Below are 55294 nucleotides of genomic sequence, written 5' to 3'. Positions count from 1 at the left end.
AGTTCCAAGCGGACATCTTAGACGTCCCGGTCGAACGGCCTGAAGTGAGCGAGACGACGGCTCTCGGTGCCGCCTATCTCGCCGGTCTCGCCGTCGGGTTCTGGAAAGACCAAGCAGAGATCAAACAACAGTGGAAACTTGACCATCAATTCGAACCGAAGATGGACGAAGCACACCGCGAAAATCTGTATAAAGGCTGGCAACACGCAGTCGAAGCGACAATGGGCTTCAAACCATCAAAACTTGAACTTTAATTGAACGCACGAAAGGGAGCATCCGCCAAGGATGCTCCCTTTTATAGTTTCCGTAACCGCAAACGCGGGCTCGCCGGTTCGGCGACGAACAAGATGCCGAGCTCGTGCGGGTCGGTCTCGTACATCGCCCGTTGCACGAAACGGATGTCCCCGTTCAAGTTGAGCACCTCGAGCTTGATGTACGGTTTATGCAACTGGAGCGCCTCATAGAAGCTGCTCCCGCCCGTGATGACGGTCCCGTTCACTTTGTAGATCGATTCGCCCGGGATGAGCTGCATCGCCTCGCCCGGTGAGCCCGGGAGCGTGTCGATGATGACCGCTCCTCGGTTGCCGTTGATGAACACCGGCGTCGTCCCTCGATTCTCTCGCTTGATGAGTTGTAGCGCCAACTCATACAAGACGAACAGACCGAGCAAGATGTAGGCCGCGTACGGGACGTCGATGGCGTAGGAAGCCCCGAACAAACCGATGGCGATGAGCGCGAGCAGGCCTCGATACAGGCTCAAGCGGCCGAGGAGCGTCCCTGGGAGTGCTCCCGTCGACAGCAGGCTGACCCCGATCGGGATCGGCAAGATGATCGGCACTGGGCCGTCGAGACCGAAGGACGGGGGTAAGAAGACGACAAGCGGGAAGAACCAGAGCCGTTTGACGACGTGCCCGCCGATGAACTGGCCCCGTTTGGACAAGATGAGCGTCGGTGACGTCTCGACCGGACCGTTCCACCGTAAGAGGATCGCCTCCGCGAGCGTCACGATACCGAACACGAGCGCATACACCGGCCAGTCGACCTCGGCCAATCGATCCATCCACCCTGTCAGTCCGCCATACTCGATGACGTCACGAAGCGCGACTGCCGTCAGCATGATCAAAAACGGGAACGCCGGGCTACTGAAACGCGGGTGCATCGTCAAGACGATAAGCGCGTACAGCACGCTGAACGTCACGACCCATTCCCAGTTGACGGTCGTCTCGAGCAGAATCAGCGCCGCCGAACCGATGACCGCAAGGAGCAGGCTCGGCCATAGAAAATGGCGCCAGTCCGATTTCGGCGAACGCCGACGCGAGCGAAACATGCCCCGCTCCCGTTTGATACGCGTCATGGATATGTAAGCGAGGGCGACGAGCGTCGCCCAGAGTAGCGGACTACCGATCAAGGTCAACAAAGCAGTAAAACTCATTCGTAGAACGTCCACACTTGTCCAATCCTTTCCCTAATCCTTATTTTGCAGCTTCTTCGAGCGCGCGATTCAATTGGGCATCGTTCGCCTCGTCTTGAATCTCCTCGAGCAAGCGTGACTCGAGCGCCGACGCCGTCGCTTCATTGACGATCCCGTCTTCCGGCAAGTTGTTGTCGGCTTGGAAGGCACTGACGGCACGGCCCATCGTATCACCGAAATAGCCCGGCTGTCCGCCCGGCTCATAGCCGATGCCCGTCAACACGGTATGCAAGTTCGAGACCGCTTCCCCGTAGTCCCCGACTTTGAGCGAGTCCGTGTCGGCGAGGATGCGGTTCACCCCGAAGTAATCCGGTTGATTGACCTCGACGTCCGGCTCGATGCCTTTCTCGTTAATCCAATTGCCGTCCGGCGTGAGCCATTTGCTCGTCGTCAGCTTCAAGTTGCTGCCGTCCTCTAAATCGAACGCCGTCTGGACAACCCCTTTTCCGAACGTCTTGTTGCCGATAATCGTGGCACCGGCCCCTTCTTTGAGCGCACCAGCCAAAATCTCAGATGCCGACGCCGATCCTTCGTCCGTCAAGACGAACAAGTCGTACGGCTTCGCTTCTCGGGCGCGGCCGCTCTGCGACTCGCGTTCCCCGTCCGCATTCTCGATTTGGACGACCGGTTTGTTCGTCGGGACGAACCCTTCGGTCATCTCGATGACGGCCGGAAGCAAGCCACCCGGGTTCCCGCGCACGTCGATGATAAGGCTATCGATGTCTTCTGACTCGAGCGTCTCAAGCTGCTCCAAAAACTCATCGGCCGTCGGCTCAGAGAACTGGGTCACCTCGATATAACCAACCTTTTTCCCGTCCTGTTCTTTCACTTCCGAGTAGACGGTCTCGATTGGAATCGTATCGCGTGTGATCTCGTAGTCGGCCTCTTGGCCGCCGCGCTGAATCGTCAGCGTAACGACCGTCCCTTTCTCGCCCCGGATGAGTTGAACCGCCTCTTCGACGGCCATCCCTTCAATCGATTCCCCGTCGACCGCTGTGATGACATCACCGGACCGAAGACCTGCCGCTTCGGCTGGTGCGCCTTTGATTGGAGCGACGATTAAGATGTCTTCTCCTTTCTTCTCCAAAGTCGCGCCGATTCCTTCAAAGCTCGACTCGATTGAGTCGGTGAACTGTGACGTCTCTTCGGCATCGAGGAAGTCCGAGTACGGGTCGTCGAGCGCTGCCGTCATCCCGTCGAGGGCACCGGTCAATAAATCCTCTTCCGAAATATCCTTCAATGAATGCGTCTCGATCAATTGCCGGACTTGGTCGACCTTGTCCCAGCCTTCTGCCTTCGGTTGAATCGGCAGCGCCGTATCCGTAAACGCCATCGTCGCGAGCCCTGCACCGGCCCCGGCGACGAACGTAGCGCCGGCTAGTAATCCTGCGGTTGTATTTTTCACGGGTGATTCCCTCTTTTCTCTTTGTCAGTCTTTCATTCAGTATAGCAAAAAGTTCAGAAAAACGGACGCGTTCCACAAATTTGGAACACGTCCGTCTCATCAGTAACCGATATAAGGACCCGGGTCGACCGCATTCGGTTGCCCTGGCGCCCATTGTCCGCGATGTAATTCGAAGTGGAGATGCGGTCCCGTCGACCAGCCCGTGTTGCCGAGCGTACCGACGGTCTGGCCAGCGGACACCGTTTGCCCAGACGAGACCGTGATCGAGTCGAGATGGGCATATACGGTCGTCCAGACGGCCCCACCGACGATGTGGGAGACGAAGACGACGTTGCCGTATCCTGTCGCCGGCGCCGCCTTGATGACGATGCCTGGTGCCGCCGCGACGATCGGGGTCCCGGTCGCATTGACGAGATCGATGCCGCGATGCGACTCCGCCACGCCTGTCAATGGGTTTTGGCGAGGACCGAACGGGCTCGACACGTAACCGGACACCGGACGGACGAACGAGGTCGCCGGCCCCGACACGTTCGTCGGGGCTTCCGCAGGCGGTGGGGGCGTCGGTGCTGGTGAGGCCGTGGCCTTCTCGTCCGACTGTCCTTTCGCTTCCGCTGCAGCTGCGGCTCGGGCCTGCGCTTCGGCCGCTTCTCGTTCCGCCGTGGCGATCGCTTCGAGCTGTCCGGCGATGATGCGGCTCTGTTCGTTCATGAGCGCCTGCTCTTCGGCACGGCTCATTTTTTCAAGTTCGAGCAGTTCGACCTGTTCGTTCAGCTCCGACAACAAGTCGCGCTTCTGTTCGGCGGCGACGTCGAGCGCTTGTTTCGTCACGACGAGCTCACGTTCTTTTTGTTTCAAGAATGACAGCTGCGTCCGTTGCCGTGCCTCGAGCGTTTCGAGCCGCTCGACTTCATTCATGTAGGTATGTATGAGGTCCCGGTCCTGCTCCGCGATCGTCTGCGCGGTCAACAGCCGCGTCACGAAGTCTCCGAACGAGCGGGACTCAAAGACGACTTGGAGATAGGACCGGTCCTCGTGTACTTGAAGCACACGAAGACGCTCACTAAGGAGCGCCTTCTGGCTTTCGAGGTACTGCCCATGGGCAGCGAGTTGATCACGGGTTTCCTCGAGCTCGGTGCGCGCCGCGTCCGCTTCTTCCTGCTGGACGGCGATCTGTTCACTTAATCCCTCGAGACGTTCATTGACGGCGCGAATCTCTGTCGCTACCGCGTCGCGTTCCGCCTCGGTGATGTCGAGCTCGGCGTCCGTCTCGTCTTGCGCTTTCTTGGACTCCTCCAATTGATTGGATAGACGATCTTGTCGTGCTTTCAGCGTGTCTTTCTCCGTCGCCATGACCGGCGAGGCAAGTAGCGTCAAACTTAATCCAAGCGCAAGCGAACGTTTCATCCGCCAACTCCTCCTCATATTTAAATTAGATTAGACTTTCAAGAACCGACCGAGTGATGTTGTCGAGCCCCAGATCCCGATGAAAGCACCGAGCGCCAAGAGGACGAGCGACACTTGTGTCGTCAGTACCGATGGATCAATCAATTTAAATATATCACTATTCAGTTGATCTAGCGATGGTTGTAAAGCACTATATGCGACGTCATAACCGAAGTAGATGACGGCGATCGGGATGAGCGCGCCGAGCACACCGAGGAGAAGTCCTTCGATGAAGAACGGCCAGCGAATGAAGCTGTTTTTCGCCCCGACGAGGCGCATGATCTCAATCTCGCGACGGCGTGAGAAGATCGTCATCTTGATCGTGTTCGAGATGAGGAACATCGCCATGAGTGTGAGACCGACGATCAACACGAGTCCACCGATGCGAATCCCGTTGAAGAAAGCGAACATCTTGTCGATATAGTCCTGTCCGTATGTGACCTTATCGACGTTGTCGAGTGATTGCACGGCGTCGGCGACCGTCTCCGTCTCGAGCGGGTCTGATGCCTTGACGATATAGCGGTCATGGAGCGGGTTGTCTTTCTCGACCGTTCCATAGGCGTTGGCGTCTTCCCCGAGCTGGTTACGGAAGTTCTCCAGTTCATCCTCTTTCGAGCTGAACGTGACCGATGCGACGCCTGGAATCTGCTCTATATTCTCGCCGAGCTTCTCGACGTTCGCTTCCTCCGCGGTCCGGGTGACGAATACTTGGATCTCGACGTCGTTCTCGACGTTCTCCGAGATCTCATTGACGTTGAACATGACGAGGGCGAACACCCCGACGAGTAACAAGGTGATGGTGACGGCACTGACAGCCGCAAACGTCATCCACCCGTTGCGAAGTGTTCCCTTGAACCCTTCGCGCAGATGACGGATTCCACTTTTAAATATCATAGCCATATGCTCCTTTCTCTTCATCGCGGACGACTTTTCCGTTCTCGATCGCGATGACGCGATGACGGATCTTGTCGACGATATCACGGTTGTGCGTCGCCATGACGATCGTGGCCCCGCGACGGTGAATCTCTTCAAATACTTCCATGATGCCCCAAGCCGTGTCCGGGTCTAAGTTACCGGTCGGCTCGTCGGCGATGATGAGCTTAGGCTTATTGACGATGGCACGGGCGATCGACACACGTTGCTGCTCCCCACCCGACAGTTCGTCCGGATAGTTGCGCGCCTTGTGCTTCAGGCCGACGAGGTTCAACACGTCCATGACCTGTTTGCGCATCGTGCCCGTGTCGGCTTGAACGACCTCGAGTGCGAACGCGACGTTCTCATATACCGTCAAAGACGGCAACAACTTGTAGTCTTGGAAGATGACGCCGAGTTGACGGCGCAGTTTTGGGACGTGGCGGTTTTTCAGTTTGCCGACGTCGATCCCGTCAATCATGAGCTGACCACTCGACGGTTTCTCCTCCCGATAAATCATTTTCATGAACGTCGATTTCCCGGCGCCGGATGGTCCGACGACGTATAAAAATTCGCCGTCTTCGATCTTCAAATCGAGGTCGTCGACTGCGACGACGCCGTTCGGATATACTTTGCTGACTTTTTGCATCGATATCATAACGTATTCCCCTACCCTTTTTATATATTTTCCATGCATCTATGACGAATTCTGAATTGGTTTCATCGAATTGATTCGTTAAGTGAATATTTTCGCCTAGCCTCTGTTCTACACGATAAGCACTCGTCCTGTCAAGGGACCCTGTTCGTGCCCACCTATCCAAAAAAGGCGACAGGCGATATTCTTCAAGCGCCTACAATTATAGCAATCGGACTTTTAAATAACCATTACAGGAATGTTTCAGTTGGATGGAGTTCGGTGTGAAATTGTCGAAATGAAGATGGGCTTCACGAGATCGACACAGACGGTGAAACGCACATTCAAAAAGGCACTCGCGTCCGCGAGTGCCTGAGTCAAACCACGAGTGTCTCCCGTGCCCTGATTATTTTTTCTCAGCGAGCCAAGCCGCGACCGCTGTGATTTCTTCGTCTCCCTCGATCACGTTCGCAGGCATGGCGCCTTTCCCGTTTTTGATAATTTCTTCGATTTCACTAGCCGACAGACGTGAACCGACGTCCGAAAGTTTCGGACCGCTCATGCCTTCTAAGTTCGCGCCGTGGCACGCCGCACAGTTTTGGGCGTAGACCGCTTCCGCGTCGACCGACGCCGTGTTCGCGCCGTCCCCGTTGCTCGTCGACTCTTCTTCATCGCCACCGCCGCACGCACCGAGCGTGAGCATGGCGCCAAGTCCGATCGCCATCATCCATTTCTTCATAATCAGGTTCCCCTCCTATGTCGTAGAAATAACCTACTTTTACCATTATAGCCGTTATGAACCGCTTTCTAACCTAATCTCATGAAAAATACACAAAGATTCCACAACTCAAGGCACGTTGATATAGCGTTTGTCGGACGTGAACCCTTGCCCCATCACCTCGTGCGCCTCGCTGAAGATGAGAAACGCGTCGGGGTCGATGCGACGGATGATCTCTTTCAGACGGCTCACCTCGTTTTGGCGGACAACGACAAGGAGCATTGGCCGCTCGAGACGCGAGTACGCCCCGATCGCTTGAATCTCTGTCGCGCCGCGGTCGAGCTCATCGAAGACGGCACGCGTGATGACGTCCCGCTGCTCCGAGATGACGTAGGCCATCTTGTCCTGCGTGAAACCGAGCTGGACGAAGTCGATCATCTTGATCGTGATGAACAGGGCGATGAGTGCATATAGCCCCGTCGTGAACGAGAACGTGACAGCGGCAACGAGGACGACCGCCCCGTCGAGGATGGCGATACAGAGGTAGAGCGGGATATGGGTGAATTTATGTAAAATCTGCGCGAGCAAATCCATCCCACCGGTCGAGGCGCGCCCTCGGAAGATGAGGCCGAGCCCGATGCCGACACCGGCCCCGCCGAACACGGCCGCGAGCAGCGTGTCATTGACGGCGGCACCCGCTTCGATCGCTTCATAAAATAAGATCACGCCCGGCAAAAAGATTGACCCGACGAGCGACTTGACGCCGAAGCCGAGCCCGAGGATCATCCAGCCGACGAGGAGGAGCAACACGTTCGACACGAGCTGGAACGCCCCCGGCGAGATGTTGAACAGCTCGTACGTGATGATCGAGATTCCGCTGACGCCGCCCGAGGCGAGGTTGTTCGGCAATAGGAACAAACTGAACGCCGAGGCGACGAAGACGGACCCGGTCAGTAAATAGATATAGTCTTTGACGATTTGCTTCATTAAAGGTTTTCTCCTCTACATACAACGTGGCCCAAAGACGTGAGTCCTTGAGCCACTTGCATCACATATTTGTCTTGCGGAGGTATGCGTCGATGAAGCCCATGATGTCTCCATCCATGACGCCGCTCGTGTTCCCGACCTCATAACTCGTGCGGTGGTCTTTGACCATCGCGTACGGGTGGAAGACGTACGAGCGGATTTGGCTGCCCCAACCGATGTCTGTCTTCTCGCCACGGATCTCATCGAGCTTGCGTTGCTGCTCGTCGAGTTCACGTTGATACAGTTTCGCTTTAAGCATCTTCATCGCCGCTTCGCGGTTCTTGATTTGCGAACGTTCAGCCTGACACGAGACGACGACACCTGTCGGCACGTGCGTGATCCGGACGGCCGAATCGGTCGTGTTGATGTGCTGACCGCCGGCACCCGACGCGCGGTACGTGTCGATGCGGAGGTCTTCCGTCTTCACTTCGATCTCAATGTCGTCATTGAACTCCGGCATGACATCACACGAGACGAACGATGTATGACGGCGGCCTGACGAGTCGAACGGTGAGATGCGGACCAATCGGTGAATCCCTTTCTCCGCTTTCAAATAGCCGTAGGCGTTATGCCCGACGATACGGAGCGTGACCGACTTGACGCCGGCCTCTTCGCCCGCAAGGTAGTCGACCGTCTCGACTTTCCAGCCTTGCTTGTCAGCGAAACGTTGATACATGCGCAGCAGCATCGATGCCCAGTCTTGCGATTCGGTACCGCCCGCCCCTGGGTGCAACTCAAGGATGGCGTTGTTCGCGTCATACGGTCCGTTCAAGAGGATCTCAAGTTCGAACGCGTCGAAATCGGCCTTGAGCGCCGTCACCATTTCCGAGAGTTCTTCTTGCATCTCGGCGTCCGGCTCTTCTTTGATGAGTTCGAGCGTGACTTCGCCGTCCTCATGGCCGTCCGCAAGCTGTTGATACTTGTCGACCATCGCTTTGAGCGCGTTCGACTCGTCGATGACTTTTTGCGCCTTCTCTTGGCTGTCCCAGAAGTCCGGGTACGTCATCTCGTTCTCAAGCTCGGCGATGCGGGCCTGCTTCTCTGTCAGGTTGAGCGATTGGCGATAATTCTCGAGGCGTTTCGCCATCGCCTCGAGTTCGTTGCGAATATCTGAAATTTCCATAGTGTAGGTCACCTTTCCGTAGGAAAGAGGCGAGCGGGCTCGCCTCTTTCAAAATTAAGCCTGTTGTTTGCCGTGGCAGTTTTTGAACTTCTTGCCTGAACCACACCAGCACGGGTCGTTGCGCCCGAGCCGTTGGTCTTCAGAGCGACGGACCGGCTTTTTCTTCACCGGCGTGTCGTCCTTGCCAGACACCGCCACTTCCTCCTCGACGACTTTCTCGCGTCGGAGGTTGTCGCCGACTTCGGCACGGAGCACGAAGCCGGTCACTTCTTCGGAGATGGCCGCGTTCATCGCATCGAACATGTTGATCCCTTCCGCCTGATACTCACGGAGCGGGTCGTTCTGCCCGTAAGCGCGCAAGTGAATCCCTTGACGAAGCTGGTCCATATGGTCGATGTGCGCCATCCAGTGCGAATCGACGGCACGGAGAACGATGATCTTCTCGAACTCGTTGAAGCGTTCCGGCGGCGCGAGTTGGCGTTTCGCCTCATACTGCGCGTTCGTGCGTTCGCTCAACAGCTCGATGATCTCTTCGCGCTCTTTGCCGAAGAAGTCCTTGCCTTCGACCGGTTGCTCGAGGGCGAGCGTCTGGTTGGCCCAGTGCGCGAGTTCCTCGATGTTCCACTCTTCCGGCACGAGTTCGAGCGGCGTATATTGCGCCACGCCCGTCTCGACCGTCTCTTGAATCATCGAACGGACGATGTCCGTGACCGATTCGTTCTCGAGGATGCTGGCCCGGTCTTTGTACATGACTTTCCGTTGGTCGGCCATGACGTTATCGTAGCCGAGGAGCTGCTTCCGTGCGTCATAGTTGTTGCCTTCGACACGTTTTTGGGCCGACTCGACCGCTTTCGAGACCATGCGGCTCTCGATCGGTTGCGTGTCGTCCATGCCGAGGCGCTCCATCATGCTCTGGAGGCTGTCGGTCCCGAAGCGGCGCATAAGCTCGTCTTCGAGTGACAAGTAGAACTGGGATTTACCCGGGTCCCCTTGTCGTCCGGCCCGTCCACGGAGCTGGTTGTCGATCCGGCGTGATTCGTGGCGCTCGGTCCCGACGATGTATAATCCGCCGAGCTCGATGACGCCTTCGCCGAGCTTGATGTCGGTACCGCGTCCGGCCATGTTCGTCGCGATCGTGACTGAACCTTTTTGTCCGGCGTTCTCGACGATTTCGGCCTCACGCGCGTGGTTCTTCGCGTTCAACACTTCGTGTTTGACCTTCTTCTTCGAGAGGAGCTTGCTCAAATACTCCGACGTCTCGACGGCGACCGTCCCGACGAGGACCGGTTGTCCCGTCGCGTGGGCTGCCATGATTTCGTCGACGACGGCTTTGAACTTGCCTTCCATCGATTTGAAGATGAGGTCCGAACGGTCTTCCCGAAGGATCGGTTTGTTCGTCGGGATCGTCACGACCTGCATGTTGTAGATGTTACGGAACTCTTCTTCCTCCGTCTTCGCCGTCCCGGTCATCCCGGCTAGCTTCTCATACATGCGGAAGTAGTTCTGGTACGTGATCGTCGCGAGCGTCATCGATTCGCGTTGAATCTCGACGCCTTCTTTCGCCTCGATCGCCTGGTGCAACCCTTCCGAGTAGCGGCGTCCGTCCATGACCCGACCCGTGAACTGGTCGATGATCATGACTTGGCCGTCGCGGACCATATAGTCGACGTCATGATGCATGACGGCGTTGGCACGAAGGGCGAGCCCGACGTGGTGGTTGACCGAGACGTGCTCGATCGCGAACAAGTTGTCGATGCCGAAGAACTTCTCGGCGAGGTCGACCCCTTTGTCCGTCAAGAGGACCGATTTCGTCTTCACGTCGACCGTGTAGTCGTCCTCGATCTTGAGCGTCCGCACGAACGCGTCGGCCCGTGTATAGAGTTCTGTCGATTTTTGAGCCGATCCCGAGATGATGAGCGGGGTCCGTGCCTCATCGACGAGAATCGAGTCGACTTCATCGACGATCGTGAAGTAGAGCTCGCGTTGCACACGGTCTTCTTTATAAAGGACCATGTTGTCACGCAAATAATCGAAACCGAGCTCGTTGTTCGTCGAGTACGTGATGTCACAGTTGTATGCCGCCTGCTTCTCGACGCGGTCCATGTTCGACACGTTGAGGCCGACCGAGAGACCGAGCGCGAAGTAGAGCGGTTCCATGAGTTCTTTGTCACGGCGGGCCAAGTATTCGTTGACCGTCACGACGTGGACGCCGCGGCCCGTGAGCGCGTTCAAGTACACCGGGAGGGTCGCGACGAGCGTCTTCCCTTCCCCGGTCTTCATCTCGGCGATGTCGCCGTTATGGAGCACGTAGCCCCCGATGAGCTGGACACGGTAGTGGCGCATGCCGAGCACGCGCTCGGACGCCTCGCGGCAGACCGCGAACGCTTCTGGCAAAATATCGTCAAGCGTCTCGCCCTTGTCCAAACGCTCCCGGAACTCAACCGACTTCGCCTGAAGTGCTTCATCAGACAATGCCTTGATCGGTTCGGCGAACGACTCGACGAGGTCGGCCGCTTTTTCTGCTTTTTTCAATACTCGTTTCTGTGGAGCAAATAAATCTTTCAAAAAGTTCGCCATACGCTTTATCTCCTCTGCATTCACTGAAAAAATGCATGTTTTTTCCCTAATGTACAGTTTAACCGAAGTGACCCTTGCTTTCAAGGAAAGGCAAAAGGAAACGGCCCTCCGAGTCGGAGGGCCGTGTGGTTTCAAGGTTGAATTATTCAGGTTCGATCAAGCCGTATTTGCCGTCTTTACGACGGTAGACGACGTTCGTGTTGCCCGTCTCTGCGTCTGAGAAGACGAAGAAGCTGTGACCGAGCATGTCCATCTGAAGAATCGCTTCTTCCGTGTCCATCGGTTTGAGCGTGAAGCGCTTCGTCCGCACGAGTTCGAGTTCTGCCTCGTCCTCGTCATAGACGACCACGTCTTCGGGACCTTCGAGTGATTTGAAGTACTCGCCGATACCGCCATCTTTGGCACGTGATTTACGGTTGAGTTTCGTTTTGTGTTTACGGATTTGACGTTCCAATTTGTCGACGACGAGGTCGATTGCCGCGTACATGTCGAGGTTGGTCTCCTCAGCACGGAGCAACAAGTTCGGCATCGGGATCGTCACTTCCACTTTTTGTTTCTCATTGTACACTTTCAAGTTGACGTAAGCCGTCTGTGCATCCGTAGGAGTTGTGAAATACCGAGTCAATTTGTCCAGCTTTTTCTCGACATAGTCTTGGATGGCTGGTGTGACTTCAATGTTTTCGCCGCGAATGTTATAAATCATCTGAACTCCTCCTTAAAATAACCGCTTGACCCAATGATTCGTCAGATTGGACCGAATCTCCTGCTTCATTTCTGAAAAGAAAGTGGAACCAGGTGGCTCATATATAGTATACCCCGAATCCGAATCGTTTGAAAACGTTATCATCAGAAAATAATGACAATTTTGTTCCGACAGGTCCGTCTTCCACGTGAATCGGTGGTATAGAAACAAACTACCCGTTCTGTCCGTTCTTAAACGCGATTTTGATTGGGAAGGACATTATGTGAGAAAAACAAAAAAGTCGGCCCCGTTAGGAGCCGACTCGTGGTTCGAAATTATAATTTTGTAACGTTAGCCGCTTGTGGGCCACGCTCGCCATCAACGATTTCAAACTCTACCTCTTGACCTTCGTCAAGTGATTTGTAGCCGTCAGTTTGGATTGCTGAGAAGTGTACGAATACGTCTTTGCCGCCTTCTACTTCGATGAATCCAAAACCTTTTTCTGAGTTAAACCATTTTACTTTACCTACCATGTGTAAATCCATTCCTTTCACCATTGAAGAATACAGAGGCTTTCCCTCTATCGGTAATCTTACCACCTTCTTGCAGGCGTGACAAACACTTTCTCAAATTTTTGCAAACGAATTCGCGTTTGGCTTACATTGGAATTATATTTCCCTACTTTTCATATCGTCTTATTGAATTTACATATTTTGTGATATATCATGGAAGGGATGATTTAGGTTTGTGTTCCATCTGTTATGGCCGAGCCTGAAAATCCAATACGAAAAGGACGGTGCAGCTGTATGCGCCCCTACCATTCCGAGGAGAAATACCGGATCACGAAACGGACGGTGGCGATTTTGCCATGTCGAGACATGACGATGCAATCGCGGATCATTCTCGAGGACGGATCTGAGATCATGACGCCGCTCCGGCCCTACCAGCTGTTGCAGCTCTCGTGCCGCCAGTACAGCAGTTCGATCGAGGAACGCATCTTCGTTGCCAAGCGCGTCGCCAGTGTCAAAGGCAAAGTGCCTGTCGTCATCGAACCGACGTCCGGGCTCGTCTTCTTCCCGACGAAGTCCCCGAAGCGCCCTGATTGCGAATGGTACGCCTGGTCCCACATCCGCGACATCTCGAGTGACCCGCTAGAGCCGAACGGCTCGGTCGTCACCCAGGACGGTCACCGGATCCAAACGAACGCGACCGCGTACGTCCTCCGCAACCAACTGAAAGCGACGGGCGAACTCGTCGCCCGGTTTCAACAATTGAACCAGAACGCCTTGCTCGAATCCTGACCCTTCCGTCGTCCGACGGGAGGTTTTTTTCTGTCGGTTTCGCTTCACTTTTTGAAAAAGAGGTCGATATATTGGTCGAGGTGACAACTATGCAAATCCAAGCCCCATTGACCGCGGCCGTCGCGGTCACGGCCGGTATCCAGACGAACCGGGTCTATAAGGCCGAACTCGTCAAACAGACCGGACCCGACTCCGGCATCGTTAAAATCAACGGCGAGCACGTCGAGGTCACGTTCGAAGGCGGGCTCCCGAAAACGAACCCGTTCCAATTGACGCTCGCCGAACAAGACGGCCAGCTAATCGGGACGATCGTCGTCAAGCCTGAGCCGGAGACGCCGGACACTTCGAGCGGCCAACCGGTGAAACTCGATACAAAAATCCAAGCGTTGCTCGCGTCGCTACCGCCCGAGGTGCGGAGCGCCGTCAGCCGCCTGCTCCAATCAGGACGGTTACCGATGAACGAGGACACGGTGCGACTGCTCGAAACCGTCTTTAAAGGTGACCTGCGCGATGCGGTCCTTTGGCTAAAGACGATCGAGGCACCCACGCTCCCGCGTGACGTCGCCCGCGACATCGCCGTCGCGTCATTAGATGAAGCGAGACAACTGGTGACTCGTCCGGCGCCCGACGCCCCCTACCCGCAGAAAGAACGCTTCATCGAGCACGTCAACTTGTCGCGTCCCGTCAGCGAACGTTTGACGCCGACACCGGAGACGGTCGACCGACTCATCAATGAATTGCCGGAGCCGCACCGGACGCGAATCGAGCCGCGCGAGGCGTTACCGCCCGTCCTCGGACGACCGGTGCTCGTCAAAGAAGTGACGACACATCTCGCGACCGTGACGAACACGTTCCGAAACGAGCAAGTGACGGTCACAAAACAGCTCGGCCAAGTCGCCGCCCTCGTCGAGACGAACCCGCATCAGGCGCGCCCCGCGCTCGAGACGGTGTCGACCCGGCTGACGCAACTCATCCAAAAGACGGACGCCTTGCTACATACGAGCGCGACCCAAGAGAAGGCGCTCGTCGCGATGACGGCGAAGCTCGACGTCGCCCTCGGGTTGCTGTCGACGAAACCTGCCGAGAGCGCCGCGCTCATTAAAGAAGTGCGCGCCAGCTTAAACGAGTTCCGCTACGTGCCGAACCATGTCCGGCTCGAATACATCCCGCACCAGGCGACCCGCGCCGGCGAACTGCCGCGCGTCACGCCATTCAAGGTCGATCCGAACTTATCCGGCCGCGTCATCCAAGAGACGGCGCAGCGCGTCCAGGCGTCGACGTTGTCATTGAAACCCGACGCGGCGACACCTGAAGCGCAGCGGCTCGCCTCGTTCTTCCAAGTCCAACAGACGTTGAACCGGCTCGACGGCGGGCAGCTCCAGCAGCTCATCCTCGCCTTGCCGGCGAAAGTCCAAGAGATCGACACCGGTATCCACGTCCATATCCAAAACCGTGAGGCCGGGGACGTCGTCGACTGGGAGAACAGCGTGCTCTATATCCGACTTGAGACACCACGTCTCGGAGAGATCGGCGTCAAACTCGAGGCGATCGACCGGAATCTGCGACTCACGCTCGAACACGATGACCCTGTCGTCGAGACGCTCGCCAAGCCGCTTCTCGGCAAAATCGAGACGACGCTCGAAGCGATCGGTTACCGGAGCGTGACCACCCAGTTCCGCCCATTGACGAAGACGGACCGACCGGAGATCGAGCGTCCGACGCTCGAGACGACCGGCTATGATTTCCGCATCTAGGAGGCTGTTATGTATCAACGTATGGATTTGACGAAACGCAAGACGGCCGCCGTCGTCCGCTATGACGAGACGATCGACCGGGCCCCGGTCATCGTCGCCCGTGGAACAGGCGCCGTCGCCGATAAAATTTTAGATGAGGCAAGATCGCGCGGCGTCGCCATCGAGCACGACCACTCGCTCCTTGGCCACCTGCTCGACCTTGACCTCGGGGATGCGATTCCCCCTCAGCTGTATGACGTCATGGCCGAAGTGCTATTACTGATCGAAGAACTCGATACCATCAAAGGAGACCCATCATGAATTCGAACCGACTATACGAAATGAGCCCGCAAGAGCTGACCCAAGCGATGCTCCACGCGCTCGTCTACCACTATGAACAAGCCAGGACGGCGACGATCGCCGAACGCAACCGCCACTTGCGTCAAGCACGCGAACTGCTCGCGAAGCTCCACCAAGGACTTCACGACGGCGGCGGCATCATCTCGGCCCAACTTGACGAGCTTTACCTCTATATGGCGAAATCGAGCCTCGAGGCATTGATCGAACAAGACATGGACAAGATCGAGGAGCTTCACGGCCTCGCAAGTGAGCTCGACAAGACGTGGGGCGAGGCGATTGAGAACGCCCGACTTCAACCCGTACCGGCAGGAGGAAACCGTTATGAAAATTACCAATAACGTGCAAGCGCTCAAAGCCTACTCGTCGCTCACGGTCAACCAGGCGACGATGAAGAAGACGATGGACCGCCTCTCGAGCGGTATCCGCATCAACAAGGCGTCCGACGACGCGGCCGGGCTCGCCATCTCCGAGAAGATGCGCATCCGGCTCGACTCGCTGTCGATGGCCGAGCGCAACACCCTCGACGGCATCTCGCTCACACAGACGCTTGAAGGCGGGATGAGCGAGACGCATTCCCTCCTGCAACGGATGCGTGAGCTGTCGATTCAAGCCGCGAACGGTACGCTCAGCGGTGATGACGCCAAAGCGATCCAAGACGAGATCACGACACTCACGGATGAAGTGACCCGAATCGCCGAGACGACCGAATTCAACTCGAAGAAAATCATGAACGGCGACTATATTGCCGGCAACGAGACACTCTTCTTCCAACTCGGGGCCGGCAGCGGTGAAGGTGTCGTCTTGAACGTCGACGACATGCGCGCCGGCGCGCTCGGAATCGATGGCCTTGACGTGACGACGCAAGGTGGCGCCAACGAGGCCATCGCCAAGTTCGACGCCGCGATTCAAAAAGTGTCGCTCGAGCGCTCGAAACTCGGTGCCATCCAAAACCGGCTCGAGGCGAACGTGAGCGTCGTCACGATCGGGTCCGAGAACTTGACGGCTTCCGAGTCACGCATCCGCGACGCCGACATGGCGCGCGAGATGATGGACTTCGCCCGCCTCAACATCTTGAACCAATCCGGCATGGCGATGATTGCCCAATCGAACGCATTGCCGCAAGGCGTGCTACAATTATTGAACTAACTTAAGGAAGGACGGATTCTATGGATATTCGTCGTATCATGGAGACGCAGTCGCTTCACGGCGCCGGCAAAGCGAAACGCCCTGAGGCCGAGCCCGGCGTCTCTTTCCAGAACGTCATCGGCCAAAAGCGTGAGGACCGCGAGCACGAGCGTTTCCAGCGCCAAATCGCGGCCATCCACGAGAAAGGCGAGCTCCTCGCCGAGAGCCAAACGGTCGAGTCGCTCGCTGAATATAAACAGCTCATTAAAGACTTTATGAAAGACGCCGTTGACGCGGCGCTCCGCCTCGAGGACAAACGCGGCTTCAACCGCCGCGGCCGGGCGAAGATTTATAAGATTGTCGAACAGGTTGACCAAAAGCTACTAGCGCTGACGGATCAAGTCATCTCGGGTGAGGCGTCTCGTTTGTCGCTCCTCGACCAAGTCGGTGAGATTCGCGGACTGCTCGTCAACGTATACGTGTGAGGTGAGATGATGGCAGAACATATCTTTTCGAAAAAAGTGAAATGTCCGTATTGTTTGAAACAGAGCGAGACGCCACGCGTCCTGTCGCGCCACATCCGGCCACAGGAAGTCGCGAAGGACGGATACACGACGTACGACGGTGCCAACCCTTATTTTTATGAGCCGACCGTCTGTAGTCACTGTCACCTCGTCTTTCACGACTCATTCGACAAGGTGCGGAAGACGAATCGCGAGGCGCTCGAGTCGGGCTACTTCGACCGGGTGAACGCCGAGGCGCTCACGGGCGACCGCTCGGCCGATCACGTCATCCGACTATACAAGTTCGCCGTCATAACGGCCCAACTGAGCGGACAGAAACCGTCCGTCGTCGCCATGCTCGGTATGCGACTCGTCTGGATGTATCGTCTGATGGGGAATGAGGCGTCTGAGAAGGAATGGATGAAACGGACGCTCGACAAGTACAACGAGGTACAGGAGGCGTACACGGACCAAGTCCGGACCGGCCTCCCTTATGACCAGCTCATGTTGCGGATTGCCGACTTGTCGGCCGCGCTTGGTCTGTATGAGGATGCCCGGCGCTGGTACGGCATCTTGCTCGGCAGCAAGGAAGTATCGGAGCGGATCCGGACCCAGGCCCGATCACACTGGGAAGACTTTAGAATCGAACATGCCTAAAAGGGAGAGCCGCGGCTCTCCCTTTTCGTATACAAAAAAACCGCGCTCATCCACTCACGGACAAACGCGGTCGGTTCTCTTCACGGATGAACCCCCAAACCGAAAGGAGATATACGTGACATGAATCATGTCAAAACCTAAACAGGGCATCCAAGAACCGATCGCGCGGTGGCGTCTTGCACGGTTCATTCTTATTATAATTCGGATTTCTCTATTTTACTATTATTTTTATCACGTTCAGATTGGTGTATGGTTAATAGGAATCCAAAGGAGGTCATTCCATGTTCGAAACCAGATACATCGAAACGGTACGCTCGATTTTTCAGGAACAGAAACAGCTCGCCGAAGACGCGTTGAAGCAAGTGAACGACGAGGATATGCATCGCGTGCTCGCGAAAGACACGCTCTCGCTCACGGTTATCGTGCAACACATCTCAAACAACATGAAGTCACGCTGGACCGACTTTTTGACGACGGACGGCGAGAAGCCGGACCGGAACCGCGACGCCGAGTTCGAGGACCAACAACAGTCTCGCGCCGAACTGATGACGACGTGGGACGAGCGTTGGCAACTGTTGGACGACGTGCTCTCGAGTCTCACGCCGGAAGACCTCGGCAAGACCGTCTTCATCCGCGGTGAAGAGAAGAGCGTCATCTGGGCGATTGAGAAGCAAGTGTCGCACTATAGCTATCACGTCGGGCAGATCGTCTTTCTCGCGAAACTGTTCGCCGGCGAGAACTGGAACGTGTTGACGATTCCGTTGCCGCATCAACGACAATAAGAGAATGCGCATCTCGAAGATGCGCGTTCCTTTATTTGGTGACGTCGATCGTGTATTCATAGCGCTCCTCGGCAATTTTACGGAACTGATCATCATATGGTCCTTCCACAACAAAGCGGACTTCGGTCAATTCTTCAGGCATCGACTCGACATGGAACAGTACGCCGCCTTCTTTCTTCACTTTCCCTAAAAACTCCCCGCCTACATCCTCGGAGATGACGATGTCAGCATCAACCTGTTCGCCTGTGTTTGTGACGAGCCTGGCTTGGTTTGGATGAAAGCTGACCGTCTCATCACTCGTGTTTTCGACGATGATATTGAATGAGACAATAGTCACTTCTTTTTGATCATCGAAGAAGAAACGATAATCAGAAGCGACTTCTAGACGCAGCGTTTGCACCTTATCGATTTGAAAGATGATTGGCCCAATCGTTTCTTCAATCCCAAGATTTCGATTCTTCATGTAAATTTGACTGCGACCAATCTCATCTTCCTGTACTTCAAACTCTTCATCTTGTACCGTTTCTGCTTCTGTCGTCTCTTTTTGGCTGTCTGTCGACGGAACGCTTTCACTTTGGCTGGTAGGTTCGGTAGTAGTCGATGATGGCTCCGTGTCTCCACATCCGACTAACACGAGCAAGGGAATGGCTAAGATGAATCCGTACGACTTCAATCCAATCCTCTCCTTTACCTCAAGACTTTTCCGACTTATATAAATCTTATTCCCCATTTTTAAAAGGGCATTCGAGGTAAACGTTAAATTTTTTGGGTGTTACTCTGGACATAAAACGGCCGCACCAGTTCCCTGGCGCGGCCATTGTTTATTTCTCGACGTTGATCGTATATTCGTAGCGCGATTCCCCGATCGACTCATAGTTCGCGTCCGCCGGTCCATCGATGACGACTTTCACGTCCGCCAACTCTTCTGGCATCGCTTTGACGAAGAAGAGGACGTTCCCTTCCTTCTTCACTTTCCCGAGGAACTCGCCGCCGACGTCATCCGAGAACCACAAGTCGGCTGACACTTGTTCGCCCGTGTTCGTCACGAGCGTCGCTTGGTTTGGATGAAAACTGATGGTGTCGTCAATCGTATTCTCGACGATGACATTCATCGCGACTACTGTCACTTCTTCTTGCCCGTCAAACGAGTCGCGATACGCTTCGTTGACAGTGAGTCGGGATGTCTGCACTTTATCGATGGCGAAGTTGACAGAGCCAATCGTCTCTTTGATGTCGAGCGCCTTGTTCTTCATGAAGATTTGGTTTGAACCAAGTTCACTCTCCTGCACTTCTGCTTCTTCTTTTGTGTCTGCCGCTGGTTCTTCCTTTTTCTCTGCCTCTACAACTTCCTCCGTATCGGTCGCTGTCGTCTTCAGTTCATCGGCCTCTCCACAGCCTACAAGTAGTGTTAAAGGTAAAGCGAGGATCAATCCATATCGTTTCATGTTCATCTTAGTTCTCTCCTTTTTGTATGAGTGGTGGTTGATAAGATGAGCATACTGGATTGTCTAGTCTGACCGGTGTAAGAAAACGTATAGGGTCATCACCCTGAATAAATAAAAGTCAAGGTCCGCGATTGGACCTTGACTTCAACTGATTTATCCTCGTGATTTGAGCTCTTCTTCTTCATACGGATCGGGCCCGTCCTCGATTGGCGCATCGTCTTCGATGTACGCTTCAAGTTTAGGGTCACGTTCCACATACTCATCGTACGCCCCTTCTGGACCGTAGACGAAGTAACGACGATCTTTCGATGACTTAGGCTTTACCTTTTTCTCACTCATCTCGTTTCCCTCCCCTTTCCAGAACAGAAGCAACGGTTACAGTGGTATTTACCCGATTTTATACGAAAACAGGCGTCTTTGCATCCTTACATCCATATTAAAACTTTTTCCAAATCAAATCGTATACAAAGACAACACATGAATGAGGGGACGAGATAGATGAGTTTATTGAAAACAGGATTGGTTCGTGGCGTGAAGTGGTTCATGCTATTTGGGTTGCTTGCGATGTATCAATGGTGGAGCGGAAATATGGAAGGTGTACATAATATGCTCGTTTACGGTGGGATGGCATTCTCCCTTGGTTTGACGAGTGTCATCTATGAAGTGAGACGTTGGTCATTTCCAAAACAGATTTTGATTCATTGGATAACAATGCATGTGACGATTCTGCCGCTCGTCATATTCAGCGGTTTTCTTCCGGTGACGTCGGTTCAAGATGCCCTGTTAGTTTACTTGAAGTTCAATATGAGCGGGTTGTTCTTATTTAGCGCATCCTATGTAATACAAAAGGCACGACGACAGGCTAAAACTTTATGAACGAAAACAGCTCGAAGGCGCGCCTTCGAGCTGTTTCATGTCTGTTGATCGAATAATCCCGAGAAATTCGAATCGACATCCTCGTACGGGTCGACATACGACTTGACCGTCTTCCGTTCTTGCCGCGCCGTCCCGAGCGTCATGCCGAGCCGTTGATGCTCGGCCTCGATTAAGCGGGCAATCTGTTGGCTGTCGTCGACGAGTTGACGAATCACTGTCTGATCAGCGTCCTTTAGGTCCGGTCCGTGCGCCGCAAGCAACTGCTCACGGTCGTCAAGTAGATCATGGATTTGATCCATCCATGTGTCATATGTCGGCTCTTCCGGCACTTGCGCCAACAGGTCTTTTAATCGCTGTGTTTTGAAGATAATCTCATCAATTGGTCTCATGCTTGCTTCGCGAGTTTCATCGCTTCCTTCCACGTGTCGCGGAGCTCAGTCGTAAAGTCGAGCACTTCGTCGAGGATGGTCGTGTCGTTTTTGACGTTCGCGTCGACGAGACGGCGCCACATGTACTCATACAGCGAATCTAAGTTCGCCGAAATCGCAACGTCTTTATTTAACGTCAAGCGCATCTCTTGAAAGATCGCTTGAGTCTTTTGGATATTCGTGTTCTTTAAATCTGTGTTCCCTTGCTCGATGGCGAGTTTGGCGAGGCGCATGAACTTGAGCGCCCCGTCATACAGCATGAGCGTCAGTTCTTGTGGGTTCGCGGTCGTGACCGCATTGTTTTGATATGCTGCATATGGATTGGCTACCATTTAAATTCCTCCTCTTACATGCCTCCGCCTAAGAACTGTTGCAGTGAGGCGGCTTGTGAGTTCGCCTGGTTCATCGCCGTCTCCATCGCTGCAAAGCGACGGTAATAGGCGTTTTCTTTATCGATTAACAAGTCATTTAATCTCTTGATCCTGTCGTCTATATCTGTCATTTCACGTCCCATCGAGTATGTCGGAGCACCTGACCCCTCGGTACCAGCGATTCGAGTAATAGAAGCACGTGAGTTCGTCGCAGCATCACGGATTTGTGGAAGTAATCCACTCTCTGCGTTCGTGAACAATTGATACACTTGTTCCGGGTCTTTTTCGATGGCAGCTTTAAGCTTTTCTTCGTTTAGCTCGATTTTTCCGCCGTTCGTAAAATCAGAACCAGTTGCAAGGCCGATTTGGAAGAGTTGCTGCAAATCCGCATCGTTCGTCGATACGCTCGTGCTAGACCAGTTCCCACGGAGCGTATCCATCGCCCCGCGGACGATTGTATCGCCACGAAGCATCCCGCTCATCGCTTTTTCTTCCCACTTCTTGATTTCATCTTCAGACAGTTCATCCCGCTGCGCTTGCGTAAGCGGCGCGAACGAACGGAATCGTTCTTCTCGCGTTTTTTTGTTCATGAGATCAATCGTCTCATTGTATTTATCGACAAAGCCTTTGATGTTATCAAAGATTTTTTGTGTGTCGGTGGCGGCGGATAAAGTGACCGGGCCGTCAGCCGCAACAAATTGTGATTTTAACGTGACCGTCATGTTGTCAATGGTAACTGTGTTTGAGCTCTGTGTCATAGGGATGCCGTTGACGACGAATCGTGAATCGGTTCCAGCTTTAGACGCATCACCAGCCGCAATCCCAAGAGCCGCTTGCGATGTGGTATCGAATTCAATGACCGCATTTGCCCCTGTCTGTTTTTGCGTTAGGGCTAATTTCCCTGAGTTAGGCTCAAAAAATACTGAAATACCTGTGTCTTTTCCATTTAGAGCAGAAATCAAGTTATCCACTGTTGCATCTTCTGCGACTTGAATTTTTTGCATATCGCCGTCTTTGACAGTCCGCAAGTTAAGTTCATATCCAGAAGTGAAGATTGCCTTCGTACCAGCCGGAATATCTGAGCCGTCCGTCATCGTCACTTTCCCACTCGCGTCTACAGCGTAACTTCCATTCACGAACGGAATATCACTCGCATCACTTAGCACCAAACTTCCTGATTTCGGAGGAGGTGTTAATGACCATTCTTTCGAGGCTGTATCAAGCGTTACCGTTCGAGACGTTGCTTGAAGTGATAAGTTCGATACTTTTGTCGTTCGTGTCACCGGTCCATTCGCACTAGTCAGCGGAGTCGCTGTCAATGTGGCAGCTGTCGCCAAATCAGATACCGACTCGATGCGAATCGCGGTGTTCCCATTAGAAGGTCCCGCTACAACGGATACTTTCGACGCATCCGACGTGCTTGCCGTTTTCGCATAGAAGTTTCGGCTGAACATGAGGTCGACCGCGCTATTACGAAGCGTCATGAGTGAGCGGTTAATCTCGCGATAAGCATCGCGCTTCCACTCAGTCGTTTGTTTTTTTTGTTCAAGCTTATCGACTGGCATACGCTCAGCCTGCATCAATTGTTTGATAATTGTATCGGTATCAATTCCACTGGCAAGTCCGCCAAATCGGATAGGTGTCGTCATGAGGTACCTCCTTTATACACGTTCATCGAAAAGTTGATTGAACTCCATGAATGCCGCGAAGAAATCAAGTGACTTCTTACTTGGGATTTCGCGGATTACTTCGTTGTTTGTGTCCACAATTTGAATATAATAGTCGTTCAATTTTTCATGTTTCATAAACTTTAAACCGGTACGTTGTTGTTCTAGTATAAGATTCGCCTTCTCGACAGCCGCTTCTAACTTTGTCACGTGTTGAGGCGTCGGGAGAATGACAATCCCTTCGTCAGCTAACGCTTTTTGATTCGCTTCGACGAACACGTTTTTCGTTTGTTCATACGGCAAGACAGAAGATGGCAAGTGAAGCCTTACTTCAGAAATGATCGGATTCATAAGCTTCTGCTCCTCATTTACTAATTGTTCTCGTTTACTATATCGACATGTTTCCCCATATTTTGTAGCAGTTTATCGAAATGTTATCTGTATCTCTGAAAAGAACAATTTCTTATTAACTGATTCTAGTCATGTGAGTGAACTAAAGAATATGTATTTTTCCAACGGTACAATTTAATGTTTCAGGTCTTTTGACATAATCGGGAATATATTCAGTAATGATTTTTAAAATGAGGAGATGAGACGTAATGGATTGGGGAGGACTGACAGACGAGCAAGTCGCAATCTTACTAGCGAGTATTTTAGGCGATGGAGAGATTACGAAATGTTATCCGTACGATCGCCGTATTAACAACAGTTATCGAGAGCATTTTAGTATGGGGCAATTAAGTTATCGGCAATGGAAACAGAGCAAACTTCCAGACTTATTTTACTTACGCGGCGACAATCTAGTATCACGTTCAATTCCTCTCATGACAAGTTTGTTCCCGCTCTTCTATCCAAACAACAAAAAGCACATTCCGTTCGAACTACTCGATGGCGTGCATCATACCGCATTTTTACTCACTCTTTATCTTGATGATGGTTCACTTCTACTCAGCAAACGATTTAATCATCGCAAAAAAGAGATTCAATTCACACCGCATATCGCCTTGTATTTACAAGCATTCTCAAAAGAGCAACTAGAACAGCTAGCCCGATTCTTATTTGAACGCTTCAATGTTAATGTCAGAACTTCAGGTACTCCAAGCGGAACGGGATACTATCTTAAAACGACCAAAGTGATCGATACGTTTCAAATCCTTGATCTTTTGTCTCCCTATCTTATAGAGTTACCAGCATTCGCATATAAACTAGATTGGGAAGCACGTCTTGCCTCTGAGATTGAACAAAACAAATTGATACATCCTGATTACACAGTGAGGGTCTCTGTTCCTGCTCGTCCCTACACAGCTGATGAAGTAACTTCGTTGATTGAGTGGAAACTCCAAGGAATTACTGATTTAGAAATCGCCTATCGACTCAAACGAACATACTGGTCAGTCGTTTATAAATGGCGAGACGTGAAAAACCGTGAAGCATAGCTTCACGGTTTTTAGTATAACTTTTAAATAATCAATCGCTATATTAACGGAGCAATTGAAGTACAGCTTGAGGCTGTTGGTTTGCTTGCAGATACCCACATTTTTCAATATGGACCAGACTATATCTTCACCCTTTTACAATCTCAGTATAAAGAATAAGTTATTGTAAAATAGGGGCTGGGCACTTCCCTCGCCGTTGTCGAGGTACGGATCTCATAACCATTGACGTGAAGTCGGTAGGTCGTACATCCTAGTCGTTGAACCTTCATCACAGTTTCCTGACAGATGCTTGGCTGCTGATTGTCCAATCCCATCCTTTTTTCAGAACGCTCACGCTCACCGTTTCCAGTCACGTTGTCGTAAGGAGGGCTCTAAGGAGTCCCAGCAATTCACCCAGTGGTACTCTTATCCGTTACCAGATAAGACGCCCGAAAATCTTACCGAAGAAGTTGAAGAACCGCTTCTGGTTGAGATTTAGATTGAGCCATCATTGCTTGCGCAGCTTGGTTAAGGATGTTGTTCTTCGTGAAGTTCATCATCTCTTTCGCCATGTCTACATCACGGATACGTGATTCAGCAGCTTGAAGATTTTCAGCACCTACATTTAAGTTGTTAATTGTATGTTCAAGACGGTTTTGAGTTGCGCCCATCTTAGAACGTTCGGCTGATACAGTTTCAATCGCATTATTAATAGTGGTAACTGCTGCACTTGCAGAACCTTGATTAGTAACGTCAACATTTGCAACGCCAAGTGAGCTTGCTCGCATATCATTGATGCTCACACTAATATCTTGGCCAGCATTTGCTCCAATTTGTAATTTTAGAGCATTGTTTGAGTTAACAGTAATACTTACGTCTGCATCCGCAGTTAACGTGAATTCAAGTCCTTTACGATCTCCACTAGTGACAGTCACTTTGTTACCGGTAGCGTTGTAAGAACCTCCCAATTCAGTTAGGTCGACTACTGCATCGGTTCCTGTAGAATTGTTAGTTGCAGTTGTCCCTGCAAATGTTCCTGTTCCAGTTCCGAATTCAATTTTTGCTGATGAACCTTCAGCTACAGATTCAAAAGAGAAACCTGTTCCGCTTGCCCATTCTGCATTAACACCTGTTGCAGTTGCCTTTTCATTTATCACATCTAAAACATCTTGAACTGTATCAGTCGCTGCGAAACTAAATGTTGTTCCATTAATTTCAAGTGTGCTTGCTGCACCGATAGCTGTTGTAGCATCTGCAAGACCTGTAGACGTTGCATCCGTATGTGAAGCTTTAGATGCCAATGTAGTATTGGCGGCCGTCAAATTGATTACACCAGCTTTAGTATCGGCAGTACCTGTAACATTCTTAACCGTAGTATTAGAAGCTGTAATATCAACACCTGCACTACCATTTAGTAACTTTTTAGTGTTAAATTCTGTATTTTCACCAATTCTATCAATTTCCTGCGTAAGTTGATTAATTTCTTTTTGCATTTCTGTACGGTCAGCATCAGTGTTCGTATCATTTGATGATTGTACTGATAATTCACGCATACGTTGAAGAATTGAGTGCGTTTCATTCAAAGCACCTTCAGCTGTTTGAATTAAAGAAATTCCATCTTGAGCATTCTTCGAAGCCATATCCAGTCCTCGAATTTGTCCACGCATTTTTTCAGAGATTGCAAGACCAGCTGCATCGTCACCAGCACGGTTGATGCGAAGACCTGAAGACAATTTCTCCATCGCTTTTCCTGTTTGCGCAGTGTTAAAGGCCATGTTGCGGTGTGCGCCCATAGCATTCATATTGTTGTTAATAATCATTGTAATTTCCCTCCATAGGTTTGAGTTTTTTCCGCTCTTCCAAATCCATTTGTCCGAGCATACAAGGCTTAGGCCGGCCCCTCACCTTGTATTAGTTGGAACGTTTTATCGTTTCCATACTCTATATCGGAGTCATCTCGAATCTGTTTAGTGTTTTTGACAAATTTATTCTCAAACTGTGTACTTCTTCTCATTCCGTGTACAAAAAGAGATCTCGCATTTCAGTTCCGGCACAGCCCGAATCTTTTAACTTCCTTTTTTCACAAGCCCTTCAACAATAAAAAACGAATGCTTCCGCATATGCTCTACTCTCATTATTCAGTTATAGTTACCACTTCAGGTGTCAATTCTTCAAACAATTCTTTCGCTGCCTTCGCAATTACTTTTGTCGTCGTCGCATCATATGCGCCGCCGATGACCCCTCCAACAAGCGGAACCATCTTACCTAGGTTAACCACACCGGTACTCCCAAACTTCGTCAACAAGCGAAATCCGACCTTCTGATTAATTTTTGTGATGGTCGATCCAGGAATCTTCTTAATCATATTGACGGTCAATTTCTTCCCGACTTCAACTCCGGCTTTTCTCATCACCTCTCCAGCTGCCTTTCCAGTCAACGCGATGTAGACGAACGTCCGGATTTGATCATCCTTCAAGTCATACCCTCGCATGACAGCAATCGTAGCAATCATACGCATTTGAATATAGAGGACCGACCCGACATTCGCTGGGATTGCGACCGGCATGAGAATCAGACCGCTCACTCCCGCCAAGAAGCCGCTCGTCCCGCATGCGGCCAACTGCGTCGTAATCAAGCGATCAATCCCTTTTTCAACACCATACTTTCTCGTGTACTCCTCAGCAAGTTGATACGCCGTATCCATGGTCGGGACACCATTCAACGACTTCTCATATGTCCAATCGAGTAATTCATTCATCTTCTCGACGGTTAACTCGTTTACCTTGCCAACGCTAAATTTCTCCACCCTGGTCACCCCTCACTCACGAATATGCTAAGTATACGCCATAAATCTTTTCCGAACTCTCTTTCATAGAAAAACGACCCATCACTGGGCCGCCCCTCCTTACACTTCTACCTTCACTTGCTCCGTCTCATTCTGCAAACTCTCCGCGACACGAACGAGTTCCGTCATCGCGCCGTTCACTTCACCGAGACTCGCCGCTTGTTGGCTCGCCGCTGACGTGACTTCTGTCGCATAGCGTGACGCCTCTTCGACCATGCCGACAATTCCGGCCGAGTTCGTGACGACCGAGTCGATCTGTCCGCGCGACTCATCCAAGAGCGCATCGACCGAATGGACGTGGCTGTACACTTCGTTCGCCGAGTTGTGGATTGATGCGAACGCACCGCCCGCCTTCTCGACGAGACCGACGCCCGTCTCCACTTCCGCTTTCACGTTCGCCATCGATGACGACGTGTCGCCGACCAAACGTTTGACGTCGACAATCAAATCCGTGATCTCTTGCGTCGAGTTCGCCGTCTGTTCGGCTAGCTTCTTGACCTCGGCCGCGACGACCGCGAAGCCGCGTCCATGTTCGCCGGCGCGTGCCGCTTCGATCGACGCGTTCAAGGCGAGCAAGTTCGTCTGCGCCGAGATGTCGCTGATGACGTCCGTGATACGCGAGATTTCGCCTGTCATCTCTGTCAATTTGCTGTTGAGCGTCGACGACTGCTCTACTTTGCCAGCAATCGCATGCATCGCATCGACCGACGACGAAGCAAGCCCTTTGCCGCTCTCCGCCTCTTGTTGCATCTCACTCGCTGATTCGAGCGCAGAACCCATCTCTTGACGAATGTTCTCCATCGTCCGGGCGACGGCACCGAGTAGGTCCATTGAACTGTACGTCGCATTGACGTTATCTTCGAGCATCTTGTTCAAGGCGTCCATCGCTTGGCGAATGTTCTCGCCGGCGACATTCCCTTCTTGGACCGCTGCCGCGATCTCTTGCGCCGAACCGGTGAGCTGGTCCGCCGTGTAGCGCATGTTCGTCCCTTGTTCCCTCAGGTGTCCGACCATGTTGTCCATCGACAGTAGCAGACGTCCCATCTCCGACCGGTCTGTCGTCGTCTCGCTCGCGAATACGACCGTCAAATCGCCATTACCGACCTCGACCGCCTTATCCGACGCCGACTCGATCGCCTTGAGCGGACGACGGGCGATCAAGTAGATGACAGCTCCACCTAAACCTGAGATGAGCAAGGCCACGGCCGTCCCGACGAGCATGACCTGTCCTTTCGCCATCTCAAGCTCCGTGAGCAATAAGAGCGTGATCCAGCCGACCGCTCCGCCCGTGATAAAGGATGTGACCAAAATCCAAGCGAGCAGTTGGGTCGTAAAGTTTTTGAATAGCTTCACTATAAGTTCCTCCTCTGTGTAATTCATCACCTACTATATCGTCCGATTGCCAGCTTTTGTATAGCGTTTTCAGTTGAAGTTTTGGTCAATGAAAAAACGCCCCCGTCTCCGAGAGCGTTCAATTCAAAATCGGTCGTCTTCTTTTGTCATGTGCACCTGTTCGCGCGGTGTCAAAAGCGCGTCGATTGCGAGTGCGAGCGCGGCCGCCCAGTGCAGCATCATGCCGAGGAACGGGATGAACCCGAGCACCGACGCCGTGATGCCGACAATCGGTCCAACCGAAATCCGCTTCAGCCGCGTGATCGACAAGACGAGCACCACGATGTGGAACACGAGCATGAACCCGAGCGGTGTGTAGCCCATGCTGATGATGAACAACCCACCGAGCGCCGGGATGCCGAGCAGCGCCTCAAAGGCGGCACCCATCCATTTCAAATTTCGAACCATTTGTCTCACCTCACAGTTCTAATAGATAAAACTCATAGCCGCCGTTTTCAGCGAACCCGGCCCGCTTGTAAATCTCGAGCGCGGCCTTGTTTTCCGTCTCGACGTCGAGCTCGAGTTTCGTCCGGCCCATGCGGAACAGTTGCTGGACCATCTGTTTCAACATCTTCGTGCCGTATCCCTTGCCTTGCTCGTCCGCCTTGACGCCGAACGCGTGGATGCTGCCGGCATCTTCACCGGCAAGCAGGGCACGGATGATTCCGACCGGACGACCGTCGACTTCACCGATGTACGTCACGCGGTCCGGTGTGTCGATTTGTTGATAGATGTTCTCCGTCACGTCGAGCGGATCGCCGAACGCTTCAGAGAGCGTCTCGATGATGAGCGGACGGTCGGCATCGGTCGCCTCTCGGAGCGACACCTCGTCCGGCTTCAAGAACAGCTCGGCTTTTTTGAGCACCAAGTTGTATTCCGAGAACTGATACGCCGCGCCAAGACGATCGATGACCGCCTTACCGTCCTTCGATTTGCGGTCGATGACGAACGTGAACGCCTCACAACCGTTCTGTTTCGCATCCTGTTTCGCCGTTTCAAAGAGTGCCGTGAAGACACCTTGCTTCCGGTAGTCCGGATGCACGAGCGCATTCACTTCATACTCGTTCGGGAGATATGGGAAAAGCACCATATACCCGACGAGCGTATCATTGTCATAGACGGCGTAGTCGTTCTGACCGACCGCCACATGTCCGAGTTTCACGTCAATCTTGTCAAATGCATTGACCGCTGCCTCGAGCGCCGCCACCTGTTCTGCTTGTCTCACTTCTTCTACTGTCCAATTCATGTGATCACCTCACGTCATATTGTAGCATAACCGAAAAAGCCCGCCGTAGCGGGCAGGCTCATAACGTACGGAACTCGAGCTCCGGAAGCGTCTCAAGCAGCTCCGCGATCTCATCCGTGTGCGCCTCGGCACCCGGGACGGCCTCGGTCGGTTCGACCCAGAAGAACGTCTTGTCGCTCGCTCCGAGGTAGTTGCCGTAGCCGACTTCCTCCGCGAACGCCGCTTCCGATAGTTCACGGTCAATCAAGTCCAAATGGAACAACAACTGGTCGTCGCCGTCCTCGACGTTATAGTAGAGATCGAACGTGCCGTAGCTGTTCTGATCGCCGACATCGACGACGTCCTGCGCCTTCTCGATATAGACGTCCCCACGCTCAATCGCCTCGACGATTTTCGACGGGAGAATGATCTCATAACCGAGCTCACGGTCACGGATCGTCTGCGTCGTATCGTCAGTCCGTCCCCGGGACGAGACGACACCTACCGTTGCGACGAGGGCACCCGTCACGCCGAGCGCGACGGCCCATTTCATTGTTTTGTTCATGTGGATTCACTCCTCTTTAGTCTTGCCATGAGACGATTATCGCACAAAATGTCCTTAAATCATTAAATATTCTGAAAAAATGTTTAGCGATGCGTTGACGCACGTTCCGCAATCCCATACGATAAAAGTATCGCATTATAGAAAAGAGGAACCGACATGTCAAACGAACAACAATTGTCACGCGCACAGCTCGACGCGCTCTTGAAAAACGTCTTCGCCCTTCAAATCCCGGTCATCGAGAAGTTCATGACCGACCTATTTAAAAAGTACGTCTCGACGGCGTCCACGTTCAAACAGGACATGGACACGATGAAAGCGACGGAGTGGCATAAACAGTTCTTCGGTCAAAAAGTGATGCCGCACTTGTTCATCGAGAACCTCGGCTTCGGTGCCTCGTTCCGTCACCAGGAACAAGACAAAGTCGTCAAAATCCCGGACAACATGACGGTCGTGAAACCAGACTCGGACGACCAAATCGAAGAGATCCTCCAAAACCTCGACAAGACGCTCGCGTCGATGGACGGGATCAAAAACAAAGGACTCGTCAAAAAGTTCTATAAAGAGACGCTCGAACTCATCTGCCAGCTCGGCAGCCGTACCGGGATGATGGACGAGTTTTATGAGAAAGTCAAAGGCAGCTTGACGAAAGCTTGACCCGCCATCCACGTCCTCGGACGTGGATTTTTTTAGTTTTTGCTTCTCGGCTCGAACACGGCCAAGCGTTCGATGTTGGCCAAAATCGGCTTCGCCCGTCCGATCAACGTCTGCGTCGTCTCAAGCGACAGCGACTGTTGATGCGCCTCGACACTCTCCCATACCTCATAGACGACGATCGACTCGTCGTCGAGCGACGCCGCGACTTGGTACACGCAACACGTCGCCTCTCGTTCCATCGCCTCGGCCGCCTCGAGCAAGATGGCGAGCAGCATCTCACGCTCGCCCGGAACGGCCGTCAATTTGCCGAACAATCCATACGGTTTCATCTTCATCCCTCCTTGTCGTATCGATTCGCCGCCGGCATCGTCTTCTCCTTTACACGGAACTGGCTACGGCTGTGGAAGACGACCCCAATCATGACGAGCGAGATGCCGACGAGCGACAGCCCGGACGGCAGATGCGCTTGGAGAAAAATCAGCTCGCCGATGAGCGCGAACAACACCTCGAGCGCCTGCGTCGCCTCGACCGTCGCCAGTTTCCCCATGTCGTGTTTGACGAGGTCGGTCGCCTTGAAGAAGAGTACCGTCGCGACGACGCCCGATAACAGTGCGACGAGAAGCGTCTGCGTCAATTGCGAGCTCGATGGCGCCCCCGTCGTCAGCCCGTAGCCGAACAAGAGGAGCCAGATTGGGAGCGAGCCGATACACATCCCGAGGATGCGCTCGAACACGTCGAGGTCGGTGTGGGCCATCATCTTCCGGTTGCCGAGCGGATAGGCGAACGCGGCAATCAATACCGGCACCACCCCAATCCATAGGAAACGCGGCTCAAAGTCAGCAAAGAACTCGACTTGCATCAAGACGACGCCGAACAGGATGAGTCCAGAGAAACGGAGCGCTGTCCACGGAATCCGTTCCCGCGTCCCGTCACCACGACGGAAGAGCGGCGACAACAGTGCCCCGGCGATAATCGTCACTTGCCAAGTGCCCGCGATGAGCCAAGGCGGGGCGACCTCGGCGGCGAGACAAATCGGGACGTAAAACAGACCAAACCCGACCGTTCCCCAGACGAGCCACGGCCCCGGCTGTTCGACGAGCGCCTGGTGCACTCGGGTCATCCCGCCCCGGACGTAGACGACGAAAGCGAGGAGCGGGATCATGAACAGGAAGCGGAGCGAGGCACTGTACGCCCAGTGACCACCTCCGACTTGCATCGATTCGTTCAACACGAACGTGCTCGCAAAAAACAAGGCGGCGAGTACACCTAACAGAAGCGGACGCATACGTACTCTCCTTTCCGAATCCCCATGTGTTCCATAACTTGTGTCAGATTTCCTGCCTCATCCACTAAATTCCGTGTGAGGTTTGCTATACTAAAAAGAAAAAAGGGAGTGAACCCCGATGCAGCGTCCACCGATGCCTTCCCCGACCCCGGAGGAAGTGCTCCGTTTGAAACGTGTCCACAATCCGATCAAACCAACCGAACTCCTCGCCAAGGGGCTGCTCCTGTTGATCGGTGCCTTCATCTTCGCCATCGGGCTCGAGGCGTTCCTCGTCCCGAACCAAATCATCGACGGCGGCATCGTCGGCGTCTCAATCATCACGTCGTATTTGACGGAGACGAAGCTCGCCATCTGGCTCGTCCTGTTCAACTTGCCGTTCATCTACTTCGGCTATCGTCAAATCGGGAAGACGTTCGCCGTCGTCACGTTGATCGCCATCATGCTCATGTCCGGCTTCACGATTTTGCTCCACTCGATCGAGCCGTTCACCGATGACCTGCTGTTGTCGACCGTGTTCGGCGGCTTCTTGCTCGGGGCCGGCATCGGTCTCGTCATCCGGGCCGGCGGATCGCTCGACGGGACCGAGATTTTGGCCGTGTCGTTCACGGACCGGTTACCGTTCTCCGTCGGCGAGATCGTCATGTTCTTCAACATCTTTATCCTCGGGACGGCGGGCTTCGTCTTCAGCTGGGACCGGGCCATGTACTCGCTCATCACGTACTTCGTCGCCTTCAAGACGATCGATATCGTGCTCGAGGGACTCGACCAGTCGAAGGCGGCATGGATCATCACGACGGCGCCGGACGACATCGGTCAGGCCATCATGGACCGGCTCGGTCGGGGCGTGACGTATCTACACGGCGAAGGCGCCTATACGGGCGACGGCAAGAAAGTCGTCTTCACCGTCATCAGCCGATTGGAAGAGACGAAGCTGAAAGACATCCTCGACGACTATGACGAGAAGGCGTTCCTCGCCATCGGCAATATTCATGACGTCCGGGGCGGCCAGTTCAAAAAGAAAAATATCCACTAAAAAATCGGCCCCTTGGGACCGATTTTTTATTTACCCGATTTTAGCTTGGTCACGCCCGCTCGTCTTGGCGTGATAAAGGGCGGCGTCGGCCCGTTCGAACACGAGGGTGCCCGGTTCGGCCCCGGCGAGCGAGGCCCCGAGCGATACCGTCATCGAAATCATTGTCCCTTCAAATGAGAACGGTGTATCCCGGACGACGGTGACGATGTCGTCGGCGATCGACCTCACGTCTCCGACGTCCTCGAGCACCATCAAGAACTCTTCCCCGCCGTAACGGCCGACGAAGCAGCCCTCCGGACAGTTCGCCTGTAACGTTTGGGCGATGTGGTGAAGCGCCGCGTCACCGGCCCGATGTCCATATGTATCGTTCAACTGCTTGAAGCGATCGACGTCGATGACGAACAGCGCCCAAGGGAGACCCGACATCTCGACCTCGTTCAACCGCTCGAGCGTCATATAGCGGTTCGGAAGCCCGGTCAGTTCGTCGATCGTCGCCCGCTGCGTATGGAGCCGGAACATGCGTAAGTGCGTCTCGATCTGTTTCGCGACCCAGTAGCACATCCACCCGCCAAGGAACGTGATTGCAAAATACGGCAAGAACACGGTCGTGAACGCATGCATCGGGACGTTGCCGGCGATGCGGAACAAGACGAGCACCGTCCCGAAGACGAGATAGGCCGAGTATAAGTGGCCGCGCCGCAGCACCAATCGATTCAACACGAGCGACAAGACGAGAAACAGGCCGAGCGTACCGAACGAGCTGACGAACTGGTCGGTCATGCCGTCGAGACCGAAGCGACCAAGCAGGGTCAGCCCCATCGTGACGGCGACACCGATCGGTCCGGCATAGGCGCCTGACAGCGCGAGCGGGATTATCCGGAGGTCGACCCGTGCCTCTCCGACTTGGAACGAGTTGACCGTCAACAGCACGGCCGCGAGCCCCATGGCGAGACCGAACCAGATGCGGACCGCGTAGGGCGAACCCGTCTGGATCGGCAACAATTGGCGCATGAGGTACAACGTCAGCGACAAGACGAGATAGATGATACTGATATTGATAAAAAAGATATTGATGACTTGACCCAAACTACCTCGTCCTTTCCCGCCGTTTCTTTCTCCCTATCCTATCGTACAAAAGTGACGCATGTCACCCTATCCAAATTTTAGGACAGCTAAAAAGCCGGAAGCTCACGCCTCCGACTTGTTTTGCATCATCTGTTTCATCAAGTTGGCGCTGTCCCGAGCCGATTCGTTCTCGGCTTGCATCTGGACGTACACCTCATGGCGATGGATATCGATATGGCGCGGGGCGTCGATGCCGAGCTTGACCTGGTCGCCTTCGATGGCGAGCACGGTGAGCGTCACATCGTCCCCGATATGGATCGCCTCGCCTTGTTTTCGTTTCAATACGAGCATCAGCGCACCTCTTCTTTCTGACCGCCGAGCGGGAACCGGGCCGGGTAGACGTCATCCAAGATGACTTGCTTCCCGCGGCGCTCTTTTGTCTCGATGACGATCGGTGCCTTCAAGTTAAGCGTCGAGGCGTCGAACGGCTCACGGAGCGTCACGATGGCATATACCGAGACGTGCTCCGCCTCGTCGATGCCGAGCTGTTCTTTCGCGCCGTCGGTCAATTCGAACGCATAGTCCGGCTTGTGCCAGAACGGGTTCGTCACGACGAAGGCACAGGCCGGGTCCTCGAGCGACTGGAGCGACCAAAACGGGAGCTCGTCCCCATACGGGATGAGGGTGAACGTCTTCGAGTGCGGGAATCCGGGAATCTCGCTGACGAACGAGATCGTCTCTTCTTCATTTACTTCGATTTTGCCAAAATAGTCTGTCTCAATGAACATGGGTTGTCCTCACTTTCAACGCGTCTCATCATACATGCCACCGACCGGCCACATTTCGAGCGACGCCTGCTGACGGAGCGAGATGTCCGTCGTCCATGGCGTGAACGAAATGTCGGCCGGGGTGAGTGATACATCAATCTGTGCCGGCGTCAGGTTCCACTCGATTTTGACATCCGCCGGCGTATACGTCAACTTCACGCGGTCGAGCGATTTCGGCATGAAGTCCATGTCGACGACCGGGTACGGGGCGCTCGTCTTCTCAGCAGCCATCGCGGCGATCGGGTTGCCGTTCTCGATGCGCATGAGCCGGTCCCCGTCCCTGGCCGTGGTCGATGTCGCTTCCCGGGCCGCCTGTTCCCCGAGCTGACCGAAATGGCGCCCGAGCTCGAGCGCCGCCTTTAGGTTGCTTTCACTACGCGCGACCGACGAGTCGACCTCGAGCGTACCACCTGTCGTCTGTTGGGTCATCTCGACCTTGCCTTGCGTCATCGACACATCGGCCCGACCTTGCCTCATCTCGAGGTGGGGCCGGTTCGACGTGATTTGGATAGCGGCCTGCGTCTGCCGCATCTCAAGCCGGGCGATGTTCATCGCTTACCGGAGGAAGTCGAGGAGCGTCGGTTGAATGATTCGGGCGCCGGCCGATAGTGCGGCCCGGTGCACCGTCTCGTGAGACTTGAGCTCCATGATGACTTTTTCGATGTCGATGTCTTCGTTATCAGACATGATCGTCTTGGCGATAATCTCATGTTCTTGCAGGCGGTTGTCGACGAGCTCCAACCGGTTGGCGCGCGCCCCGAGCTCGGCCCGTTCCGTGATCAAGTTTTGGGCGATCACGTCGAGGTCGGCGAGCTCGTTCGAAAGAACCTCACCGGTCGTATTCGGATCGGCCAGTTTCGAGACGAGGTCGTGGAGCCCGGCGAACACGTCACTCCCGAACACCGTCTCCGGCTGCATGTTCACTTGGACGGTGATGCCTTTCGACACTTCGAAGGCGACTTTCCCGCTTGCGGCCGGTGCCCCGCCCGGATAGATGCTGTTGACGTCCCCGTTCGGGTCGGCAAGGAACGCCTTCAAGGCGTCCATGTCGACGAGCGGTTGGTCCGTCTTCGTGCCGTTGTAAATATATTTCTCGCCCGACTTCGCGTTCGCGAGTGAGCCGATATGTTCGATCAACTGATTGACCTCACTCTGAATGATTTGACGTTGCGAAGACTCGTACGTGTCGTTCGCCGCCTGCGTCGTCAGTTCGCGAATCCGTTTGACGGCCTCCGTCACTTCGTTCAACGTCGAGTCGGTCAAGTCCATCCAGCTCGTCGCTTCGCTGACGTTGCGGCGGAACTGGTCGACCTCGCGCACCTCGGTCCGGTAGCGCATGCCTTGCATGGCGACGACCGGGTCTTCCGAAGCCCGTTGAATCCGTTTCCCGCTGATGAGCTGTTCTTGCACTTGGGCGAGCTTGTTATAGCTGCTCGATAAGTGTTTCAAGTTCGTCTGTGTGAGCATCGTCTGTGTGACTCGCATCAAGCATTACCTCCCTACGACACCCATGCCGTTGATGATTTTGTCGAGCATCTCATCGACGGCCGTGATGTTTCGGGCCGCCGCGTTATAAGCGTGTTGATATTGAATCATCATCGTCATCTCTTCGTCGAGCGAGACGGCGCTCACTGCCTGGCGGCGCTGGTCCGAGCTCGCCATGAGGGCGAACGTGCTGGTCGCGAGTCGTCCGCTCTGGTCGGCGGCGACAGCCATGTTCCCGATGACGTTCTGATAGTACTTCCCGATCGACGTCTCTGTCTGAACCGATCCGTCGAAGCTGAGCGTGGCCGACTTCAAGTTCGCCAACGCAAGTGCCCCGCTGCCGTCCCCGATGTTGCCGTCTTGAGACGCGGCAATCAAATCGAGGTTGTTCATGACGGCGTCGCTCACTTTGATCGTCGCGGCGCTCGCCGTCCCTTCGAAGAAGTTCGCCGTCCCGGCGTTGCCTTTAGCGTCCATGTTGTTGCTGTGGGCTGTGTTGAAGGCCGAGGCGAACTGGCCGGCCATCTCGTCCAAGTCTTTCAACATCGTCGCGTACGCGCCGTTCACGCTGCCTGATTCGGGCGTGTCCGTACCGTACATCTCGACGAGCGCTTTCCATTTACCGTTTGGCATCGATGCATGCGTGAGGGCCACGTCCGCTCCGCTCGCATCGGTCATGTCGAGACCGTCGAACGAGCCGACCGTGCCGTTGATCCCATCGACGAGCTTATGGTCGACGCCACCGATTGTGACGACGATGTCAATCCGCCCTTCAGCAACTTTCTGTGAGTTCCCGCGCGATTCCCCGTTCGTATAGTCGACCGGGACGCGTTTAAAGTCCATATATTGGGCAAGCTCGTCCATGTAGCGGTCACGCTCGTCATACAGTTCGTTCGGGAGCACGCCGAGCGGCTCCGCGTCACCGATTTGACGGTTGACCTCACTGATCTTCGTCATCAAATCGTTCACTTTCTTGACGACGACGTCACCTTCAGACGCCAAGTCGGCCTGCACTTTTTGGAGCGAGGACGACATGTAGTTGAACGTCTCCGCGAGCGTCATCGCCCGTTGGCGCACGACGCTCCGCGCGCCGGCGTCGTCCGGGTTGACCGACAAGTCTTGGAGCGAGGCCCAGAACAAGTCGAGCGATTTGGCGAGTCCCGTCTCGGACGGTTCATTGACGATGTCCTCCATCCGGCCGAACGCCGCCTCTTTCGTGGCGTAGTAGGCGTTCTTGACCGATTCGTCACGATATTGCTGGTCGATCATCAAGTCACGAATCCGAGCGAGCGTCTCCCCGCGGACACCCGTCCCGAACTGCCCGGCCTTCGTTCCGCCGAAGTTGACGCTGAGCTGTTCGGTCATGCCGAGCGATAGGCGCTGGCGTGAGTAACCCGGGTTCGAGGCGTTGGCGACGTTGTTCCCCGTCGCCTGGAGCGCCCACTGGTGCGTCGTCAAACTGCGGCGCGCCGTCTCTAATCCCATAAATGTTGAGCCCATTAAACTTCCTCCTTATACATCCCGGCTGAACGAGCGCGTCTCGAGCGCCTGTTGACCGTACGTGAAATCATCTGCCTCTGGCAGGAGCATATCCAAATGCCATTCGATATACCGGAGCGACTGTTCGAGCAAGACGGCGTTTAATTCATTTTGCCGTTTCAGCTCGAGGACGACCGGTCGTAACGCTTCTTTCTCTTCATCGTCCAAAATGTACGTTCCTTGAAGTCGTTCCGCCTCTTTTTGTTTGATTTGTCGGACGAGCGTCGCCTCTTCCTTGACGAGCTCGCTGAACGCGGGCATATCCCCGTTGACGAGCAGTCGTTCTTTTTCATAAGCGATTTCGAGTAACCGTGTATGTAATGTGAGCATAAGTCTCTCCTTTGTCCAAAAAAAGAGCCGACTAAAGAAAGGGTGTCCCTTGTTTAGTCAGCTTCCGTGCCATCATATTTATGCGAAGGTCTCCCTCGGACCTCGCTTTCATTCATCCTTGTAGAAAGCGTTTGGCGATCTCGCGCGCGTCCCGTGAATACGTCCCGGCGTTGATTTCCGCCTTCAAGGCGTTAATCTTCTCCAGGCGCTCCGGATGTTTCACCGGTTCTTCAAACCGGGCGCGGGCTTCGGCCGATATCGATAGTTGGTCCGTTTGGCGTGTCAGCTCGGGCTTCGTCTCAGGTTGCGTTTTCTTCTCATAAGTGTTCGGTAAGTGTACCCACTTTGCAGAATCGATGCGCATACGTGTCCCCCCTCTTCTCAGTTGTTAGTCCAAACGATAAGCGCGAACGCTTTGTTTCGTGACGGTGGCTTGTAGCCCTTTCAGTTCTTGCTGCATGTCGGTCTGACAGTCCGCGCATACCTTTCCTTGGTTCGTCGGATTGCCGCAGCGCACGCAGGCGATGTTCAGGGACGGGTTGTCCTTGATGATCAAGCGTCCTTCATGGATATATCGCGTGATATCAAGTTCGGAGACGCCTGTCGCTTCGACAAGGGCCCCGATCGTCGTCTGTTTGTTGGCGGGTTCGCGGATGAAGTCCCGGACTTTCAAGAAGTTTTGGAAATCGACTTCCGCGCAGGATGGGCAGTAAGGCGAGCGGCTTTGTTTCATGAACAGCCGTCCGCATGTTTGACAAGTTGTTGCTTCCACAGTCATTCACCTCTGCCCTTTATATCGGACGCATTTTTGATTTGTTTAGCGTCCGGAACAGGCAAACGGCAGAAACTTGTTCCACGCCGGCCCGGCGCAGGGTGAGCGCCGCTTGATGCAACGTCGTCCCGGTCGTATAGACGTCATCGACGAGGACAATTTTGCCACAGCGCGGTAACCGCTGTACAGTGAACGGGTTCGCACGGTGCCGCCTTTCTTCTTTCCCAAGTTCACGCTGACTTGAAACCTCGGCTTTCACGAGCACCTGTTTCGTCGGCCCGATCATCCGGGCGAGCACCTCCGCCTGATTGAAACGCCGCGTCCGCAACCGCTCCTCACTGAGCGGGATTGGCACGTAGACGACACCTGGTTCTCGTAACTGTCGGAGTACTGAGCGCAGCTGGTTGGCCAGGACGACGTCACCGCCGAATTTATAGCGATGGAGCCAGTTCGCACCCGCCTCGTCATATGCATATAGCGAGTGGACGGTCAAATCGAGACCGAGGGCAAGCCACCGGACGCAATCGTCGCATGTCGCCCCGTCCTCGGTCGGATGGCCGCAGCGCGGGCAGACCGAGATGATCGGGGTCAATCTCCCCTCGCAGTCCGGGCAGACCCAGTCCCGGTTTAGGAGCGTCGCCGGGCTCCACGGAATAGCGAACGGTTTTCGGCAGACGAGACAGTTCATCGCCGGTTCGCCTCCTCGATCTCGCGGATGGCCCGGTCTTGCCGGAACGTGCGCTCGTGGTAGAAGAAGACGACGTCCCCGGTCGGCGCGGTCGGTTTCCGACCAGCCCGTCCGGCCATCTGGACGAGGGCGCGAGACGAGAACAAGGCGTGGCTGCTGTCGAGGACAGCGACGTGAACCCCGGTCACGGTCATGCCCCGCTCCCAAATCGACGTCGCGAGCACGATCCCGTTCGTCGCTTCGAGCCATTCGAGCGTATCCGTCCGCTCGTCCGTATCGGCCGAGACGGCTTTGCAGGGGAAGCCGTTTGTCTCAAGCAGCTCCCTGTATCGGGCAAGGTCCGGCTTCGTCGGGACGAACAGCAAACGTGGGGACCCCTCGTATTGCCGACAGAAGTTGAGGATGGCTTGCCCCGTCTCACGCACGAGTCGCGGCACCGGCAAGTCGTGGCCGTGATAGCGACGCGATAGATGCACGGTCGGGAACTGGCGCTGCCAGACGGTCGGCGTCGCCGTCACAAACAAGAACAGGCCTTTCCCGGCGCGGCGTAGTGTCCACCAAAGTGCCAAATCGAAGGCGAACGGGAAGGCATCAGACTCATCGACGAGGACGTAATCGAACACATGTCGTAAGTTCACGAGCAGCGGCGCCGTCGCGACCGTGATCATCCCAATCGTGTCCTTATCCCCGCCCCCGTAGCGCCGGGTGACCGGGACGGAGAAGGCGGCCTCGAGCCGGTCGACCCATTCGATGGCGACGTCACGGCGCGGCGAGACAATGAGGACACGCTTCCCTTCATTGACGACGCGCGCGATGACCGGGAATGTCATCTCCGTCTTCCCGGCCCCGCAGACGGCATGGACGAGCCCGCTCGTCCGAGATTCCCACCAGGCGAGCAACTGCCAGCTAATGTGTTGCTGGTCGGCCGACAGCTCGAACGGCATGACGAGTTCCGTCGGTTCGACCGGTGTCGTGATGTCTTCTTCCCCGAGACGGTCGCACTGACAGACACGGCCGAGATGGAGGCAATTCCGGCAATAGCGGCACGCACCGTGGTGGCACGTGAACGAGCGGGTGTCCGCGCTCAGACAGCGTTGACAGATGCCGAAGCGGATGGCGGGCGTGCCGGTCGGAGCGATGATGAGTTGTCCCAATACAATCAGTCCTTTTTGAATGAGGATATCATGTGAGAAGCCGCCGGACATGAGGCGTTGTCAGCATGTAGCGTCACCATTCCCGTACGGAACCTGAGCCATTTGCGACTTACGACCGAGGCGAACGGTGCAACATCTCTTTTATACTAAGCGTAGCCCAATAATTGGAAAGCAGGTGTCCGATGCACAAACGACCGCTTCATAACGTCTTGACCGTACTCGGAATGATGGCCGTGTTCTGTCTCGGTTGGTGGGTGTGGTATGTGCTGAACGGCAGTGAGGCGGCCGAACAACGAGCCGTCCGAGCAGCCGAAACGTATGTCGACACGACGTATCCCGAGATGGAACTCGTCATGACCGACGTGACGTACTTATCCCTGTACGATGCGAAGTATTACGTATTGTTCGCGTCCCCGTCCCATGCCGAAGCTGAGTTGTGGGTGCGCGTCACTCGAGCCGGAGACGTCGTGGACGACAATATCGGGGATGTCGCGAACGTCTCACGGTCATTGGACCGACGCGACGCCTTCGACTAACACCTATAATCAAAAAACTCGCCAGACGATTTTTCGTCTGGCGAGTTTTCTCGTTATACGTTCCGTTTGTAGAACATGATCGCCTCATACGCCCGGAGCGACAACGTCGTCCCGTCGAGCTGCGGCACGTCATAGTTGTGGCTGACGACCTCGGCCTGCGTGAAACCTGCCGGGATCTCATACGTCGTCTCAGGGCCGTAGAAGTTGGCGACGACGAGCACTTCCTCGTCTGCCGTCTTCCGCGTGTACGCCCAGACATCGAGCGCGTCCGGTGTGAGGAGCGTGTAGTCCCCGTCCGTCAACACGTCGAACTCTTTGCGGAGCGAGATCAAGTTCTTGTAGTGGTAGAACACCGAGTTCGGGTCGTCGAGCGCCGTCTCGACGTTGACGTCCGGATAGTTCGGCGCCACATTGATCCACGGCGTCCCGCTCGTGAAGCCGGCGTGCGGCGTCGCGTCCCACTGCATCGGCGTCCGCGAGTTGTCGCGCGACTTCTGTTTGATGGCGGCCATCATATCCTCATGTGACACACCCTGTTCGCGCTTCAAGTTATAGGCGTTGAGCGTCTCGATGTCACGATACTCGTCGAGCGAGTCGAAGCCCGGGTTCGTCATGCCGATCTCCTCGCCTTGATAAATGTACGGCGTCCCTTGGAGGCCATGGAGCACGGTCGCGAGCATCTTCGCGCTCTCGACGCGATGGTCGGTGTCGTTGCCGAACCGGCTGACGACGCGCGGCTGGTCATGGTTGCACCAGAAGATGGCGTTCCACCCCTTGCCGTGCATCCCTTCCTGCCACGTCGACATGATGTCTTTCAATTGGATGAAGTCGAACGGGGCAGCGACGAACTTCTCGCCGTTCGGATAGTCGACTTTCAAGTGATGGAAGCTGAACGTCATGCTGAGCTCGCGTTCGTCCGGGCTCGAGTAACGGACGCAATGGTCAAGCGTCGTCGACGACATCTCGCCGACCGTGATGACATCATGTCCGTCGAACACCTCGCGGTTCATCTCTTTCAAATATTCATGGATACGCGGCCCGTCCGTATAGAACTTGCGGCCGTCCGAGTCGTCTTCCGGGAAGTCCTGCTGCTTCGAGATCAAGTTGATGACGTCGAGGCGGAACCCTTTGATGCCCTTGTCACGCCAGAAGCGCATCATCTCATAGACGTCCTCGCGCATCTGCTCGTTCTCCCAGTTGAGGTCGGCCTGGGTCACGTCGAACAAGTGGAGGTAATACTGTCCGCTCTTCTCGTCATACTTCCAGGCGTTGCCGCCGAACTTCGACTCCCAGTTCGTCGGCTCGTCGCGCCAGATGTAATAGTCGCGGTAGCGTTCGTCGCCGGCGAGCGACTTCTGGAACCACTCATGCTCGGTCGACGAGTGGTTGACGACGATGTCCATCATGAGCCCGATGCCGCGCGCCTCGGCCTCACGGACGAGCTCATCGAGGTCATCCATCGTCCCGTACGAGGGGTCGATCGCGTAATAGTCGCTGACGTCATAGCCGTTGTCGTTTTGTGGTGACTTGTACACCGGCGTCATCCAGATGTATTCGATGCCGAGCTCGGCCAAATAGTCGAGCTTGGCCGTCACGCCTTTGATCGAGCCGGTGGCATTGCCTTCCGGGCTATAGAAGCTTTTCGGGTAGATTTGATAGACGACAGATTTGCGCCAGTTTGATGGTGTCATAGGTGTAGTCTCCTTTTGTAAGAGTTTTCATTTGTACAGGAAAAGGGGAAGAACCTCCGTCCCTCCCCTTGTCAGTCATCTTCTTATGCTACTTTATTTTCTTCGATTTCACCTTTCTTCATATAGCGCTTCGACAAGACGAATGTGAGCGCGAACGGCACGACGATCGCGATGATCATCCCGACGATGAAGAGTAAGATCTTATCAGTGAAGATGGAGAGGAAGCCAGGTAGACCTCCGACCCCGATTCCAATCGCTTGGACGTCGTTCAAGGTGATGAAGACGGCGGCAATCGCCGACCCGATCATCGCCGAGTAGAACGGGAACTTGTTCGGCAAGTTCACCCCGAACATGGCCGGCTCGGTGATCCCGAAGTAAGCCGAGATGGCTGATGTCGACGCCATACTCTTTTGTTTCGCGTTGTGCTTATAGACGAAGAACATGGCAAGTGCAGCCGAGCCTTGGGCGATGTTCGACAAGGCGAGCATCGGCCAGATGAACGTACCGCCCGTTTCCGCGATGAGCTGAAGGTCGATCGCGATGAACAAGTGGTGCATCCCCGTGACGACGAGCGGTGCGTAGAACAATCCGAACAAGAGCGCACCGACGACCGGTACGACTTCGAACACGTTGACGAGGCTCGTCGCGATGACGTTCCCGATTCCGCGTGTGACCGGTCCGACGATCGCGAGCGCGAGGAAACCGGTGACGACGATGGTCGTGATCGGTACGACGAGCAATTGAATCGCGTTCGGGACGTGTTTTTTCAAAAACATCTCAATATGGCTCAAGATGAAGGCCGCTGCCAAAATCGGAAGAATCTGACCCTGATAGCCGACTTTCTCGATTTCGAACAAGCCGAGGATGTTGAATGTCGGGACGTCGCCTTCAAGCGCCGCCTGCCCATAACCCCAGGCGTTCAAGAGGTCCGGGTGGACGAGCAAGAGACCCATGACGATCCCGAGCACTTCGCTGCCGCCGAACCGTTTCGTCGCCGACCAACCGACGAGCGCCGGGAGGAAGACGAATGCCGTGTTCGCCATCATGTTGATCAGGTCCCAGAGTCCTTGCAGGTTCGGGTACGCCTCGATCAGCGTCGCATCATCGACGAACAGCCCTTCCGACGCGAGCAAGTTGTTGATCCCCATCAATAGACCGGCGACGATGATGGCCGGGATGATCGGCATGAACACGTCCGAGAACACTTTGACGAGTTTTTGGAGCGGGTTCATCTTCTTGCCGCCGGCCGATTTGACCTCGGCGACCGTCGCCGCTTCGAGCCCGGCGAGTTTGATGAATTCGGCGTAGACGCGTTCGACGTCACCGGCCCCGATGACGACTTGATAGACACCCGAGTTTTCGAATGCCCCTTTGACGAGATCAGCTTCTTTCACTTTTGCTTCATTGACGAGCGACTGGTCTTTCAACGAAAGACGGAGCCGCGTGACACAGTGTGCCGCTTTGTCGACGTTATCCTTGCCCCCGATGGCTTCAAGGATATCCGCGGCGATTTGACGATAATCTGCCTTCATATTTGTTGGCCTCCTTTGTTTGAAAGCGTTTGTTGAAAACGGTTACTTATGAGTACAAACAAAGTTTAACTTATATAGACGAGTTCTGTCAACAACTTATCTATATAAGTTATGCGTGACAAATTCGTGACAGGCGTTCACTATTTTTGTTCCCTCTCCCCTCGATTCAAAACGAAAAAAAAAAGACCCCTTCGAAAGAAGGGGCACTAGCGGCGCGCCACGTCACTGAACTGAAACTTGTCGAGCCGGTGGCGGGACTCGGTATACTCGAACTGTCTGCCCTCATAGAGGAACGTGTCGTTCGTGATGACGATGACATACTCGTAATCGTGGAGGTCGAGCCTCATCCGGTCGAGCTCGGTCACATCCTCGGCCGCGATCTTCCGCTTGGCGTAACTGATCTGGAGCCCGAGCTCATGCTCGACGTACTCATAAATCGAGCGGGCGGCGATTTCTTCCGTCAGTCCCGGAACGAGGTCTTTGACGAAATAGTTCACGTCTAGGATGACGTCCTCCCCGTCGAAGTTCCGGACCCGTTCGATTCGGTACATCCGCGTCCCCGGGTCAAGGTTCATCCGGTCGGCGAGCCAAGTCGGCGCCTCGATGTCCTCGAACGAGGCGACCGACGTCTGGATCGAGCGGCCGAGCAAGGAAGCGTACACTTCCGAGAAGCTGACGATGCCGTTGAATTGGAACTCGATTTGGTCGCGCCGGAGCACGAAGACGCCTTTCCCGTGATGCTTCCGGACGTACCCGTGCTCTTGGAGCAGGTCGAGCGCTTTCCGGACCGTGCCTCGGCTCGCCTCATACTCATGCATGAGCTCGGTCTCGGATGGCAGCTTCGACTCCGCCGCATATTCCCCGGTCTTCATCCGCTCGGCGAGGCGCTCATAGATTTGACGATATTTGGCCACAGGCTCACTCCTCTCTATCGAAAAAGACGACCGGATGGCCGTCTTTTGTTTACCACTCGCGGCGATACCACGTGATGCCGATCGCACCAGGTCCAAGGTGTGTCCCGATGACCGGTCCGAAATGACCGCCCGTGACATGGGCCTGTGGAAAATTCTGTTTCATCGATGCGATCTCCTCGGCCTGACGGTCCGGGCAATTGGCGTGGATGATGCCGATACAGTAGCCTGCACCGTCGCCCTCGATCGATTGTTCCATCATCTCTTCGATGCGGCGGACCGCCTTCTTGTACGTCCGAATCTTTTCGAACGGGACGATCAACCGGTCTTGGAAATGCAACACCGGCTTGATTTGAAGGAACGATCCGACGAGCGCCTGTGCCGCGCTGAGTCGTCCGCCTCGTTGGAGGTGGTCGAGGTCATCGACGACAAAGTACGCACGAATCAACTCGCGCATCTTTTCAAGGTGAGCCATGATCTCCTGTGCCGACGCACCTGCGTCGCGCAGATGGATCGCTTCTTCGACGAGGAACGCTTGAGGCATACATGAGATCTCCGAATCGAACGCGTGGACGTTGACGTCGACCATACCGTTCAAGGCGATCATCGACTGGTACGTGCCGCTGATCCCGCTCGAGAGGGTGATCGCGATCACATCCGTCACCTCGTCCGGCAAACGTTCAATCAATTCGATCGTTTCCCCGATGCTCGGTTGGGAAGTCGTCGGCAAGTTCCCTGCCTCGATCCGGTCATAAAACGCCTCGGTCGTGATGTCGACGGCTTCGCGGAATGACTCCCCGTCAAAGATCACGCTGAGCGGGGCGACGTGGATGTCGTGCCGCTCACAAAATTCGGCCGGCAAATAGGCAGTACTGTCGGTCAAAATGGCTATGTTTCCCATGCTATATCCTCACTTTACATCGTTTCGTTTTCCAATTGAATGTGGATTCCATTCCATATTGTAGCATAAAAACGATGTATTGCATCGGTAGAGGTCAAATCTCAACCCATCCGCGGCGGATGGCGTCGACGACGGCTTGTGTCCGGTCGTTCACTTCCATCTTACGAAGCACTGACGAGACATGGTTCTTGACCGTCTTCTCACTGATGAACAGCATGTCGCTGATGTCGCGGTTCGAGCGGCCCTCGGCGAGCAAGTGCAACACTTCGACTTCACGGCGCGACAACAATTGGTAGACCGGATCGTCCGTGCGATTCTCGACGTTACGGCCGGCCTGCTCCCCTTTGAATTGGAGCAAGCGACGGTATTCCTTCAAGACGTTCGTCGTCACTTTCGGGTGCAGGTACGCCCCGTCTTTCGCGACCGAACGGACCGCCGAGATGAGCTCGGTCGAAGCCACTTCTTTGAGCAGGAAGCCCGATGCGCCCGCTTCGAGCGCATGCGTGATGTACGACTCGTCGTCATGAATCGACAGGATGAGGACACGCGTCTCCGGTGACAGCACCGACAACTGTTTCGTCGCCTCGATCCCGTTCAGTTCAGGCATGTTGATATCAAGAATCAAGATCTCTGGTTTGTGGTCGGCGGCGATGCGAATCGCCTCGGTGCCGGTCCGTCCTTCGGCGACGACCGTGAATTCATCCTCTAAATCAAAGATCCGTTTCAAGCCTTCTCGAAACAGCTCATGGTCATCCACGATCGCGATGCGTGTTTGTAATTGTTCCATCTGGATACTCCCCCTTGTTCTTGTCTTACGTGATTGGAATCGACATGCGGACGACCGTCCCTTTGCCGACTTCCGAATCAATGGTCATGCTTCCGTTCACAAGCTCGATCCGTTCCCGCATCCCAACGATTCCGAATGACTCCTCGCCAATCGTGCTCGGCACGAATCCGACCCCATGGTCCCGTACATGAATATGTATCGCGTCGTGCGCTTGCTCGACGTTGACGATGATCTCCGCCGTCTTCGAGTGTTTGATCGCGTTTTGGACGGCCTCTTGGACGAGCCGGAACACGTTGATCTCCAGTTTCTCAGGCAATCGGGCCCGAGACCCCCGGTAGTTGAGCCGTGTCTTGATGGTCGTATATTCCTCGGTCTGATGGAGGTATCGCTCGAGCGTCGGCAAGAAGCCGAGGTCGTCAAGTGACATCGGACGAAGGTCATAGATGAGCCGCCGGACGTCGACGAGCGCGCCGCGGATGAGGCGTTTCAGCTCGTGCAGTTCGGCGAACGCCTCGTCTTTCCCGCGCTTGTCGAACGTCTTCTCGATCAAATCGGCCCGAATCAAGATGTGAGCAAGCGATTGCGCCGGTCCGTCGTGCATCTCACGGGCGAGGTGGCGCCGTTCCCGTTCGGCCGCCTCGAAGACGCTGATCGCCATCTCTTGCTTCTTCATCATGTCGGAGTACTCTTGCTGCAGGTCGTCCCGAAGGAAGTTCAGCACGACGGAGACGCGGCTGACGAGTTTGTCGGCCCGTTCGATCGTGTCCTCGAGGACGAGCAGGCGACGTTCGAGGTCGTTGCGACGCTGCTGGCCGGCCATCTCTTCTTTTTGGATGAGGAAGCGTTCGAGCTGCATTTGATTGGCGCGTTCATACGCCTCTCGAATCTCTTGCTCGCTATGTATATGAAACTTCTTGCTCACTTGGACGAGTTTGTTCTTCGCCGCTTTCACGAGCAGGTCGAGCCGTTCCGACTCCTCGATATAAAACTCGATCTTTTGCGTCAACTCTTTCAGTTCGTTTTGAATCAACGAATACTCGTTGGCCGAACTCTCGGTAATCCGGACGATCTCCTCTTTACTTTCCGTCACCGTATCAATCATATTTGTTATGATATGTTCTAAAGCTGTACGATCGGTAATATGATTCACGATGCCATCCCCTAATAATTCGGTAGTAAGTCTTCATCTATTCCTATTATCGACTGCGGAACGTTCGTTTACAGTAAAAAATGGAGGCTCTCCTTCCCATTCGCCGCACCAGGCGTTGACGCCTACTTGAATTTTAAAAAAAATATTCAAAAATAGAAAGGAGAATTTTCAGAAATGTCTACTGAACAAAATTATACTATAAAACAAGACGGAGAATACGAGGTCGTCATTCAAAAGTCAAAATTTATCGCCCACTTCAAACGGGTCACCTCTGAAGCAGAGGCACAGTCGTTCATCCAAGCCATCAAAAAGGCCCATTGGAGCGCCAATCACAACTGTTCGGCCTATATCATCGGCGAACGGAACGAGTTCCAAAAAGCAAACGATGACGGCGAGCCGAGCGGGACGGCCGGGCTGCCGATGCTCGAGGTGCTCCGGAAACGCGAGTTGAAAGACACGGTCGTCGTCGTCACCCGCTACTTCGGCGGCATCAAGCTCGGCGGTGGCGGACTGATTCGCGCATACGGCGGCACGGTGAGCGAAGGGCTCGACGCGGTCGGCATCGTCGAGCGCATCCCGATGCAACGCTTGACGCTCACGGTCGATTACGGCTGGATCGGCAAGGTCGAGAACGAACTGCGGCAATCGTCGTACCTCCTCGACGACATCGTCTACGCGGACACCGTCACGTTCCACATCTCGGTTCCGGTCGAAGAGACCGAGGCCGCGATGGCATGGCTCGTCGATTTGACGAACGGTCAAGGGGGACTCGAGACCCAGGACCAGCGCATCATCGAACGTGATTTTGTGCGGTAGGTCACGTATACTAAAGGAAACGAATGAAATGAGGAGACGACATGGAACAAGACTCCCGCAAGAAACGCCCCGTGTGGAAGATCGTCCTGCTCGTGCTCGGCCTCGTCCTGTTGATTGGCGGGTCGGCCTTCGGCTACTTCGTCTTTAAGGCGAACGAGACGGCGGAGAACACGAACAGCGAGCTGACACGAGGTGACAAGTCGGACCGTCGGGAAGAGACGGTCGACCTGACGAAAGATCACTTCTCCGTCCTACTCGCCGGCGTCGATGGCGGTGCCTCGCTCGAGGAAGGACGGACCGACTCGCTCATGGTGGCGACGTTCAACAAGGAATCGCGCCAAGTGACGCTCGTCAGCATCCCGCGCGACTCATACGTCGACATCGTGACGACGGACGGCGAGTTCAAAGACAAGATCAACCACGCCTACGCCTACGGCGGCATCGACACGACGATCGCGACGGTCGAGAAGCTGTTCGACATTCCGATCGACTACTACGCGACGATCAACTTTGACGGCATCGAGGATCTCGTCGATGCGGTCGGCGGCGTCGAGGTCGATGTGCTCGTCCCAATCTCGGGCCGGGCGACCGGTAACGTCGAGCTCGAACCCGGCGTCCAAATGTTAGATGGAAAAGAAGCACTCGCCTACGCGCGCATGCGCAAGGACGACCCCGAGGGTGACGTCGGACGGGCGAAACGTCAACAGCAGGTGCTCGAGGCCATCATCAACGAGGCGACGACGATCAATTCGTTCACGAAGCTCAACCGGATCATGAATGCGGTCGGCGATAACATCCGAACGAATATGTCCTTGTCCGAGGCGTCACAGCTGCAGCCGTATACGAAGTCGCTCCGCTCGTTCAACCAAGAGACGCTCGCAGGCGGTGACTTGACGCTCGGCGGTGTGTATTACTACGAACTCGACCCGGCCGATTTGAGCGAGAAGCGCACACTCTTGAAGAGCGAGCTCGGCCTGCCGGTGACGGCGGAAGAAAGTGACAACGGAACCGGCGACGGCTTGAATGAAACGGAAGACGGTTTCAGCGAGACGACGACGTACTGATACCAAAAAACGACCGGGGACGCGTGTCCCCGGTCGTTTTCATATGGTCACATCAGGCCTTCGGCCGGCCGAGCAGGCGTCGTGACGTCTGGATGATCGGCTTATAGTTCGGATGGATCAACTCGGTCGATTCGACGATCAGCTCGATGACGATGAGCACGATGACGAACGTGATGACCGCCCCGAGCATCGTCGTCTTCGCGAACAGAATCGAGGCGATGCCGAAGAAGAATGTCATCCCGTACATGAGCAGAACGGCCTGCCGTGTCGTGAAGCCCATGTCGATCAACTGGTGATGCATGTGCGACTTATCGGGCGACATCGGCGGACGGCCTTGCACGAGCCGGCGGACGATCGCGAAGATCGTGTCCGAGATTGGCAGACCGAGCAAGAGCACCGGCACGACGAGCGAGAACAACGTCACGTTCTTGAACCCGATGAGCGAGAACACGGCGAGCATATAACCGAGGAAGAGCGCCCCGGTGTCTCCCATGAAAATCTTCGCCGGATAGAAGTTATGGACGAGAAAACCGAGCGTGCTCGCCAGAAGCAACAAGGCCATCATCGTCAAATAGACGTTGCCTTGGATGATGGCGAGTAGGGAAATCGTCCCGAGGGCGATGCTTGACACGCCCGCGGCGAGCCCGTCGAGCCCATCAATCAAGTTGATCGCGTTCGTGATCCCAATCAGCCAGAGCACCGTCACCGGGATGCTCCATGAACCGAGATAGAGCTGCTGGTCGAACGGGAGGTTAATCAATTCGATGCGCATACCGGCGTTCAAGACGATGACCGTCGCGATCATCTGCCCCATCAGCTTGACGCGGGCCGTCAACTGGAACCGGTCGTCGATGAAGCCGGTCAAGATGATGACGACCGCCCCGATCAAGATGGCATCGTTATATCGACTCGTCGGCAGCAACAAGGCGTAGCCGATGAAAAAAGCGATGAAGATGGCGAGGCCGCCGATCCGTGGCATCGTCCGTAAATGTACTTTTCGGGCGTTCGGGTGATCGACCGCTCCGATCAGAAAAGCAAACCGGCGAACGAGCGGCGTGATCAAGATGGCCATCACAAAACTGACCAACATGGCAATCCATAGCATGGGCCAACGTTCCTCTCTCATAAAAAAATAGACTCTGGCGAATTATAGCATATTTCCCTTGAGGCGAGACGTATCAGAAATGTTACAACGAAAAAATCCCGACGAGGTCGTCTCGTCGGGTCACGTTCAGGCGTGGGCCGGATGCGTCGTCACTTCATCCGTGGCCTCGTATGTATACAAGCCGCGGCCAATCTTTTTGATGTCAGGATTGACCGATTCGATTTTCACCATCAATTGGTAAATATTGCTAATGTGATGTCGATAGCGCAATTCGAGCTCCATTTGGATGTCCCGCACGCTCATCGTCTTCCGTTCTTTCAACAGGTCTGTTACCTGATGGACGTAGACCTCGAGCGGATAACGTTGATTGACGCGACGCGGGCGCAGTCGTTTCGCCGGATCGAGGAGTGATTCCTCTTCGCGCTTGTTTCGGTTCAACTCTGAAATCAAGTATTCCGCCCGGCGTTGCAACTGACGATATGACTCTTCGATCTCCATCAGTTCCCGATAGATATTCTCATTGACGTCCGTAGATTCCATGCACAAGTCCTCCTCTACACTTAATTGATGTTCCCCATTACCCAATTTCATCAATTATTGCCAGTTATTACTTATTCCCAATTAAAAGTGTAACGGTTTTGTAATGTGCTTGTCATCTGTTTTTAGGCACTTTTATCTATTTAGGTCTTTTGACCCAACACAAAAAAGATGACGACTGTTCGGGGCAGTCGTCATCTCACGGAAGATGATCGTAGTCTTTACGCGCCGACGCGTTCGAGGATGCGTGCGAGCGAGAGTTCGTCGGTCGAAGCGACGATGAGGTCTGCATGACCAAGCATCGATTCTTCCCCGACGGCGACAGCAAACATGTTTGCCGCTTTGATTGCAGTCACGCCTGCGGCTGCGTCTTCAACACCGATGGCATGTTCGGGTTTCACGCCAAGGGCAGAGGCAGCCTTCAAAAACACTTCGGGATGTGGTTTCGATTCGGCGACAGTTGCTGCATCGACAATGTGATCGAAGTAATGACGGACACCAAGTGCGTCTACGACCGCGAATGCGTTTTTAGAAGCCGAGGCCATTCCGATTTTGAGACCAGCCTCTTTGATTTCATCGAGGAATGAAATGATGCCCGGCAACAAATCGTCTGAAGAGATGTGTCGAATGAGTTCAACGTAATGCTCGTTCTTCTTCTGTGCGAGTTCCGCTTTTTCATCCGGTGTGAAATCGTCCTGTCTCCCACCGAGCGCGAGGATGCGCTCGAGCGAGTCCGTCCGACTCACGCCTTTTAGCGTCTCATTGAACTCGCGGTCAAACGGAATATCGAGCTCTTCTCCGAGTTGTTTCCAAGCGAGGTAATGGTACTCCGCGGTGTCAGTGATGACACCGTCCAAATCAAAAATGACTGCTTCAATCGTCGACATACATGCTTTCCGCCTTTCCTTCTAATGTTTCTGTCGTCAGACTACATTAAGGGAACTTGACAAGTACCCGTTGCACGATTGGTCATTGATGCAAACGGTTGCACTTGTTCGATTTCTATTATAAATGAAAAAGCCATCATCATGCAACCGCTTTCGCAAAAAAATAAAAAAGCAGGAGAAGCATTCGCCTCTCCCACTGCTTACAACTGGATGCCGACGACTTTCACGTTGACCGATAGCGGTGTCATCGCGAGCATCGTATCCATGTCTTGCGTGATGCGTTCTTGTACGGCTGTCACCGTCTTGACGATCGATTGACCGTAAGCGATGTAGAGCGACAAGTTGATCGTGACGCCTTCTGACGATTCGTCGACTTTGACGTGCTTCATGAGCGCACGCTCCGACAGTTTCGTATCTTCTTGCGTGAACGACACGTGTTTCGTCTCTTTGACCGCGACTGCGGCGATCATTTCGACGACGTGACGTGAGACGTTGACGTCTCCTTCTGTGCTATGCATTCCATTTTCGTATGGCATGGTGTCACTTCCTTAACTCTAGTTTCGCTTCCCTTTATAAAGTGTAGCGGAAAACGTCCGTTTAGAAAAGGGTTTACGGTTTTGCATCTTTCACATCTTGGGCACGGCGGACGTCGATCTCGACGAGCGGCTTCAATAGCTTGACGACCGGCGGACTGATGATCAATAGGACGATCAAGAAGGCGACACCGAACAAGACGAGCAATTGGAGCCATGACGTCGGCATGAACCCGGCCGGCACGAACGCCTTCCAGGCGACGACGAGGAAGACGTGCACCAAATAAATGTAGAGACTGTACTTTCCGGCCCGAGTGATGACCGGTAGCTCGCGCCCCGGGATGATGAGTGCGAAACTGATCGCCATGAGGATCGATACCGTATAGACGATCAAGAAGGCGAACGGCCCGCTCCAGATCGCCTCCGGCACCGCCGTCTCATAGGCGAACCGGAACTTGAACAAGTTGCCGATATGATAGAACGCGCTCTCGCTCTGAAGACTCATCGAGGCGAGTAGCCCGAGCGTGAGCGTCGTGAAGACGGCGAATCCACCGATCCGATACCGGTTCCGTTGCTCGGCCCGCTTCGGCAGTTCGAAGAAGTTCATCGTGTTCCGCGCGCTCATCCAGTTCCCGATCAAGAAGAACGGATAGAACATGATGACTTTCCGCAGGGCGAAGAACCCGGTCGATTCAGCTTGGAAGCCGAACAAGAGCGCGAATAGGAGCGCGTACAGCACGTATCCTTTCAACTGGGTCACATACGGGGTGATGACGTACCAGATGATGATCGCCATCAAGTACCAGAGCGCCCAATACGGCTTCAATAGAATCAGTCCCGGGTTCTCGAGCGACAAGAGCGGGATGCCCTCGGTGAAGGCAAACCATGAGCCGAGGATCACTTGCCAGATGACGTAGACGACGAACAGCTGGATGACGCGCAAATAGCGGTTCTCCCGGAAGAAGTAACCGCTCAGCATAATGAATAACGGCATGTGGAACGTGTATAAGAATAAATAGACCCATTTCGGCAAGATGTCGTCATAAGCACCGCGCACATCGGTCAACAAGTGACCGAACACGACGAGTAAGACGAGCACGCCTTTAATATTATCGTACCAATGATTTCGCATGATATTCCCTCAAGTTCTATAAATCAATATTGTTGTTTAGCCAATTCTTTTTGACGATTCCAAAAAGCAATCGTTTCTTTCTTCCGTTCAATTGGAAACTCCTCGAGCATCTCCCCCACTTCGTCTTCGAGTGGCAACAGCAATCCGGGGTTTTCCTGAGCGCACCGCATAATCTTTTCAAACTGCGTAAAGAACACCT

Annotated in this window: 65 protein-coding genes (2 of these 65 running past the window's edge); 16 read left to right on the top strand and 49 right to left on the bottom strand. The window is 54.4% G+C overall.

Features of this window, described 5'->3' with window-relative positions:
* A protein-coding gene (gene glpK / locus KNP60_RS03585; RefSeq protein WP_214707253.1) for a glycerol kinase GlpK crosses the window boundary here: on the top strand, positions 1-254 show its 3' portion. Its footprint begins 1264 nt before the window's first position; only the last 254 of its 1518 coding nucleotides appear in the window; its start codon lies off the left edge, out of view; its stop codon occupies positions 252-254.
* A gap of 41 nt (positions 255-295) precedes the next feature.
* On the opposite strand, the gene KNP60_RS03580 is transcribed toward glpK, so the two are convergent.
* From KNP60_RS03580 to cspD, 11 genes are all read right to left on the bottom strand, one after another.
* Entirely contained in the window at positions 296-1432 is a 1137-nt protein-coding gene (locus KNP60_RS03580) for a PDZ domain-containing protein (RefSeq protein ID WP_214796948.1), read from the bottom strand.
* 40 nt (positions 1433-1472) lie between these two features.
* On the bottom strand, positions 1473-2876 hold the full coding sequence (locus tag KNP60_RS03575; protein WP_214796947.1) for a S41 family peptidase: 1404 nt from the start codon (positions 2874-2876) through the stop codon (positions 1473-1475).
* A gap of 99 nt (positions 2877-2975) precedes the next feature.
* Complete coding sequence (locus KNP60_RS03570) at positions 2976-4280, bottom strand: murein hydrolase activator EnvC family protein (protein ID WP_214796946.1); 1305 nt, start codon at positions 4278-4280, stop codon at positions 2976-2978.
* A gap of 30 nt (positions 4281-4310) precedes the next feature.
* A complete protein-coding gene (gene ftsX, locus KNP60_RS03565; protein WP_214792817.1) occupies positions 4311-5213 on the bottom strand; it encodes a permease-like cell division protein FtsX in 903 nt (300 codons plus the stop codon).
* Positions 5203-5889: a cell division ATP-binding protein FtsE gene (gene ftsE / locus KNP60_RS03560; protein WP_214707244.1), complete on the bottom strand. Its 687-nt coding sequence runs from the start codon at positions 5887-5889 to the stop codon at positions 5203-5205. The genes ftsX and ftsE overlap by 11 nt, the downstream gene beginning before the upstream one ends.
* A 382-nt stretch (positions 5890-6271) precedes the next feature.
* Positions 6272-6604, bottom strand: coding sequence for a cytochrome c551 (cccB, locus tag KNP60_RS03555; protein WP_214707242.1), 333 nt, complete (start codon positions 6602-6604; stop codon positions 6272-6274).
* Between the two features lie 108 nt (positions 6605-6712).
* Positions 6713-7570, bottom strand: coding sequence for a YitT family protein (locus KNP60_RS03550; RefSeq protein WP_214796945.1), 858 nt, complete (start codon positions 7568-7570; stop codon positions 6713-6715).
* Between the two features lie 61 nt (positions 7571-7631).
* On the bottom strand, positions 7632-8732 hold the full coding sequence (prfB, locus tag KNP60_RS03545) for a peptide chain release factor 2 (RefSeq protein WP_214796944.1): 1101 nt from the start codon (positions 8730-8732) through the stop codon (positions 7632-7634).
* Positions 8733-8786: 54 nt separating this feature from the next.
* Positions 8787-11309, bottom strand: coding sequence for a preprotein translocase subunit SecA (secA, locus tag KNP60_RS03540; RefSeq protein WP_034778566.1), 2523 nt, complete (start codon positions 11307-11309; stop codon positions 8787-8789).
* Between the two features lie 142 nt (positions 11310-11451).
* Positions 11452-12012 carry a ribosome hibernation-promoting factor, HPF/YfiA family gene (hpf, locus tag KNP60_RS03535; protein ID WP_021065412.1) on the bottom strand — a complete coding sequence of 187 codons (561 nt, stop codon included), beginning with the start codon at positions 12010-12012 and terminating at the stop codon, positions 11452-11454.
* A gap of 314 nt (positions 12013-12326) precedes the next feature.
* The gene (gene cspD, locus KNP60_RS03530; RefSeq protein ID WP_021065411.1) at positions 12327-12524 is read right to left on the bottom strand and encodes a cold-shock protein CspD; all 198 of its coding nucleotides are present in this window, start codon (positions 12522-12524) and stop codon (positions 12327-12329) included.
* Positions 12525-12797: 273 nt separating this feature from the next.
* Between cspD and KNP60_RS03525 the strand changes: the two genes are divergently transcribed.
* The 8 genes from KNP60_RS03525 (at position 12798) to KNP60_RS03490 (ending at position 18452) form a co-directional block, all read left to right on the top strand.
* Positions 12798-13292, top strand: a complete 495-nt coding sequence (locus KNP60_RS03525; protein ID WP_214796943.1) for a competence protein ComK — start codon at positions 12798-12800, stop codon at positions 13290-13292.
* 89 nt (positions 13293-13381) lie between these two features.
* On the top strand, positions 13382-15046 hold the full coding sequence (locus KNP60_RS03520; RefSeq protein WP_251131305.1) for a hypothetical protein: 1665 nt from the start codon (positions 13382-13384) through the stop codon (positions 15044-15046).
* Positions 15047-15055: 9 nt separating this feature from the next.
* Positions 15056-15346, top strand: coding sequence for an EscU/YscU/HrcU family type III secretion system export apparatus switch protein (locus KNP60_RS03515; protein WP_029595031.1), 291 nt, complete (start codon positions 15056-15058; stop codon positions 15344-15346).
* Positions 15343-15723, top strand: a complete 381-nt coding sequence (locus tag KNP60_RS03510; protein WP_138859055.1) for a flagellar export chaperone FliS — start codon at positions 15343-15345, stop codon at positions 15721-15723. The genes KNP60_RS03515 and KNP60_RS03510 overlap by 4 nt, the downstream gene beginning before the upstream one ends.
* Positions 15707-16531 (top strand): flagellin N-terminal helical domain-containing protein, encoded by an 825-nt coding sequence (locus tag KNP60_RS03505; protein ID WP_214796942.1) that lies wholly within the window; start codon positions 15707-15709, stop codon positions 16529-16531. Before KNP60_RS03510 ends, KNP60_RS03505 begins: the two co-directional genes overlap by 17 nt.
* A 20-nt stretch (positions 16532-16551) precedes the next feature.
* Positions 16552-16995, top strand: a complete 444-nt coding sequence (locus tag KNP60_RS03500; RefSeq protein ID WP_029595028.1) for a YaaR family protein — start codon at positions 16552-16554, stop codon at positions 16993-16995.
* A gap of 9 nt (positions 16996-17004) precedes the next feature.
* Positions 17005-17670, top strand: coding sequence for a DUF2225 domain-containing protein (locus tag KNP60_RS03495; RefSeq protein ID WP_034778577.1), 666 nt, complete (start codon positions 17005-17007; stop codon positions 17668-17670).
* Between the two features lie 281 nt (positions 17671-17951).
* Entirely contained in the window at positions 17952-18452 is a 501-nt protein-coding gene (locus tag KNP60_RS03490) for a DUF1572 family protein (protein WP_214796941.1), read from the top strand.
* A 31-nt stretch (positions 18453-18483) separates the two neighbouring features.
* Here KNP60_RS03490 and KNP60_RS03485 read toward each other — a convergent pair whose 3' ends face one another.
* From KNP60_RS03485 to KNP60_RS03475, 3 genes are all read right to left on the bottom strand, one after another.
* Positions 18484-19125, bottom strand: a complete 642-nt coding sequence (locus KNP60_RS03485) for a DUF4352 domain-containing protein (protein ID WP_251131304.1) — start codon at positions 19123-19125, stop codon at positions 18484-18486.
* Positions 19126-19273: 148 nt separating this feature from the next.
* Entirely contained in the window at positions 19274-19903 is a 630-nt protein-coding gene (locus KNP60_RS03480; RefSeq protein WP_214796940.1) for a DUF4352 domain-containing protein, read from the bottom strand.
* 147 nt (positions 19904-20050) lie between these two features.
* Positions 20051-20236 carry a hypothetical protein gene (locus KNP60_RS03475; protein ID WP_029595024.1) on the bottom strand — a complete coding sequence of 62 codons (186 nt, stop codon included), beginning with the start codon at positions 20234-20236 and terminating at the stop codon, positions 20051-20053.
* A 159-nt stretch (positions 20237-20395) separates the two neighbouring features.
* Here KNP60_RS03475 and KNP60_RS03470 point away from each other — a divergent pair, with 159 nt between their 5' ends.
* Complete coding sequence (locus tag KNP60_RS03470; RefSeq protein ID WP_214796939.1) at positions 20396-20773, top strand: DUF3021 family protein; 378 nt, start codon at positions 20396-20398, stop codon at positions 20771-20773.
* A 35-nt stretch (positions 20774-20808) separates the two neighbouring features.
* Here KNP60_RS03470 and KNP60_RS03465 read toward each other — a convergent pair whose 3' ends face one another.
* The 4 genes from KNP60_RS03465 to KNP60_RS03450 are packed head-to-tail and all read right to left on the bottom strand — an operon-like array spanning position 20809 to position 23590.
* Positions 20809-21162, bottom strand: a complete 354-nt coding sequence (locus tag KNP60_RS03465) for a flagellar protein FliT (protein WP_131485092.1) — start codon at positions 21160-21162, stop codon at positions 20809-20811.
* On the bottom strand, positions 21159-21533 hold the full coding sequence (gene fliS / locus KNP60_RS03460; RefSeq protein ID WP_214796938.1) for a flagellar export chaperone FliS: 375 nt from the start codon (positions 21531-21533) through the stop codon (positions 21159-21161). Before fliS ends, KNP60_RS03465 begins: the two co-directional genes overlap by 4 nt.
* Positions 21534-21547: 14 nt before the next feature.
* Entirely contained in the window at positions 21548-23221 is a 1674-nt protein-coding gene (gene fliD, locus KNP60_RS03455; protein ID WP_214796937.1) for a flagellar filament capping protein FliD, read from the bottom strand.
* Between the two features lie 12 nt (positions 23222-23233).
* Entirely contained in the window at positions 23234-23590 is a 357-nt protein-coding gene (locus KNP60_RS03450) for a flagellar protein FlaG (RefSeq protein WP_214796936.1), read from the bottom strand.
* 248 nt (positions 23591-23838) lie between these two features.
* On the opposite strand from KNP60_RS03450, the gene KNP60_RS03445 reads away from it, so the two are divergent.
* Entirely contained in the window at positions 23839-24675 is an 837-nt protein-coding gene (locus KNP60_RS03445) for an endonuclease (RefSeq protein ID WP_214796935.1), read from the top strand.
* Between the two features lie 437 nt (positions 24676-25112).
* Here the strand turns inward: KNP60_RS03445 and KNP60_RS03440 are convergent, their stop codons facing one another.
* The 6 genes from KNP60_RS03440 to KNP60_RS03415 form a co-directional block, all read right to left on the bottom strand.
* Complete coding sequence (locus tag KNP60_RS03440) at positions 25113-26474, bottom strand: flagellin N-terminal helical domain-containing protein (RefSeq protein WP_214796934.1); 1362 nt, start codon at positions 26472-26474, stop codon at positions 25113-25115.
* 314 nt (positions 26475-26788) lie between these two features.
* Positions 26789-27460: an EcsC family protein gene (locus KNP60_RS03435; RefSeq protein WP_353048632.1), complete on the bottom strand. Its 672-nt coding sequence runs from the start codon at positions 27458-27460 to the stop codon at positions 26789-26791.
* A 99-nt stretch (positions 27461-27559) separates the two neighbouring features.
* Entirely contained in the window at positions 27560-28852 is a 1293-nt protein-coding gene (locus tag KNP60_RS03430; protein ID WP_214796933.1) for a methyl-accepting chemotaxis protein, read from the bottom strand.
* A 123-nt stretch (positions 28853-28975) separates the two neighbouring features.
* Positions 28976-29299, bottom strand: coding sequence for a hypothetical protein (locus tag KNP60_RS03425; RefSeq protein ID WP_214756332.1), 324 nt, complete (start codon positions 29297-29299; stop codon positions 28976-28978).
* Positions 29300-29309: 10 nt separating this feature from the next.
* The gene (locus KNP60_RS03420) at positions 29310-30137 is read right to left on the bottom strand and encodes a GNAT family N-acetyltransferase (protein ID WP_214796932.1); all 828 of its coding nucleotides are present in this window, start codon (positions 30135-30137) and stop codon (positions 29310-29312) included.
* Positions 30138-30195: 58 nt separating this feature from the next.
* Positions 30196-30681: a hypothetical protein gene (locus KNP60_RS03415; RefSeq protein ID WP_214763374.1), complete on the bottom strand. Its 486-nt coding sequence runs from the start codon at positions 30679-30681 to the stop codon at positions 30196-30198.
* Between the two features lie 156 nt (positions 30682-30837).
* Between KNP60_RS03415 and KNP60_RS03410 the strand changes: the two genes are divergently transcribed.
* Positions 30838-31335, top strand: coding sequence for a hypothetical protein (locus KNP60_RS03410; RefSeq protein ID WP_034778604.1), 498 nt, complete (start codon positions 30838-30840; stop codon positions 31333-31335).
* Between the two features lie 32 nt (positions 31336-31367).
* Here KNP60_RS03410 and KNP60_RS03405 read toward each other — a convergent pair whose 3' ends face one another.
* Together KNP60_RS03405 and KNP60_RS03400 are read right to left on the bottom strand one after the other, a co-directional pair.
* Positions 31368-31664, bottom strand: coding sequence for a putative quinol monooxygenase (locus tag KNP60_RS03405; RefSeq protein ID WP_034778607.1), 297 nt, complete (start codon positions 31662-31664; stop codon positions 31368-31370).
* 2 nt (positions 31665-31666) lie between these two features.
* Positions 31667-32620 (bottom strand): DMT family transporter, encoded by a 954-nt coding sequence (locus tag KNP60_RS03400; RefSeq protein WP_214796931.1) that lies wholly within the window; start codon positions 32618-32620, stop codon positions 31667-31669.
* A 118-nt stretch (positions 32621-32738) separates the two neighbouring features.
* Here KNP60_RS03400 and KNP60_RS03395 point away from each other — a divergent pair, with 118 nt between their 5' ends.
* Positions 32739-33653: a YitT family protein gene (locus tag KNP60_RS03395; protein ID WP_034778613.1), complete on the top strand. Its 915-nt coding sequence runs from the start codon at positions 32739-32741 to the stop codon at positions 33651-33653.
* Positions 33654-33683: 30 nt separating this feature from the next.
* Here KNP60_RS03395 and KNP60_RS03390 read toward each other — a convergent pair whose 3' ends face one another.
* The 11 genes from KNP60_RS03390 to KNP60_RS03340 all read right to left on the bottom strand — a co-directional run bounded on the left by KNP60_RS03390 (position 33684) and on the right by KNP60_RS03340 (position 41513).
* Positions 33684-34739, bottom strand: coding sequence for a diguanylate cyclase (locus tag KNP60_RS03390; RefSeq protein WP_214796930.1), 1056 nt, complete (start codon positions 34737-34739; stop codon positions 33684-33686).
* A gap of 102 nt (positions 34740-34841) precedes the next feature.
* Positions 34842-35069 carry a carbon storage regulator CsrA gene (gene csrA, locus KNP60_RS03385; protein ID WP_021066562.1) on the bottom strand — a complete coding sequence of 76 codons (228 nt, stop codon included), beginning with the start codon at positions 35067-35069 and terminating at the stop codon, positions 34842-34844.
* Positions 35069-35506, bottom strand: coding sequence for a flagellar assembly protein FliW (gene fliW / locus KNP60_RS03380; protein WP_214796929.1), 438 nt, complete (start codon positions 35504-35506; stop codon positions 35069-35071). The genes csrA and fliW overlap by 1 nt, the downstream gene beginning before the upstream one ends.
* Before the next feature lie 15 nt (positions 35507-35521).
* Positions 35522-36097: a DUF6470 family protein gene (locus KNP60_RS03375; protein WP_131472892.1), complete on the bottom strand. Its 576-nt coding sequence runs from the start codon at positions 36095-36097 to the stop codon at positions 35522-35524.
* A gap of 3 nt (positions 36098-36100) precedes the next feature.
* A complete protein-coding gene (gene flgL, locus KNP60_RS03370) occupies positions 36101-37030 on the bottom strand; it encodes a flagellar hook-associated protein FlgL (protein ID WP_214796928.1) in 930 nt (309 codons plus the stop codon).
* Positions 37031-37036: 6 nt separating this feature from the next.
* Positions 37037-38530, bottom strand: coding sequence for a flagellar hook-associated protein FlgK (flgK, locus tag KNP60_RS03365; protein ID WP_214796927.1), 1494 nt, complete (start codon positions 38528-38530; stop codon positions 37037-37039).
* Between the two features lie 12 nt (positions 38531-38542).
* Entirely contained in the window at positions 38543-38899 is a 357-nt protein-coding gene (gene flgN, locus KNP60_RS03360; RefSeq protein ID WP_214796926.1) for a flagellar export chaperone FlgN, read from the bottom strand.
* A gap of 112 nt (positions 38900-39011) precedes the next feature.
* A complete protein-coding gene (locus KNP60_RS03355) occupies positions 39012-39263 on the bottom strand; it encodes a flagellar biosynthesis anti-sigma factor FlgM (protein WP_034778628.1) in 252 nt (83 codons plus the stop codon).
* Positions 39264-39287: 24 nt separating this feature from the next.
* Positions 39288-39677 (bottom strand): flagellar protein, encoded by a 390-nt coding sequence (locus tag KNP60_RS03350; RefSeq protein WP_251131302.1) that lies wholly within the window; start codon positions 39675-39677, stop codon positions 39288-39290.
* A 13-nt stretch (positions 39678-39690) separates the two neighbouring features.
* Positions 39691-40359 carry a ComFC family protein gene (locus KNP60_RS03345; protein WP_214796925.1) on the bottom strand — a complete coding sequence of 223 codons (669 nt, stop codon included), beginning with the start codon at positions 40357-40359 and terminating at the stop codon, positions 39691-39693.
* Entirely contained in the window at positions 40356-41513 is a 1158-nt protein-coding gene (locus KNP60_RS03340; RefSeq protein WP_214796924.1) for a helicase-related protein, read from the bottom strand. Before KNP60_RS03340 ends, KNP60_RS03345 begins: the two co-directional genes overlap by 4 nt.
* A gap of 182 nt (positions 41514-41695) precedes the next feature.
* Between KNP60_RS03340 and KNP60_RS03335 the strand changes: the two genes are divergently transcribed.
* Positions 41696-42049 carry a hypothetical protein gene (locus KNP60_RS03335; protein ID WP_138859034.1) on the top strand — a complete coding sequence of 118 codons (354 nt, stop codon included), beginning with the start codon at positions 41696-41698 and terminating at the stop codon, positions 42047-42049.
* Between the two features lie 53 nt (positions 42050-42102).
* Here KNP60_RS03335 and treC read toward each other — a convergent pair whose 3' ends face one another.
* The 6 genes from treC to KNP60_RS15610 form a co-directional block, all read right to left on the bottom strand.
* Positions 42103-43740, bottom strand: coding sequence for an alpha,alpha-phosphotrehalase (gene treC, locus KNP60_RS03330; protein ID WP_214796923.1), 1638 nt, complete (start codon positions 43738-43740; stop codon positions 42103-42105).
* 83 nt (positions 43741-43823) lie between these two features.
* Positions 43824-45272: a PTS system trehalose-specific EIIBC component gene (gene treP, locus KNP60_RS03325; RefSeq protein WP_034778639.1), complete on the bottom strand. Its 1449-nt coding sequence runs from the start codon at positions 45270-45272 to the stop codon at positions 43824-43826.
* Between the two features lie 206 nt (positions 45273-45478).
* Positions 45479-46144, bottom strand: a complete 666-nt coding sequence (treR, locus tag KNP60_RS03320) for a trehalose operon repressor (RefSeq protein ID WP_251131336.1) — start codon at positions 46142-46144, stop codon at positions 45479-45481.
* 91 nt (positions 46145-46235) lie between these two features.
* Positions 46236-47084: a DegV family protein gene (locus KNP60_RS03315; protein WP_214796921.1), complete on the bottom strand. Its 849-nt coding sequence runs from the start codon at positions 47082-47084 to the stop codon at positions 46236-46238.
* Positions 47085-47178: 94 nt separating this feature from the next.
* Complete coding sequence (locus KNP60_RS03310; RefSeq protein ID WP_034778646.1) at positions 47179-47871, bottom strand: response regulator transcription factor; 693 nt, start codon at positions 47869-47871, stop codon at positions 47179-47181.
* Positions 47872-47896: 25 nt separating this feature from the next.
* The gene (locus KNP60_RS15610; protein WP_200881489.1) at positions 47897-49021 is read right to left on the bottom strand and encodes a sensor histidine kinase; all 1125 of its coding nucleotides are present in this window, start codon (positions 49019-49021) and stop codon (positions 47897-47899) included.
* A 174-nt stretch (positions 49022-49195) separates the two neighbouring features.
* Here KNP60_RS15610 and KNP60_RS03300 point away from each other — a divergent pair, with 174 nt between their 5' ends.
* Both KNP60_RS03300 and KNP60_RS03295 read left to right on the top strand, forming a co-directional pair.
* The gene (locus KNP60_RS03300; protein WP_214796920.1) at positions 49196-49837 is read left to right on the top strand and encodes a YigZ family protein; all 642 of its coding nucleotides are present in this window, start codon (positions 49196-49198) and stop codon (positions 49835-49837) included.
* Between the two features lie 41 nt (positions 49838-49878).
* Positions 49879-50901, top strand: coding sequence for an LCP family protein (locus tag KNP60_RS03295; protein ID WP_214796919.1), 1023 nt, complete (start codon positions 49879-49881; stop codon positions 50899-50901).
* Between the two features lie 52 nt (positions 50902-50953).
* Here the strand turns inward: KNP60_RS03295 and KNP60_RS03290 are convergent, their stop codons facing one another.
* The 6 genes from KNP60_RS03290 to KNP60_RS03265 form a co-directional block, all read right to left on the bottom strand.
* The gene (locus KNP60_RS03290; protein WP_034778651.1) at positions 50954-52006 is read right to left on the bottom strand and encodes a glycosyltransferase family 4 protein; all 1053 of its coding nucleotides are present in this window, start codon (positions 52004-52006) and stop codon (positions 50954-50956) included.
* A 126-nt stretch (positions 52007-52132) separates the two neighbouring features.
* Positions 52133-52546: a Rok-like winged helix domain-containing protein gene (locus KNP60_RS03285; RefSeq protein ID WP_034778654.1), complete on the bottom strand. Its 414-nt coding sequence runs from the start codon at positions 52544-52546 to the stop codon at positions 52133-52135.
* Between the two features lie 218 nt (positions 52547-52764).
* Entirely contained in the window at positions 52765-53430 is a 666-nt protein-coding gene (gene pgmB, locus KNP60_RS03280) for a beta-phosphoglucomutase (protein WP_214796918.1), read from the bottom strand.
* Between the two features lie 200 nt (positions 53431-53630).
* On the bottom strand, positions 53631-53966 hold the full coding sequence (locus tag KNP60_RS03275) for an Asp23/Gls24 family envelope stress response protein (protein ID WP_034778659.1): 336 nt from the start codon (positions 53964-53966) through the stop codon (positions 53631-53633).
* Between the two features lie 73 nt (positions 53967-54039).
* Positions 54040-55095, bottom strand: a complete 1056-nt coding sequence (locus tag KNP60_RS03270) for an acyltransferase family protein (protein ID WP_214796917.1) — start codon at positions 55093-55095, stop codon at positions 54040-54042.
* 23 nt (positions 55096-55118) lie between these two features.
* On the bottom strand, positions 55119-55294 hold the 3' portion of the coding sequence (locus tag KNP60_RS03265; protein ID WP_214753921.1) for a hypothetical protein. The gene runs 379 nt beyond the window's last position; only the last 176 of its 555 coding nucleotides appear in the window; its start codon lies beyond the right edge, outside the window; its stop codon occupies positions 55119-55121.

Source organism: Exiguobacterium sp. s5 (assembly GCF_018618075.1).
In the GTDB taxonomy this organism is placed as follows: Bacteria; Bacillota; Bacilli; order Exiguobacteriales; family Exiguobacteriaceae; genus Exiguobacterium; species Exiguobacterium mexicanum_A.
The sequence above is the reverse complement of the archived record's forward strand: the minus strand, read 5'-3'. Positions and strand labels throughout refer to the sequence as shown.

Bases quoted from the DNA above. Each gene is read 5' to 3' on its own strand.
- KNP60_RS03500 (WP_029595028.1), top strand. From the start codon at position 16,552: ATGGATATTCGTCGTATCATGGAGACGCAGTCGCTTCACGGCGCCGGC.
- KNP60_RS03335 (WP_138859034.1), top strand. From the start codon at position 41,696: ATGCACAAACGACCGCTTCATAACGTCTTGACCGTACTCGGAATGATG.
- flgL (WP_214796928.1), bottom strand. From the start codon at position 37,030: ATGCGAGTCACACAGACGATGCTCACACAGACGAACTTGAAACACTTA.
- flgK (WP_214796927.1), bottom strand. From the start codon at position 38,530: ATGGGCTCAACATTTATGGGATTAGAGACGGCGCGCCGCAGTTTGACG.
- fliW (WP_214796929.1), bottom strand. From the start codon at position 35,506: ATGTTCATTGAGACAGACTATTTTGGCAAAATCGAAGTAAATGAAGAA.
- KNP60_RS03525 (WP_214796943.1), top strand. From the start codon at position 12,798: ATGCGCCCCTACCATTCCGAGGAGAAATACCGGATCACGAAACGGACG.
- fliD (WP_214796937.1), bottom strand. From the start codon at position 23,221: ATGACGACACCTATCCGATTTGGCGGACTTGCCAGTGGAATTGATACC.
- KNP60_RS03400 (WP_214796931.1), bottom strand. From the start codon at position 32,620: ATGCGTCCGCTTCTGTTAGGTGTACTCGCCGCCTTGTTTTTTGCGAGC.
- KNP60_RS03425 (WP_214756332.1), bottom strand. From the start codon at position 29,299: ATGGTTCGAAATTTGAAATGGATGGGTGCCGCCTTTGAGGCGCTGCTC.
- KNP60_RS03355 (WP_034778628.1), bottom strand. From the start codon at position 39,263: ATGCGCATCGATTCTGCAAAGTGGGTACACTTACCGAACACTTATGAG.
- KNP60_RS03300 (WP_214796920.1), top strand. From the start codon at position 49,196: ATGTCTACTGAACAAAATTATACTATAAAACAAGACGGAGAATACGAG.
- treP (WP_034778639.1), bottom strand. From the start codon at position 45,272: ATGAAGGCAGATTATCGTCAAATCGCCGCGGATATCCTTGAAGCCATC.
- secA (WP_034778566.1), bottom strand. From the start codon at position 11,309: ATGGCGAACTTTTTGAAAGATTTATTTGCTCCACAGAAACGAGTATTG.
- KNP60_RS03395 (WP_034778613.1), top strand. From the start codon at position 32,739: ATGCAGCGTCCACCGATGCCTTCCCCGACCCCGGAGGAAGTGCTCCGT.
- KNP60_RS03410 (WP_034778604.1), top strand. From the start codon at position 30,838: ATGTCAAACGAACAACAATTGTCACGCGCACAGCTCGACGCGCTCTTG.
- KNP60_RS03580 (WP_214796948.1), bottom strand. From the start codon at position 1,432: ATGAGTTTTACTGCTTTGTTGACCTTGATCGGTAGTCCGCTACTCTGG.
- KNP60_RS03375 (WP_131472892.1), bottom strand. From the start codon at position 36,097: ATGAACATCGCCCGGCTTGAGATGCGGCAGACGCAGGCCGCTATCCAA.
- KNP60_RS03275 (WP_034778659.1), bottom strand. From the start codon at position 53,966: ATGCCATACGAAAATGGAATGCATAGCACAGAAGGAGACGTCAACGTC.
- KNP60_RS03510 (WP_138859055.1), top strand. From the start codon at position 15,343: ATGAATTCGAACCGACTATACGAAATGAGCCCGCAAGAGCTGACCCAA.
- KNP60_RS03450 (WP_214796936.1), bottom strand. From the start codon at position 23,590: ATGAATCCGATCATTTCTGAAGTAAGGCTTCACTTGCCATCTTCTGTC.
- prfB (WP_214796944.1), bottom strand. From the start codon at position 8,732: ATGGAAATTTCAGATATTCGCAACGAACTCGAGGCGATGGCGAAACGC.
- KNP60_RS03420 (WP_214796932.1), bottom strand. From the start codon at position 30,137: ATGAATTGGACAGTAGAAGAAGTGAGACAAGCAGAACAGGTGGCGGCG.
- KNP60_RS03345 (WP_214796925.1), bottom strand. From the start codon at position 40,359: ATGAACTGTCTCGTCTGCCGAAAACCGTTCGCTATTCCGTGGAGCCCG.
- KNP60_RS03310 (WP_034778646.1), bottom strand. From the start codon at position 47,871: ATGGAACAATTACAAACACGCATCGCGATCGTGGATGACCATGAGCTG.
- KNP60_RS03515 (WP_029595031.1), top strand. From the start codon at position 15,056: ATGTATCAACGTATGGATTTGACGAAACGCAAGACGGCCGCCGTCGTC.
- KNP60_RS03520 (WP_251131305.1), top strand. From the start codon at position 13,382: ATGCAAATCCAAGCCCCATTGACCGCGGCCGTCGCGGTCACGGCCGGT.
- KNP60_RS03570 (WP_214796946.1), bottom strand. From the start codon at position 4,280: ATGAAACGTTCGCTTGCGCTTGGATTAAGTTTGACGCTACTTGCCTCG.
- KNP60_RS03350 (WP_251131302.1), bottom strand. From the start codon at position 39,677: ATGACTGTGGAAGCAACAACTTGTCAAACATGCGGACGGCTGTTCATG.
- KNP60_RS03415 (WP_214763374.1), bottom strand. From the start codon at position 30,681: ATGAACAAAACAATGAAATGGGCCGTCGCGCTCGGCGTGACGGGTGCC.
- csrA (WP_021066562.1), bottom strand. From the start codon at position 35,069: ATGCTCGTATTGAAACGAAAACAAGGCGAGGCGATCCATATCGGGGAC.
- KNP60_RS03285 (WP_034778654.1), bottom strand. From the start codon at position 52,546: ATGGAATCTACGGACGTCAATGAGAATATCTATCGGGAACTGATGGAG.
- ftsX (WP_214792817.1), bottom strand. From the start codon at position 5,213: ATGATATTTAAAAGTGGAATCCGTCATCTGCGCGAAGGGTTCAAGGGA.
- KNP60_RS03445 (WP_214796935.1), top strand. From the start codon at position 23,839: ATGGATTGGGGAGGACTGACAGACGAGCAAGTCGCAATCTTACTAGCG.
- KNP60_RS03490 (WP_214796941.1), top strand. From the start codon at position 17,952: ATGTTCGAAACCAGATACATCGAAACGGTACGCTCGATTTTTCAGGAA.
- KNP60_RS03465 (WP_131485092.1), bottom strand. From the start codon at position 21,162: ATGAGACCAATTGATGAGATTATCTTCAAAACACAGCGATTAAAAGAC.
- KNP60_RS03505 (WP_214796942.1), top strand. From the start codon at position 15,707: ATGAAAATTACCAATAACGTGCAAGCGCTCAAAGCCTACTCGTCGCTC.
- KNP60_RS03440 (WP_214796934.1), bottom strand. From the start codon at position 26,474: ATGATTATTAACAACAATATGAATGCTATGGGCGCACACCGCAACATG.
- treC (WP_214796923.1), bottom strand. From the start codon at position 43,740: ATGACACCATCAAACTGGCGCAAATCTGTCGTCTATCAAATCTACCCG.
- pgmB (WP_214796918.1), bottom strand. From the start codon at position 53,430: ATGTCGACGATTGAAGCAGTCATTTTTGATTTGGACGGTGTCATCACT.
- KNP60_RS03495 (WP_034778577.1), top strand. From the start codon at position 17,005: ATGGCAGAACATATCTTTTCGAAAAAAGTGAAATGTCCGTATTGTTTG.
- KNP60_RS03470 (WP_214796939.1), top strand. From the start codon at position 20,396: ATGAGTTTATTGAAAACAGGATTGGTTCGTGGCGTGAAGTGGTTCATG.
- KNP60_RS03295 (WP_214796919.1), top strand. From the start codon at position 49,879: ATGGAACAAGACTCCCGCAAGAAACGCCCCGTGTGGAAGATCGTCCTG.
- KNP60_RS03550 (WP_214796945.1), bottom strand. From the start codon at position 7,570: ATGAAGCAAATCGTCAAAGACTATATCTATTTACTGACCGGGTCCGTC.
- KNP60_RS03405 (WP_034778607.1), bottom strand. From the start codon at position 31,664: ATGAAACCGTATGGATTGTTCGGCAAATTGACGGCCGTTCCGGGCGAG.
- cccB (WP_214707242.1), bottom strand. From the start codon at position 6,604: ATGAAGAAATGGATGATGGCGATCGGACTTGGCGCCATGCTCACGCTC.
- KNP60_RS03315 (WP_214796921.1), bottom strand. From the start codon at position 47,084: ATGGGAAACATAGCCATTTTGACCGACAGTACTGCCTATTTGCCGGCC.
- fliS (WP_214796938.1), bottom strand. From the start codon at position 21,533: ATGGTAGCCAATCCATATGCAGCATATCAAAACAATGCGGTCACGACC.
- KNP60_RS03270 (WP_214796917.1), bottom strand. From the start codon at position 55,095: ATGCGAAATCATTGGTACGATAATATTAAAGGCGTGCTCGTCTTACTC.
- KNP60_RS03475 (WP_029595024.1), bottom strand. From the start codon at position 20,236: ATGAGTGAGAAAAAGGTAAAGCCTAAGTCATCGAAAGATCGTCGTTAC.
- treR (WP_251131336.1), bottom strand. From the start codon at position 46,144: ATGAAGACCGGGGAATATGCGGCGGAGTCGAAGCTGCCATCCGAGACC.
- KNP60_RS03480 (WP_214796940.1), bottom strand. From the start codon at position 19,903: ATGAACATGAAACGATATGGATTGATCCTCGCTTTACCTTTAACACTA.
- hpf (WP_021065412.1), bottom strand. From the start codon at position 12,012: ATGATTTATAACATTCGCGGCGAAAACATTGAAGTCACACCAGCCATC.
- cspD (WP_021065411.1), bottom strand. From the start codon at position 12,524: ATGGTAGGTAAAGTAAAATGGTTTAACTCAGAAAAAGGTTTTGGATTC.
- flgN (WP_214796926.1), bottom strand. From the start codon at position 38,899: ATGCTCACATTACATACACGGTTACTCGAAATCGCTTATGAAAAAGAA.
- KNP60_RS03290 (WP_034778651.1), bottom strand. From the start codon at position 52,006: ATGCTATGGATTGCCATGTTGGTCAGTTTTGTGATGGCCATCTTGATC.
- ftsE (WP_214707244.1), bottom strand. From the start codon at position 5,889: ATGATATCGATGCAAAAAGTCAGCAAAGTATATCCGAACGGCGTCGTC.